General features: G+C 58.4%; 45 protein-coding genes and 1 tRNA gene (2 of these 46 running past the window's edge). 14 read left to right on the top strand and 32 right to left on the bottom strand.

The annotated features are described in order from the left end of the window. The 12 genes from ribD to C8N30_RS01970 form a co-directional block, all read right to left on the bottom strand. Positions 1–511, bottom strand: partial view of a bifunctional diaminohydroxyphosphoribosylaminopyrimidine deaminase/5-amino-6-(5-phosphoribosylamino)uracil reductase RibD gene (ribD, locus tag C8N30_RS01915; RefSeq protein WP_037968388.1) — the beginning only. The gene continues 566 nt to the left of window position 1, outside the view; 511 of the gene's 1077 nt are visible here — the first part of the coding sequence; the start codon lies at positions 509–511; its stop codon lies off the left edge, out of view. 14 nt (positions 512–525) lie between these two features. Next, positions 526–999 (bottom strand): transcriptional regulator NrdR, encoded by a 474-nt coding sequence (gene nrdR, locus C8N30_RS01920; RefSeq protein WP_025062806.1) that lies wholly within the window; start codon positions 997–999, stop codon positions 526–528. Between the two features lie 198 nt (positions 1000–1197). Continuing rightward, positions 1198–1608, bottom strand: a complete 411-nt coding sequence (locus tag C8N30_RS01925) for a hypothetical protein (protein ID WP_025062807.1) — start codon at positions 1606–1608, stop codon at positions 1198–1200. A 2-nt stretch (positions 1609–1610) separates the two neighbouring features. Further along, on the bottom strand, positions 1611–2048 hold the full coding sequence (locus tag C8N30_RS01930; protein WP_025062808.1) for a hypothetical protein: 438 nt from the start codon (positions 2046–2048) through the stop codon (positions 1611–1613). 212 nt (positions 2049–2260) lie between these two features. Continuing rightward, positions 2261–4246 (bottom strand): RNA polymerase sigma factor RpoD, encoded by a 1986-nt coding sequence (rpoD, locus tag C8N30_RS01935; protein WP_025062809.1) that lies wholly within the window; start codon positions 4244–4246, stop codon positions 2261–2263. A 170-nt stretch (positions 4247–4416) separates the two neighbouring features. Continuing rightward, the gene (gene dnaG, locus C8N30_RS01940) at positions 4417–6408 is read right to left on the bottom strand and encodes a DNA primase (RefSeq protein WP_025062810.1); all 1992 of its coding nucleotides are present in this window, start codon (positions 6406–6408) and stop codon (positions 4417–4419) included. Between the two features lie 60 nt (positions 6409–6468). After that, positions 6469–6774 carry a hypothetical protein gene (locus C8N30_RS01945; RefSeq protein WP_025062811.1) on the bottom strand — a complete coding sequence of 102 codons (306 nt, stop codon included), beginning with the start codon at positions 6772–6774 and terminating at the stop codon, positions 6469–6471. Positions 6775–6807: 33 nt separating this feature from the next. After that, positions 6808–7344, bottom strand: coding sequence for a sarcosine oxidase subunit gamma (locus C8N30_RS01950; RefSeq protein WP_025062812.1), 537 nt, complete (start codon positions 7342–7344; stop codon positions 6808–6810). Further along, positions 7337–10255, bottom strand: coding sequence for a sarcosine oxidase subunit alpha family protein (locus C8N30_RS01955; RefSeq protein ID WP_025062813.1), 2919 nt, complete (start codon positions 10253–10255; stop codon positions 7337–7339). Before C8N30_RS01955 ends, C8N30_RS01950 begins: the two co-directional genes overlap by 8 nt. Beyond that, entirely contained in the window at positions 10252–10521 is a 270-nt protein-coding gene (locus C8N30_RS01960; protein WP_025062814.1) for a sarcosine oxidase subunit delta, read from the bottom strand. The genes C8N30_RS01955 and C8N30_RS01960 overlap by 4 nt, the downstream gene beginning before the upstream one ends. Positions 10522–10590: 69 nt before the next feature. Beyond that, on the bottom strand, positions 10591–11844 hold the full coding sequence (locus tag C8N30_RS01965; RefSeq protein WP_025062815.1) for a sarcosine oxidase subunit beta family protein: 1254 nt from the start codon (positions 11842–11844) through the stop codon (positions 10591–10593). Positions 11845–12083: 239 nt separating this feature from the next. Continuing rightward, positions 12084–13517 carry a Glu/Leu/Phe/Val family dehydrogenase gene (locus C8N30_RS01970; RefSeq protein WP_025062816.1) on the bottom strand — a complete coding sequence of 478 codons (1434 nt, stop codon included), beginning with the start codon at positions 13515–13517 and terminating at the stop codon, positions 12084–12086. A gap of 666 nt (positions 13518–14183) precedes the next feature. Here C8N30_RS01970 and C8N30_RS01975 point away from each other — a divergent pair. The 3 genes from C8N30_RS01975 to C8N30_RS01985 are packed head-to-tail and all read left to right on the top strand — an operon-like array spanning position 14184 to position 16830. After that, entirely contained in the window at positions 14184–15713 is a 1530-nt protein-coding gene (locus C8N30_RS01975; RefSeq protein WP_025062817.1) for a TadE/TadG family type IV pilus assembly protein, read from the top strand. Beyond that, positions 15710–16249 (top strand): TadE/TadG family type IV pilus assembly protein, encoded by a 540-nt coding sequence (locus C8N30_RS01980; RefSeq protein WP_025062818.1) that lies wholly within the window; start codon positions 15710–15712, stop codon positions 16247–16249. The genes C8N30_RS01975 and C8N30_RS01980 overlap by 4 nt, the downstream gene beginning before the upstream one ends. After that, complete coding sequence (locus C8N30_RS01985; protein ID WP_025062819.1) at positions 16249–16830, top strand: TadE/TadG family type IV pilus assembly protein; 582 nt, start codon at positions 16249–16251, stop codon at positions 16828–16830. The genes C8N30_RS01980 and C8N30_RS01985 overlap by 1 nt, the downstream gene beginning before the upstream one ends. 69 nt (positions 16831–16899) lie before the next feature. Here the strand turns inward: C8N30_RS01985 and C8N30_RS01990 are convergent, their stop codons facing one another. Next, positions 16900–17415 carry a hypothetical protein gene (locus tag C8N30_RS01990; RefSeq protein WP_037967950.1) on the bottom strand — a complete coding sequence of 172 codons (516 nt, stop codon included), beginning with the start codon at positions 17413–17415 and terminating at the stop codon, positions 16900–16902. A gap of 190 nt (positions 17416–17605) precedes the next feature. Beyond that, positions 17606–18559 carry an NAD(P)-dependent oxidoreductase gene (locus C8N30_RS01995; protein WP_025062821.1) on the bottom strand — a complete coding sequence of 318 codons (954 nt, stop codon included), beginning with the start codon at positions 18557–18559 and terminating at the stop codon, positions 17606–17608. Positions 18560–18750: 191 nt separating this feature from the next. Here C8N30_RS01995 and C8N30_RS02000 point away from each other — a divergent pair, with 191 nt between their 5' ends. After that, positions 18751–19662: a pirin family protein gene (locus C8N30_RS02000; RefSeq protein WP_025062822.1), complete on the top strand. Its 912-nt coding sequence runs from the start codon at positions 18751–18753 to the stop codon at positions 19660–19662. Between the two features lie 5 nt (positions 19663–19667). Here the strand turns inward: C8N30_RS02000 and C8N30_RS02005 are convergent, their stop codons facing one another. After that, positions 19668–20249, bottom strand: a complete 582-nt coding sequence (locus C8N30_RS02005; protein WP_025062823.1) for a TetR/AcrR family transcriptional regulator — start codon at positions 20247–20249, stop codon at positions 19668–19670. 116 nt (positions 20250–20365) lie between these two features. On the opposite strand from C8N30_RS02005, the gene C8N30_RS02010 reads away from it, so the two are divergent. From C8N30_RS02010 to C8N30_RS02040, 7 genes are all read left to right on the top strand, one after another. After that, positions 20366–20662 carry a hypothetical protein gene (locus C8N30_RS02010; RefSeq protein ID WP_025062824.1) on the top strand — a complete coding sequence of 99 codons (297 nt, stop codon included), beginning with the start codon at positions 20366–20368 and terminating at the stop codon, positions 20660–20662. 87 nt (positions 20663–20749) lie between these two features. Then, the gene (locus C8N30_RS02015) at positions 20750–22036 is read left to right on the top strand and encodes a homoserine dehydrogenase (RefSeq protein WP_025062825.1); all 1287 of its coding nucleotides are present in this window, start codon (positions 20750–20752) and stop codon (positions 22034–22036) included. Positions 22037–22077: 41 nt separating this feature from the next. Beyond that, a complete protein-coding gene (gene recJ, locus C8N30_RS02020) occupies positions 22078–23829 on the top strand; it encodes a single-stranded-DNA-specific exonuclease RecJ (protein ID WP_025062826.1) in 1752 nt (583 codons plus the stop codon). Positions 23830–23910: 81 nt separating this feature from the next. Next, a tRNA-Glu gene (locus C8N30_RS02025) sits at positions 23911–23985 on the top strand. A 359-nt stretch (positions 23986–24344) separates the two neighbouring features. After that, entirely contained in the window at positions 24345–25118 is a 774-nt protein-coding gene (locus C8N30_RS02030) for a sugar transferase (protein WP_232222827.1), read from the top strand. Positions 25119–25218: 100 nt separating this feature from the next. Continuing rightward, positions 25219–26139 carry a CpsD/CapB family tyrosine-protein kinase gene (locus C8N30_RS02035; RefSeq protein WP_147419667.1) on the top strand — a complete coding sequence of 307 codons (921 nt, stop codon included), beginning with the start codon at positions 25219–25221 and terminating at the stop codon, positions 26137–26139. A gap of 143 nt (positions 26140–26282) precedes the next feature. Continuing rightward, complete coding sequence (locus C8N30_RS02040) at positions 26283–27581, top strand: GumC domain-containing protein (protein WP_025062829.1); 1299 nt, start codon at positions 26283–26285, stop codon at positions 27579–27581. Here C8N30_RS02040 and C8N30_RS02045 read toward each other — a convergent pair. Then, positions 27578–28924, bottom strand: coding sequence for an oligosaccharide flippase family protein (locus C8N30_RS02045; protein WP_025062830.1), 1347 nt, complete (start codon positions 28922–28924; stop codon positions 27578–27580). The genes C8N30_RS02040 and C8N30_RS02045 overlap by 4 nt on opposite strands. 106 nt (positions 28925–29030) lie before the next feature. Here C8N30_RS02045 and C8N30_RS02050 point away from each other — a divergent pair, with 106 nt between their 5' ends. After that, positions 29031–30230, top strand: coding sequence for a glycosyltransferase family 4 protein (locus tag C8N30_RS02050; protein WP_025062831.1), 1200 nt, complete (start codon positions 29031–29033; stop codon positions 30228–30230). Here the strand turns inward: C8N30_RS02050 and C8N30_RS02055 are convergent. The 8 genes from C8N30_RS02055 to C8N30_RS02090 form a co-directional block, all read right to left on the bottom strand. Then, on the bottom strand, positions 30227–31063 hold the full coding sequence (locus C8N30_RS02055; RefSeq protein WP_025062832.1) for a glycosyltransferase family 2 protein: 837 nt from the start codon (positions 31061–31063) through the stop codon (positions 30227–30229). The two genes, C8N30_RS02050 and C8N30_RS02055, sit on opposite strands and share 4 nt — an antisense overlap. Further along, entirely contained in the window at positions 31060–33657 is a 2598-nt protein-coding gene (locus tag C8N30_RS02060) for a hypothetical protein (protein ID WP_025062833.1), read from the bottom strand. The genes C8N30_RS02055 and C8N30_RS02060 overlap by 4 nt, the downstream gene beginning before the upstream one ends. Further along, positions 33654–34604 carry a hypothetical protein gene (locus C8N30_RS02065; RefSeq protein ID WP_409373579.1) on the bottom strand — a complete coding sequence of 317 codons (951 nt, stop codon included), beginning with the start codon at positions 34602–34604 and terminating at the stop codon, positions 33654–33656. Before C8N30_RS02065 ends, C8N30_RS02060 begins: the two co-directional genes overlap by 4 nt. 16 nt (positions 34605–34620) lie before the next feature. Next, positions 34621–35322 carry a 4'-phosphopantetheinyl transferase family protein gene (locus tag C8N30_RS02070; protein WP_025062835.1) on the bottom strand — a complete coding sequence of 234 codons (702 nt, stop codon included), beginning with the start codon at positions 35320–35322 and terminating at the stop codon, positions 34621–34623. After that, a complete protein-coding gene (locus C8N30_RS02075; protein ID WP_025062836.1) occupies positions 35319–39797 on the bottom strand; it encodes a MupA/Atu3671 family FMN-dependent luciferase-like monooxygenase in 4479 nt (1492 codons plus the stop codon). Before C8N30_RS02075 ends, C8N30_RS02070 begins: the two co-directional genes overlap by 4 nt. Continuing rightward, positions 39794–40768: a glycosyltransferase family 2 protein gene (locus tag C8N30_RS02080; protein WP_025062837.1), complete on the bottom strand. Its 975-nt coding sequence runs from the start codon at positions 40766–40768 to the stop codon at positions 39794–39796. The genes C8N30_RS02075 and C8N30_RS02080 overlap by 4 nt, the downstream gene beginning before the upstream one ends. Before the next feature lie 4 nt (positions 40769–40772). Beyond that, complete coding sequence (locus C8N30_RS02085) at positions 40773–47174, bottom strand: type I polyketide synthase (RefSeq protein ID WP_025062838.1); 6402 nt, start codon at positions 47172–47174, stop codon at positions 40773–40775. A gap of 281 nt (positions 47175–47455) precedes the next feature. Then, positions 47456–48913 (bottom strand): membrane protein, encoded by a 1458-nt coding sequence (locus C8N30_RS02090; protein WP_025062839.1) that lies wholly within the window; start codon positions 48911–48913, stop codon positions 47456–47458. 196 nt (positions 48914–49109) lie between these two features. Between C8N30_RS02090 and C8N30_RS02095 the strand changes: the two genes are divergently transcribed. Further along, positions 49110–49856, top strand: coding sequence for a WecB/TagA/CpsF family glycosyltransferase (locus C8N30_RS02095; protein ID WP_025062840.1), 747 nt, complete (start codon positions 49110–49112; stop codon positions 49854–49856). Position 49857: 1 nt separating this feature from the next. On the opposite strand, the gene C8N30_RS02100 is transcribed toward C8N30_RS02095, so the two are convergent. The 8 genes from C8N30_RS02100 to C8N30_RS02130 all read right to left on the bottom strand — a co-directional run bounded on the left by C8N30_RS02100 (position 49858) and on the right by C8N30_RS02130 (position 56974). Continuing rightward, positions 49858–50799, bottom strand: coding sequence for a glycosyltransferase family 2 protein (locus C8N30_RS02100; protein ID WP_025062841.1), 942 nt, complete (start codon positions 50797–50799; stop codon positions 49858–49860). Next, positions 50796–51836: a glycosyltransferase family 2 protein gene (locus C8N30_RS02105; RefSeq protein ID WP_025062842.1), complete on the bottom strand. Its 1041-nt coding sequence runs from the start codon at positions 51834–51836 to the stop codon at positions 50796–50798. The genes C8N30_RS02100 and C8N30_RS02105 overlap by 4 nt, the downstream gene beginning before the upstream one ends. A 469-nt stretch (positions 51837–52305) precedes the next feature. Continuing rightward, positions 52306–52473 carry a hypothetical protein gene (locus tag C8N30_RS19235; RefSeq protein WP_156949573.1) on the bottom strand — a complete coding sequence of 56 codons (168 nt, stop codon included), beginning with the start codon at positions 52471–52473 and terminating at the stop codon, positions 52306–52308. Positions 52474–52626: 153 nt separating this feature from the next. After that, positions 52627–53646, bottom strand: a complete 1020-nt coding sequence (locus C8N30_RS02110) for a diguanylate cyclase domain-containing protein (protein ID WP_322787430.1) — start codon at positions 53644–53646, stop codon at positions 52627–52629. A 5-nt stretch (positions 53647–53651) separates the two neighbouring features. After that, positions 53652–54239, bottom strand: a complete 588-nt coding sequence (locus C8N30_RS02115) for a heme NO-binding domain-containing protein (RefSeq protein ID WP_025062844.1) — start codon at positions 54237–54239, stop codon at positions 53652–53654. Between the two features lie 86 nt (positions 54240–54325). Then, the gene (locus tag C8N30_RS02120; protein ID WP_025062845.1) at positions 54326–55885 is read right to left on the bottom strand and encodes a trimethylamine methyltransferase family protein; all 1560 of its coding nucleotides are present in this window, start codon (positions 55883–55885) and stop codon (positions 54326–54328) included. Between the two features lie 91 nt (positions 55886–55976). After that, positions 55977–56693, bottom strand: a complete 717-nt coding sequence (locus tag C8N30_RS02125) for an HAD family hydrolase (RefSeq protein ID WP_025062846.1) — start codon at positions 56691–56693, stop codon at positions 55977–55979. Continuing rightward, positions 56690–56974 (bottom strand): DUF3572 domain-containing protein, encoded by a 285-nt coding sequence (locus C8N30_RS02130; protein WP_025062847.1) that lies wholly within the window; start codon positions 56972–56974, stop codon positions 56690–56692. The genes C8N30_RS02125 and C8N30_RS02130 overlap by 4 nt, the downstream gene beginning before the upstream one ends. A 95-nt stretch (positions 56975–57069) precedes the next feature. Here C8N30_RS02130 and C8N30_RS02135 point away from each other — a divergent pair, with 95 nt between their 5' ends. Continuing rightward, positions 57070–57671, top strand: the beginning of a protein-coding gene (locus tag C8N30_RS02135; RefSeq protein ID WP_025062848.1) for a diguanylate cyclase. Its footprint extends 814 nt past the window's final position; the window shows 602 of its 1416 coding nt (coding positions 1–602); its start codon is at positions 57070–57072; its stop codon lies beyond the right edge, outside the window.

The following is a 57671-nucleotide window of genomic DNA, read 5'->3' on the forward strand; positions in this document are numbered from 1 at the left end:
GCGCAGGGCCTTGAGTGATCCACTGGCTCTCGCCCGTCGCCGTGGCAATACGCCCGTCAAAGGACGCGGCAAGCTTGAGGGTGACCATTGGCCGCCCCTGCTCTAGCCGGCTGAAAAATCCGGCATGATCCTGAAGGGCTTCGGCCTCCATCACGCCTGTCACAACACTGACCCCTGCAGCGCGAAGCATCGAAATCCCGCGCCCCGCGACACGCTCGTCCCTGTCGCGCACGCCAATGACCACCCGCGCCACGCCTGCATCAATCAAAGCCTGCGCACAGGGCGGTGTCCGGCCATGGTGCGCACAAGGCTCCAGCGTGACAAATACATCAGCCCCCTTGGCGGCACTACCAGCCTGCGCCAATGCCTCCGTTTCGGCATGCGGGCGGCCCGAAGGCGCGGTCCAGCCGCGCCCCACAATCATTCCATCCGATACAACAACACAGCCAACCGCAGGGTTGGGCCAGGTTTTGCCCCACCCCCGCCGCCCCAGCGACAGGGCCAGCGCCATGTAGCGCGCATCGCTCAACTCTCAGGCTCACCGGCAGTTTGTGGCCGCAACTCTGCTACGAATTTGTCGAAGTCATCAGCTTGCTGGAAATTTTTGTAAACACTGGCAAAACGCACGTAAGCAACGGTATCAATCCGCGCCAGCGCCTCCATCACAATCTCGCCGATCTGTTTGGAGCCAACGTCCGTCTCTCCCATACTCTCCAAGCGGCGTACAATGCCACTGATCATCTGGTCGATACGTTCAGGCTCTATCGGGCGCTTCTGCATCGAAATCCGGATTGAGCGCTCCAGCTTGTCACGGTCAAAATCTTCCCGCTTGCCGGAGGATTTGATCACAACCAGATCGCGCAACTGAACGCGCTCGTAAGTTGTAAACCGGCCTCCGCAAGCCGGGCAAAACCGCCTGCGCCGGATGGACACATGATCCTCCGCCGGACGGCTGTCTTTTACCTGAGTATCAATATTTCCACAAAACGGGCAGCGCATTGGCCTGTCCCCTTATTCCTGATCCGCCTCTGTTGTGGGATCACCGCCCCACTTATCCACAGGTATAGGGGAAGCCATAGGTTTTGGGTAGTCTAGAAATTCCCTACAACATAAGGGGTCTGGCGGGGGACATTGCAGACGCCGAAACCAATATGCTGCGTCAGCAAGTCAACAGCCCACAGCCATTTTATCAGCTGGTCAGAAGCGGCCGCCAGCCCGCTGTAACTTGTGATCCGCGCAAAAACCAAAGGCGTGCCCGACGCTCAGGTTTGCACCAGCACGGCCCAAAGACCCGCCCACAATCACCGTCGAAGAGGGCGTCAGACCATTGGGATCAAGGGTAAATGTGACGGGACCGCGCTGCCCGAACCCGCGCTTTCTATCTTCGGCGATATAAAGGCGTTGCGCCCCTGTAGCTCCTTTGACAGATCGCGCATAATCAGCAGCACCACACCAGACGCCACGCGCCCCGATCCCGGCGTCGCCTGTGACATTGAAACCCTTACCAACGGCTGCAACTGTCACACCGTTTCGCGCGGTGAACTCCTGCGCCGACAGGGGCGCTGCGGTCAAGATAAAGACCGCCAAAAACTTTGATCGGATTTTCACGTTCAGTCCCTTCCGGGCAGATTGAGAGAAATGTCGAAGTCTTCCTTGCGGCAAAACTGGCGCGCATGGGCAACCGGAAGGCCCAGACCCACCTGCGATGTGCCGATCGTGATCGACTGAAACGGCCCTTGGCTCAAGGTTGAGGGATCAATTGTGAATACCACCGAATTGCGGCCCGGTTCCACGCGGGAGGGTCCCCGCGCCTCGCTGATGTAAACACGGCTCGTCGCACCCAATCGCCGCTCGGCGTATTCTGCCGCGGCACACCACATGCCCTGAGGTCCTTCGCCCCGCGCCTCGATGACCGCGAATGAAGTGGCACTGATCGGTACAACGTCCAGATCATTTACAGATCGGAACACATGAGTATTGGCATACGCAGGCAGTGTCGACGCAAAGGCGGTGGCAACAATTGCCGAGTATAGAAACGATCGTCGCATAGTAGGCTTCTCCTCTAAGGGGTAATCCATAGATAGCCCCCCTCACCCGCAGGTCAAAATCAAAGCCCCGTGAAGAGCAGACTGCCTTCCTTAATGTTCACTCCAACAATCAGGTTTGACGTCAGGCACGCACCTCACGCCACAATGTACCGCAGGCATAAAAAAACCCTGCCCAAGTTGACCTTGGACAGGGTTTTTTCCGAACAATGAGCTTACTGGTCGAGGAAACTGCGCAGCTTGCGTGAGCGGCTCGGGTGCTTGAGCTTGCGCAATGCTTTGGCTTCAATCTGGCGGATACGCTCGCGTGTTACGCTAAACTGCTGGCCCACTTCTTCCAACGTATGGTCCGTGTTCATGCCGATACCGAAACGCATCCGCAGCACACGTTCTTCACGCGGTGTGAGGCTGGCGAGGACACGTGTGGTGGTTTCCTTGAGGTTTTCCTGAATGGCACTGTCCAAGGGCAGCACCGCATTCTTATCCTCGATGAAGTCACCAAGCTGGCTGTCTTCCTCGTCACCAATTGGTGTCTCAAGCGAAATCGGCTCCTTGGCGATTTTCATCACCTTGCGGACCTTCTCAAGCGGCATTTGCAACTTTTCGGCCAATTCTTCCGGCGTTGGCTCCCGGCCAATCTCGTGGAGCATCTGGCGGCCTGTGCGCACCAGCTTGTTGATCGTCTCGATCATGTGCACCGGAATACGGATCGTCCGCGCCTGATCCGCGATGGAGCGAGTGATCGCCTGACGGATCCACCATGTCGCATAGGTCGAGAACTTATAGCCGCGGCGGTATTCGAACTTGTCCACGGCCTTCATCAGACCGATGTTACCTTCCTGAATAAGATCAAGGAATTGCAGACCACGGTTCGTGTATTTCTTTGCGATGGAAATAACCAGACGCAAGTTAGCCTCGACCATTTCCTTCTTCGCCTGACGGGCTTCTTTCTCGCCCTTCTGGACCTGCTGCACGATGCGGCGGAATTCGGAAATATCAAGACCCACATACTGGCCCACTTGCGCCATATCAGTGCGCAGCTCGGTCACTTTGTCCGCGGAACGCTCGATAAACATTTGCCAGCCACGACCGGCCTTGTCGCCCATCCGCTCCATCCAGTTTGGATCAAGCTCGTGACCACGGTACGCCTCTACGAATTCGGAGCGGTTGATCCGGGCCTGATCCGCCAGCTTAACCATGGCAGAGTCGATCTGCATGATGCGCCGGTTGATGCCATAGAGCTGGTCGATCAGCGCCTCGATGCGGTTGTTGTGCAGATGAAGGTCATTCACCAACAGCACAATCTCCGAGCGCAGTTTTTGATAGGCTTTCTCGTTTTTGGCAGAGAAAGTACCGTCTTCGTTCAGCTGGGCAGAAATCCGGTTGTCCTGCATCTGGCTCAGCTTGACGTAATCATCTGCAATCAGGTCGAGCGCTTCGAGAACCTGCGGCTTCAGCGCAGCCTCCATCGCGGCCAGCGACATATTCGCCTGCTCGTCTTCGTCCTCGTCATCATCATCGTCTGTTGAAATCGCATTACCGTCCGCATCCAGCTCCGGCTGGCCGTCCGACTTGCTCTCGACGGGAGCGCCGACGACGGGCACGACAGGCGCGGTCGCGCCCTCTTCGCCCATTTGGGTGCCGAATGTTGCCTCGAGGTCGATGACATCGCGCAGCAAAATATCTTCGGAAAGCAATTCGTCACGCCAGATCGTAATCGCCTGAAACGTTAGCGGACTCTCGCACAGGCCCGCAATCATCGTATTGCGACCAGCCTCGATCCGCTTTGCGATCGCAATCTCGCCTTCACGCGACAACAACTCGACAGAGCCCATTTCGCGAAGGTACATCCGAACCGGATCGTCCGTACGGTCGAGTTTCTCAGAAGTACCGGACCCAAGCGTGATTTCTTTTGGACCATCGGTGGTGGCAATATCGGTGCCGCCCTTGTCTTCGTCCTCGCCTTCTTCGTCCTCGATGATGTTGATGCCCATTTCGGACAACATCGACATCACGTCCTCGATCTGCTCCGATGACACCTGATCGGGCGGCAGCACGGTATTGAGCTGGTCGTAGGTGATGTAACCCTTTTCACGGGCATCACCGATCATCTTTTTCACAGCAGCTTGGGACATATCCAGCGAGTGACCGGAATCCTGATCGTCACGCTTTGTGTCTTCGTTGGTGTCTTTCGCAGCCATAAAGAGCTCCTATCTGTCCCTAAGCGAATCACCGGCAGGCGATTCGTTTTCCGAATCATGCGGGGTTTGAGGTGATTCTTAAACCCGTATCCTAATTTTTCCGCTAATTGCGGAGATTTGGTAACCCGCGCGCCACAATTCCGGCCCTCGTGTCACAAACCAAGCCCCTGTTAGGGCCTCTTTTTTCCGCCTTTGGAGAAGTCGATCTGGTCGAACATGCTCCGGCTTTTCGCCACCTGCTCGCGATCGAGCCGTGCACCATTATCTGCTATTACATATTCTGCTTTGTCTTCCTGACCAGCGCGCTGCGCTAAATCTGCTGCTTTTGCCGCCTCGGCAAGGCGCCATGTCAGGCCTTCATCCGCTTCTCCGGTCAAATCATCCGCTGCGTCCTGCACCTCGTCCTTAAGACCGCGCACCGCCGCCAGCTTGGCCAACTCCTCGGCGATGGTCATTTTAGTGATCTCGATGTCGCCCGGCTTTCTAATGCAAGGCGTTATTGCGACATGGCGTTGACCCATAAGTGTTTCAAGGGCATCCGCACCCAAATCCGCCGCAATTTTCGCACGCAACACCGCCACGCCTTCACCTGCATTGTTCAGAACCAGATCGCGCAGCCGGCGATGGTCCCCGTCCAAACAGGCCATCCTCTCCAGCCCGCTCTCGAAAGACTCAACCAACTGAGGGCAGCTGATGCAGGCCGCCAGAATGACTGCTTCACGCAGATGATCCGTGGCCCGCGAATCCGCTGCCGTTGCAAGCATGGATGCTTTTGCCCCTGCAGACGGTCCTTGCGGCGCTTTGCTTCCCCATGGCTGGCCCCATTGTCCGCTGCTGCGCGGCTGTGCCACACGCATGCCGCCGCCGGCTTTGGGCTTGGACCGGAAAAGGTCCCAGCGCATTTCCTTGAGTGCCTGTTCATAATGACTGCGAATGCTTGGATCTTTGATCAGCATTGTTTTTTCACGCAGAGATTTGTCCAGTGCCGCCTTGCGCTCGGGGCTGTCGAAATTCTTGCCCTCGATCTCGCGGCTCCACAACAGTTGGACCATCGGCACCGCCTGATCCAACAGCGTCTGCACCGCACCGGCCCCGCTTGATTTCAGCAGATCATCAGGGTCTTTACCCTCCGGCATCATAGCAAAGCGCAAGCTCCGGCCTGCTTCCAGCAGCGGTAGCGCCAGATCAATCAGTCGCAATGCGGCGCGCTGCCCCGCCGCATCCCCGTCGAGGGTAATTATAGGCTCGTCGCTTATCCGCCACAGCATCGCCAGCTGGTTTTCGGTAATGGCCGTGCCAAGCGGCGCCACCGATGCACCAAATCCCGCCTCGCTCAGCGCAATTACATCCATATATCCTTCGGCCACCAGCAAGGGCTGTCCCTTGCCCGCGGCAACCCGCGCATCCTTGACGTTATAAAGGCTGCGGCCCTTGTCAAAAAGTTCAGTCTCGGGCGAGTTAAGGTATTTCGCCTTGTCTTCGGGGTCCATAGCGCGACCGCCAAATGCAATTGCGCGCCCTCGCGCATCACGGATCGGATACATGATCCGGCCCCGGAATGTGTCGTAGGGCTTGCTTCCCTTGTTAGATGGCTTGGCCAGACCCGCGCCTATAATCAGGTCATCGGGAATATCCTTACCCTTGAGGGCATCCCACAATCCCTGCCAGCTGTCGGGCGCAAAGCCGATTTCCCAACGGTCACAGACCTGCTGCGGCAGGCCGCGCCGCTCCAGATACTCCCGCGCGGCACCAGCAGCTCCCGTGCGCAGTTGCAGGCGAAACCATTTGACCGCCAGCTCCATCACATCGGCCAGATCCTTGCGCACATCGGCCTTCTCAACCGCACGCGGATCGCGTTCGGGCATGGGCATCCCGGCTTCGCCGGCCAATATCTCGACTGCCTCCATAAAGGTCACATTCTCCGTCTCTCGCACAAAGGAAATCGCATCCCCCTTGGCGTGACAGCCAAAGCAGTAATAAAATCCCTTGCGGTCATCGACGTGGAAACTGGCAGACTTTTCCTGATGGAAGGGGCACGGCGCCCACATGTCGCCCTTACCCTGGTTGGATTTGCGCGCATCCCACACGACTTTTTTGCCCACAACCTGTGACAGGCTGGAACGGGTGCGCAACTCATCTAGGAATCCGGGTGGAAGGCTCATACCGTCCAATATGGGCAGCGCAGGCTCAGAGTCCAGATGCGCCGCCCATTGCTACGGTGCTTATTCTTGCGCCAGACACATCTCGTTCCATGCGGCCTTGAGATCGGCTTTGCGCACTTCGCCCATTTTCATGGTATAAACCCAAGGAGTCACCAGTGGCACAATCGCATTATATTTTTCGGGCCACTCAGGCGTTGTGCCTGCAATATGTTCGGCCACTTCACGCTCGCCCACGCGGGCGACACGCGCCGCCTGCACCGCAGCGACAACATCCCCCTGATAACCGCAATCCTCGATTCTCACGGTTTGGGCAAACAATGGTGTCGCCACAGCGACAGATAAAATAAAACTCAGTACACGGATCATTACATTCTCCAGAACAATAACTCTGTGCGCACCTTATGCCCGCGCTGCGACCGCTTCCAGTGCGGTTGTCAAATCGTGAACTAGTGTCGCCGCCATTGAGCGAAAAACTGCGATCATGAACTGGTCTTCGCCCGTTCGGGTGATACTGGCGTTCATGTGCCCCAGTTGCGTGCGAACTGTCGCGCCTACTCCGAAGGCCCGCAGGCGCATGTCAACCGGCACCAACCGCGCCAATGCGTCCGACCCGCCTGCACCGGTCAGCGTCACAACAGCCCATGCATCAGACTGATCCACCACCGCAGCATACGCCCCGAGAGCGGGATCAGGCACTGCGCCCGTCAACAGCGCCTCCCCCCGTCCGATCCAGATACAGCGCCGATCGCCTGCGGCACTGGTGCCCAGCGGCGGGGGAAACGGCAGACCCAGCGCACGGCCCAGCGCCGCACCCGAAGCGGCAGCAAATGGCGTCACAGATGCAATCGGCCCCAGATCAATTTCGGCCACTGTCAAAGTTCCGATCGTGACCGGCAACAGCCCCTCACAGGGGCTCGACGCTTGCAATCTATCCACGCACACGCCCTCCTTCAGGATCCACAAACAAGGGGCTGCAAATCTCGACCTCAACGGTCAGATCGCGCATATGGTCGCGTACAACCACCCTCTCCCCCATCCGCTCAGGGCCATTCTTCACAAACCCCAACCCGATCATGGTTCCCACATCGGGTGAGAAACATACGGAAGTAACATACCCCTGATCCTGCGCATGAACATGCGCCGCATCTGTGTTAAAGATATGCGCACCAGCACTCAACTGTTGGACCGCGCCCACAGGCCGCAGACCCACCAGCCGCGGACGCGCGGGATCGACCAGCCCCTCGCGCCCTGCCAGCACCTTGCCCACGCAATCCTTCTTGGGTGAGATCATCCTCGCCATTCCCACATCAAAGGCAGTCACCCGACCATGGATCTCGGAATGTGTGATGTGCCCCTTCTCAATCCGAAGCACATTGAGCGCTTCCATCCCATAGGCGCCTCCCCCTAAAGCTTCAGCGCGTGCGACCAGCTCGGCAAAGAGCCCCGCCCCAAAACGCGCAGGCACGGCAACCTCGTAGGCGTGCTCCCCCGAGAATGAAATGCGGAAAAGCCGCCCCGCGACACCCATCACGCCTATCTCGCCGCAGGCCATAAACGGCCAACTCTGGTTATCAACAGGCGCATCGAGCAGCCCGTTCAACAACTCCCGTGATTTTGGGCCCGCCACAGCAAATTGTGCCCAATGCTCCGTCACGCTGGTAAATGCCACCACCCATTCGGGGTGCAACATCTGGGTCACGAACTCCAGATGCCGCATCACATCCCCCGCTGCCGCAGTGGTGGTGGTCATCACAAAGTGCTCTGCCCCCATCCGCGCACAGGTGCCATCGTCCATCACCGTTCCGTCCTCGCGCAGCATTAGGCCGTATCGCACGCGCCCCTCTTTGAGCGTCGAGAACATGCCGGTATAGACGAAATCCAGAAGATTACCGGCGTCAGGACCCTGAATATCGATCTTGCCGAGCGTGCTGACATCACAGACACCGACAGTGCGCCGGACATAGCCCACCTCACGGTCGCATGAGTGCCGCCAGATTGTCTCACCCTCGCGCGGAAAATAGCTGGGCCGGTACCAGAGCCCCGCCTCGATCATCGGTGCGCCCATCTCAACCGAGCGCTTCTGCGATGTGGTGAACCGCTGCGGAGCAAATCCTTTACCCTGCGCACCAGCCCCCATCGCGGCAATCGCCACAGGACTGTATGGTGGTCGAAATGTCGTCACCCCCGTTTCGGGAATTCCCCGGCCCGTGGCATCCGCCAGCACGGCCAATGCGGCCACGTTCGAGTTCTTGCCTTGATCCGTCGCCATGCCCTGAGTGGTATAGCGCTTCATATGCTCGACCGAGCGGAAATTCTCCGCCGCTGCCTGCTTCACATCCTTGACCGACACATCATTCTGGAAATCCAGCCATGCGCGCCCCTTGCCCGCGACCGCCCAAAGGGGCGCAATTCGGTAGGGCGCATCCTCTGCCGCAGGCAATTCCACTGCGGCTTCCCCTCCCAGCGCCTCGATGACACGCCCCGCAGCAGCAGCCCCTTGGGCCAAACATGCCGCCGTCGAGAATGCGCCATTACACGCTCCCGCCGCCTCCAAATTCGGAATCATCCCCGTCACCGGCACAAACGCCGCAATTTCCTCGCGCCATTCGGGCCGCCCGTTCATATGACAGGTCAAATGCACCGTAGGGTTCCATCCACCCGACATTGCCAGACAATCCGCTGCAATCGTAATCTCGCCGCTCGCATTGCGCACCCTCACGCTGCGCAATGCCCCGCGCCCCGAAGATCCGCACACTTGCGCACCCAGATGCACCGGATATGGCACATCCCCCACTGCCGCATCCGCACGGCTGTCGATTAACGCGGCCACTTTCACGCCCGCAGCATGCAAATCCCGCGCTGTACGGTGAGCATCATCGTTATTGCCGAAGACGGCCACGGACTTGCCCGCTGCAATACCCCAGCGGTTCAAATAGGCCCGCACCGCCCCTGCCATCATGATGCCCAGCCGGTCATTATTCTCGAAGGCAATCGGCCGCTCCAGCGCGCCCGCTGCCAGAACCGTACGTCGGGCCGTAATCCGCCAGAAACATTCAAGCGGGGCGGCGCTGCGCGGGACATGATGCGTCACCCGCTCAAGCGCGCCGAATACGCCGCCGTCATAGGCTCCCGTCACAGTAGTACGCTTCATCAGGCGCACATTGGGCATCGTCGCCAGCCGCGCAACCTCTCTTGCCGCCCAGTCCGCAGCGGGGATCCCCCCCACATCCTCGACCTCGGCAAGCATCCGTCCCCCCATGCGACTATCCTCGTCGCACACGATCACATCAAGTCCGGCATCCGCCGCCACACGCGCCGCCATGAGCCCCGACGGGCCACTGCCCACCACCAACAGATCGCAAAACGCAAACGCCCGGTCATAGGTGTCGGGATTGTGCTTGCCGCTCAAACGCCCCAAACCTGCCGCCCGCCGGATCACCGGCTCATAGACTTTCTCCCAGAAGGCGCGTGGCCACATAAACGTCTTGTAATAAAATCCCGCCCCCAGAAACGGCGCGGCTAGATCATTGATTGCCATCGCGTCAAAGCGCAATGATGGCCAAGACGACTGCGAAAACACTTCCAGCCCGTCATACACCTCCTGCACGGTTGCGCGTACATTCGGCTCCGCGCCCGCGCCGCGCCCGACCGTGATCAGTGCATTAGGCTCCTCGCTCCCCGCTGTTAAAACCCCGCGCGGGCGATGGTATTTGAAGGATCGTGCAACAATCCGCACGCCCGCGGCCAACAATGCCGAGGCCACGGTGTCACCTGAACGCGCCGTGTATCCGACCCCGTCGAACCGAAACCTGATCTTCTCCCCCGAGCCGATTTCCACAACCCTCATGTGCCCGCATCCTTCGCAAATTTTGCCGCCAGCTCGACTCCATAAATCTCGTGGGTCACCGTATCACGCGTTACCACCAGCCACGCCCGACAGCCCGCATCATGCTGCCACAAGTCGCGCGTACGGCCAGCAGGATTTTCGCGCAAATGCACATAAGCGTCCCACGCGTCCGGTTCGGCATCTACCGAAGGTCGCAGCAGCGCGGCGCCACGATAATAAAACTCGCGGCGATCCCGCGCCCCGCAGAGCGGACAAACGATCCTCACAAAAACACCCCATAACGCCGTTTTCTTATTTGGGAACCAGACACCAATCCCGCACCCGACACGGGCACCTCAATGCAAATTATGCTGCGCACCAGTACCCTCCTCATCCATAATGCCACGCCCTGTACGAAACCGGTCCAGCCTGTAGCGCGCTGCGGGCGCATGATGCTGCCCAGTGGCCATCAGATGCGCAAAGGAATTGCCCGATCCCGGGATCGCCTTGAACCCGCCGTAGCACCAGCCGCAGTTGATGAACAAACCTTCAGTTGGCGTTTTGTCGATGATGGGCGAGCCATCAGGCGTCATATCCATAATCCCGCCCCAGCTGCGCAACACCTTGGCTTTCCCGATCATCGGCATCAGGGTCATGCCCGCCTCCATCACATGCTCGGCCATAGGCAGGTTCCCGCGGCTCGCGTAAGACGCATAGAAATCGAGATCGCCGCCAAATACCAATCCCCCCTTATCCGACTGGCTGATATAGAAATGTCCCATCCCGAAGCTGATCACGTTATCAATCACGGGCTTGAGCCCTTCGGTCACAAAGGCCTGCAACACATGGCTCTCGATGGGCAGGCGCATCCCCGCCATCGCCGCTACTTGACTAGAGCGCCCGGCAACCACAATTCCCACTTTCTTGGCCCGTATCGCCCCGCGTGTGGTCTGAACCCCGCGCACGACACCATTCTCGATATCGATGCCCGTGACTTCACACTGCTGGATCAGATCAACACCCCGCTCGGACGCCCCACGGGCATAGCCCCAAGCCACCGCATCATGCCGCGCCGTGCCTGCACGCTTTTGCAACAAGCCGCCATAAATCGGGAACCGCGTATTCTCGAAATCCAGATAAGGCGCGATGCGCTTTACCCCCGCCACATCCAACAGCTCCGCATCATCGCCCTGCCCCACAATGCTATTGCCCCGTCGCGCATAGGCGTCCCGCTGCCCGTCCGAATGGCACAGCATCAACTGCCCGCGCTGGGACAACATCACGTTGTAATTGAGGTCCTGCTCAAGGCTCTCCCATAGCTTCAGCGAGTGCGAATAAAACTGCGAGTTGCCATCAAGAAAATAGTTGGCGCGCACGATGGTCGTGTTGCGGCCCACGTTGCCGCCGCCCAGATACCCCTTCTCGATCACGGCAATGTTCGTCATCCCATGCTCTTTGGCGAGGTAATAGGCCGTCGACAAGCCATGCCCGCCACCGCCGATGATGATCGCGTCATACTCTGATTTCGGCTCGGCATCGCGCCAATGGGGCTGCCAGCCTTTGTTGCCGCTTAATCCCTCGCGCAGAATACGCCAACCCGAAAACCGCATGGTCACCCTCCTGTGCAGATTTGGTCAGTCTGGCAAACATGCACCAGCCTCGCAATCGCCAAATGCCCCTGCGGCCCAATCGCTCCCACAGCCCCTTAAACTAAGCAACGCGACAGCCCGATCACAAACATGCCCCCCCCGACCAAAGCACAAATAAAAAAGGGCGGCGACTATCGCAGCCACCGCCCCCTCTACCCGCCACAAATCAAGCGGTTATTAAGTCCGCTAACGCAGTCAGACTACAGCCCTTTGGCGTGGTAGCTTGCTGCGACCTTCCCGATTGCGACCAGATAAGCGGCAGTGCGCAAATCCGTTACATCATCGCGCTCGTGCCAGACCTTCGCCATCGATTCGTAGGCTGCCCGCATGGTGTCATCAAGCCCCGAGCGCACCAGCTCAAGCTCGCCCGCCCCACGCAGATACTGCTCCTTGAAGTTTGGGCTGAGCGTCCAATTGATCGACGTATCTCGGCTGATCCGCTCAAGCTCGTCCACAATAAGCTGGTGGCGGTTCTCTTCCTGCCGCCGCTGCATCCGGCCAAAACGGATATGGCTCAGGTTCTTGACCCATTCGAAATAGCTCACTGTAACACCACCGGCGTTTGCGTACATGTCGGGGATAATCACCGTGCCCTTGTTGCGCAAAATCTCGTCTGCACCTGCTGTGGTGGGACCGTTGGCCGCCTCGATAATCAGCGGCGCCTTGATCCGGTCAGCGTTGCCCAGATTGATCACCCCCTCAAGAGCGGCAGGGATCAGGATGTCGCACTCGCGCTCCAGCAGGGTCTCACCGTGCGCGATAAATTCACCCCCTGCAAACCCCTCGGGAGAGCCGTGCTCCGTGATATATTGCTTGAGATCCTCGATATCGATGCCGTCCTCGTTCCAGATCGCACCGTTGTACTCGATCACACCGATCACTGGTGCGCCATCTTCCTCGCTCAAGAACTTTGCCGCATGGTAGCCCACGTTTCCGAGACCCTGAACAATCACCCGTTTGCCGTCCAATGTGCCAGACATGCCTGCCTTCTTCACGCCCTGCACATCGCGGAAAAACGCACGCAAAGCGTATTGCACGCCTCTGCCCGTGGCTTCTGTGCGTCCCTGAATACCACCAATATTGATCGGCTTGCCCGTCACGCACGCGGCCGAGTTGATGTCGGTTGTGTTCATCCGCTTGTACTGGTCCGCGATCCACGCCATCTCGCGCTCGCCCGTGCCCATGTCGGGCGCAGGGACGTTTTGCGCGGGGTTGATCATATCGCGCTTGATCAGCTCGTAGGCAAAGCGGCGCGTGATCAGCTCCAGCTCGGCTTCGGTGTATTCCTTGGGATCAATACACAAACCGCCCTTGGATCCGCCGAACGGCGCTTCGACCAGCGCGCATTTGAACGTCATCAGGGCTGCAAGCGCCTCTACCTCGTTCTGGTTGACCCCGAGAGAGTAGCGGATGCCCCCCTTCACAGGCTCCATATGTTCGGAGTGAACCGAGCGGTATCCAGTGAATGTATGGATATCGCCCCGCAGGCGCACGCCGAAGCGCACGGTATAGGTGGCGTTGCACACACGAATTTTCTCGACCAGACCGGGCTTCAGGTCCATCAGCTCAACGGCACGGTTGAACATGATTTCTACACTGTCGCGAAAGCTCGGCTCGTTCTGGATTTGGCTCATGGGAAAGATCTGCCTTTGTAAGGTGTAAAAATTGGGATCACGCGGGCCGCTGCGGGAATCATTCCCGCGCCCTGCCCGACACTAGATCGAGAGTTTTCAAAGTGCCACTTTTTTGAACACTTCGTTCACAATCTTAAACACCCGCAGACGAGCGGAAGGTCAGATAGGCCATCGATGTGCAAACCCTTCCTTTAATCCCCACCCCACATGTTGCCCTATTAGGCAATATTGATCGAAGCAAAGCAAGATGGGAAATCACGGCCAAATAGGTCAACCGTGGTAAAGAGCCGGCGTTTGACGGCGCTCTCATGACCCAATTAGTAAATTAGCCTGCCAGTGCACGCAACGCAGCGGATAATCGAGAGGTTGAAACAGTATTCGAGGTGGTCCGCGAACCCTGACATTAACCGTCAAGCCCATCCAAGCCGAACACCGTGACTGGCAACTGTATCTCCAGAAACATCGGCAAGGCCAGAAAAAGGCATATTGTTAACCTGTCAGAAACACTGAACGTAAACATGCCGCATTGTGCCTAATTATTGATTAAAATTCGTTATTTTTCATTTATTTCGCCCAAATTTAACCACCTTCATCCGTCATTTAAACGGGTGAAATCTGCCAAAGACCGTGTCGTTCAGACAGGGCCGGGCCTGAAAGGTGACGATGATGAAAAAACTATTCTCGACAACCTGCATCCCTGCTGATGCGAGAAAGATGCACAAGGCGTTCCTGCACCGCTTTGTACGAGACGAAGAAGGGAACGTTACGGTTGTAGCAATCACGCTGATCGCAATGACAGCCCTTCTTGCAGGCGTCTCATGGGATCTCAACAATTACGAGTATCACCGCGTCAAACTGCAACAGCTTGCCGACCGCGCCGTTCTGGCCGCCGCCGATCTGGACCAGACGATGCCCCGCGAAGAGGTCGTCCGCGATTACTTTGACAAAAGCAACTATCCAGATCTGGTGACAACGGTAAACGTGGCAGAGGGCCTGAACTATCGCACCGTCGGGGTTAACGTCTCGGGTGTGATCGCAACAAACACCGTGCGCGGCGACTATACCGGTAGCGTCCAGTGGCAGGGTACGGACCTTAATCGCGATATGACTGAAGCCGAGAAAGCCGCTGCGGGCCTGGATGACCGCAACAAGGTCTCCGATGCCCTGCGTGTCCACGCCTTTGCCGAAGCCGAAGAACGCGTGAACAACGTGGAAATTTCACTTGTTCTCGATATTTCCGGCTCCATGGGCTGGAACAATAAGATGAGCAATTTGCGTGATGCCGGCAATTCCTTTGTGGATGCTGTGATCAACCCGTCAACCGAGGATCTGGTGTCGATCTCGATCGTGCCCTACGCCGAGCACGTCAGTGCCGGGCAAGATATCATGACAGAGCTGAACGTCAGGCAGGTGCATAACTACAGCCACTGTGTGGAATTTTCGGACAGCGATTTCGGCACCACCACCCTTGGCCTCAACTCGAATGGCACGGCCAAACAGTACGACCAGATGCAGCATTTTTTCTGGGGCAACTCGAACTCGAATGACCGCTCCAATCCGGCCTGCCGCTATGGCCAATACGACGACATTGAGGCCTTCAGCCAAGATACAACAGCGCTGAAGAACAAAATCGCACGGTTGTCTCCGAACGGGAACACCTCGATCTTTCTGGGGATGAAGTGGGCCGCAGGCTTGCTCGATCCCAGCTTCCAGCCGATCAATGCCCGTCTCGCCTCCAAAGGCAAAACCGACCCGACATTTGCCAATCGCCCCGTGGCATTTAACGATAATGAGACGCTTAAAACCGTTATTCTCATGACGGACGGAGAGAACACCTCCTCCAACCGCATCAATCCACAGGTGTACGCAAACTCCAGTCACTATGCACACTGGAACTCGTACAGCTTCGACTGGTATGTGCGAAATTACGTATCGTCGAGCCAGCGACACCTCTGGAGCGAGTCGAAATACTGGGCCTCGTTTGGTGACAGCCTGCTCAACAACATCTGCACCGCCGCCAAGCAAAAGAACATCGTGATCTGGTCTATCGGCTTTGAGGTCACGGACCAGGGTGCAAACGTCATGCGCAACTGCGCTTCCTCCCCCAGCCACTTCTTCCGGGTCGAGGGTGTCGAAATCAAAGAGGCGTTCACCGCGATTGCACGCCAGATCAACCAGCTGAGGCTCACACAATGATTACCCGCTTGAAAAACCACCTGTCGCGGTTCCGCAAAGAAGACAGCGGCGCCGTCTACACCCTCGAATTCGTGATCATGCTCCCCTTGTTGTTTGTAACATTTGCCTTTGGCGTGGAGCTTACAACCCACTCGAACCGCCAGTTCCAGCTTGATCACGGCCTCGAAGTCACTACGCGCGCCATCCGGCTCAACACAGCCGCACAGTTCACCCACGATAACCTGAAGCAGCAAATCTGCATCAATTCGGGCGGCCTGCCAAACTGTGAAGAGCGCATCCGCCTTGAGATGGTCCCCGTTAACCCGCGCAGCTTTGTAGGCTTGCCCGCCCTGCCGGATTGCACCAACGCACCACATCCGGTGACACCGGTGCGCGGCTGGTCACTGGGTCAACAGCACGAACTGATGCTGCTGCGCGCCTGCTATAAGTTCAGCCCCGTCTTCGGAGCCCTTGGCCTTGGCCAGTTGCTGGGAACAGATGACAAAGGTCTGGGAACCATGGTCTCGATGAGTGCCTTCGTACAGGAGCCAAGATAATGTTTATGCCTAAAATAAAATCCCTGCTGAAGGCGCGGTTTACCCGCGAAGAAGCCGGCGCCGCGCACATCGAAGCAATGGTGATGATCCCGCTGATGTTTCTGGTGATGATCTCCTCGATCACGATGCTTGATCTTGTTCGCCAGCATGGCGCACACCAGAAGGCCGCATTTACCATCGGTGACATGATCTCCCGCGAGACTTTGCCGCTGGACGGCGACTATCTCACCGGTACGCACCATCTGCTGAACTCCCTGACCCGCACGCCACAAGACAGCTCGCTCAGGGTGTCGGTTGTACGCTACGACGCAACCAACAAAATCATGAAGCTGGACTGGTCGAAAGTGACAGGAGGTTATACCGCCCTGAGCAACCAGAACGTGCGCAACTGGACAGAAAAGCTGCCGCACATGGTTCACAACGAGCGGATGATCGTGGTCGAAACATTTGCCCGCTACGAGCCGCCATTCAACATAGGTCTGGGCACGCAGGAGATCGACAACTTTGTCTTCACCCGCCCCCGCTATGCGCCGCAGGTGCTTTGGGTCGATCTGCCGGACAACCAGTATCCCGGCACCTGATCGAATACTTCGCTCATAACAACAAAAAGCCCCCGCACGGTTCAACCTTGCGGGGGTTTTCTATGTGCCTCAGCGGTTATTCTCGATCTCGCGCTTGGCCATGATAACGGCCAGAATTTCGGCGATCTGCTTGCTCTGGTGTGCGGGCATCATCCCGCCCACGCCGATACGCCGCCCCGCACGCCACCACATGCCCGGGCGCCATTCGTTGGCCCCTTTGGTCGTTGTACGCACCAGAAAACCATTTGACGGTTTGAACGCGAAAAAACCGCGGTCCAGTCCGTCAATATCCGCCACCAGCGCGATTACCGTGCCGTCGCTGTCGCGCAACTCGGTTTCGGTCAGCTCAATCCGGCTGGACGTGGCGCGGCGCATCCGGTCCACCAGCCACAGCGATCCAACCCCCAACACCAGCAAAAACAGCCGCCATTCGAGCGCGGGCGACTGCACCACCGCAATATAGATCAGCATCAGTCCCAGTACCCCCATGGACACGAGGCCCAAAAACCGGCGTCCCGCCGAGGCCCCCGCAGAGGCAAGTACTTCATTCGGGTCAAATTCCGGCAGCTCTTCATACGGTGTCATTACAGCACTCCTTTGCCAAACCCCCTAGCTGCAGTTCCGCGCACGGGCAAGCATATCCACCAATCACTCCGCTGCGGGCCCGTCAGGTGCAAGCGCCCAAAAGCAGAGTGTACAACACCAATCGCGTGTAATTTTGAACCATTGTCCGATCAATCCGAACCAAAGCACCTCGACTACTGCCCGCCCGCGGTTACCGGATCCTTCTTTTGGGCTGCACCTCGCATCCGCGCTCCTCCGGCTCATCATCCACCAGCTCTGTCGGGAATCCATCTGCCAGAATTTGCAGACCTGTTGCCTCCTCCAGTCGCTCGATCATCCTGTCGCTCTGCGCGCGCATGCCATAACGCGCTTGCCCGTCACTCATCATCGCAATGATCAAGGGCGAGATTTCCAGCGGGACGGCAGCCTCGTCCGCCAGCTGCTGAAACAGGCCAATGTCCTTTTGTATTAGGTCCATGGTGAAATTCACATCCCGCGACCCCGACAGGATAAGTTGGCTTTCCGTCTCATGAACAAAGCTGTTTCCCGACGACATCGCAATCGCCTCATAGGTCATGCCCAGATCCATCCCCTGTGCCTTCATCACCGTCAGCGCCTCGCAGAGCGTAAGCAGGTTCGCCGTAGCGAGGTAGTTGGTCATTACCTTGAGAATACTGGCATTTCCCACCTCGCCCACGTGCAAAATCCGCCTCCCCATATGCGTGAGTATGGGCAGTACCCGCTCAAACGTGGCGCGCGCGCATCCCGCGTAAATGCTGATATTTCCGGTATCCGCACGGTGACATCCGCCCGACACGGGGCAATCCACGGCTTCGCCGCCCGCCGCCTGCACCAACGCGCCGAGCCGCTTGATCTCGGACGAGTCCGTAGTTGACATCTCAAGCCAGATTTTCCCAGCTGTCACTTGTGGCAGCATTTCCGCCACGACCGCCGCACTTGCCGCAGGGCTGGGAAGGCATGTAATCACCGCATCACAGTCCCCCATCATGTCCGCAGGGCTACCACCCGCCCGCGCACCTGCTGCGACCTTCGCATTTACCAATTGGTCATCAAGGTCAAAAACGCTCAGATCCACGCCGTTTCGCAGCAAACTTCCCGACAGCTTGCCGCCCACATTTCCCAATCCGATAAATCCGATTTTCATTTCATCCCCCTTTTCATCTACTGCTAAGATTTGCCTGTTGTTAAACCTCACTGCTCGCGCGCACCCTGTCCTGTCCAAAAACGACCGTGTTCAAATCTGATCATCCGCGCACAGACACCCTGCACCAGCACCCATTGCCCCGATCGCTACCCCCTCCTACATTCGAGGAAACCGCGATGAGGAGCCGCAACATGTCCATTCGTCCCACTCTCGAGACCCGCGCCGCCCAGCCAACCATGGAAGGCGCAGGCGTCAAACTACATCGCGCTTTCGGTTTTCAGGACCCAAGCGAGCTTGACCCCTTCCTGCTGTTTGACGACTTCCGCAACGAGCGCCCGATCGACTTTGAGAAAGGCTTCCCATGGCACCCGCACCGCGGGATCGAGACGATCACCTACGTCCTTGAGGGGACGGTCGCGCATTCAGACAGCCTTGGAAACAACGGCACTTTGGGTGCAGGTGACGTGCAGTGGATGACTGCAGGCAGCGGCATCCTGCATCAGGAAATGCCCCATGGAAACGCGCGCGGCCAAATGCACGGCTTCCAGCTGTGGGGCAATCTGCCCTCGGCGCAAAAAATGACCGCGCCGCGCTATCAGGATGTCACCTCCGATGCGATCCCAGAGGTTATCGACGATGACGGCACGATGGTCCGCGTCATCACGGGCGAGTTCTGGGGTAAGCGCGGGCCTGTCGACGGCATCGCCGCCGACCCGCAATACCTTGATGTGACCGTGCCCGCCGGTGTGCGAAAAACATTTAAGATCGACACATATCGCCGGGCCTTCGCCTATATCTTTCAGGGGGCTGGCGCGTTTCTGGATGCCTCGCGCCCGTCAGGTATCTTGTTGGAAAAGGAAGTTGCGGGCGAAGAGCTGAACATCCGTGACATGTCTGGGGACCGCACGCTGGTGCGGTTCGGCACAGGTGACGAGGTGACGGTGCAGGCCGGCCCTGATGGCCTACGCTTCTTGCTGATCTCCGGCGCCCCAATAGATGAGCCTGTCGCCTGGCACGGTCCCATTGTGATGAACACCCGAGAGGAGCTAATGCAGGCTGTGCGGGAGTTGAACAACGGTACTTTCATAAAGCCTGCACATTAGGATTCTCAGCTCACCGCGCGGCGCACCATGTCCCAATACTGCGCGGTGACTTCCTCGATCGACAGCCGCCCACCGGCACGGAACCACGTATTCACGCCGGTGAGCATAGCAATAATGGCAAGAGTCGCGATCTTGGTGTCGGCCACGCGAAATATGCCCGCTTCGACCCCCTCGCGCAGGATGCTCTCCAGCCCGTTTTCGTATTCGCGCCGCAGCGCTTCGACGCGGGCAAAGTTCTCGGGCGACAGATTGCGCAACTCCATATAAGCGATGAAAACCGCGTCAGGCCGCGCATGGTGAAACCGGATGTGAAATGCGACGAACGCCTGCAACCGTGCCTCCGCCCCCAGCGCCGGATCGTCCACACCAGCCGCCAGAAGCTCGGTCATGTGGCCTTCCATCAGGTCAAACAGCAAGGTCTGCTTGTCAGGCGTGTAATTATAAAGGGCGCCCGCCTGCACTCCGACCTCGGCCGCAATGGCCCGCATGGACACTGCTGCATATCCGCCACGTGCAAACAACCGCAGTGCGGCCTCGCGCACGCGCGGGCCTGTAATGTCCGAATGTGATCCTGCAGTGCGTGCCATGGTTACCAATATCTGAACACACGTTCAAAAAGTAAACCCGTTCCGCACCTTCGACTTGGGTTCAACGTGCCCAAGACCCTTGCATGGCACGCCCAAGGTGGTGCAAACCGTATGGTATGAAAAACGCGCTCCGTATTGCGGCCCTTGGGGTCAGTCTGGCTCTTACCGGGGCCTGCACCCAGTTTCCGGAGCTTGACAGAACGCTGACCCCCGAGCTGACATCAGCAGATTATCCCAACCTTGTTCCGATTGCGCCTATTCTGGCCGCCGCCCAAACCAGCGCTGTAGAGCCGGCGCTCGCAAGCGCCGAAATAGATGCGCGAGTTACTGCGCTCAAGGCGCGCGCCGCACGGCTCAGCGGCTCCGTGCTCAGCGGACCCGAACGCCAACGGCTGGCTCAAGGCTTCAGATAGCCCGCATTTGCGCGCTTTGCTGCGTTGCGTGGCAGTGCCGAACGGGATACATCGGCGCAAACGTCACTCACGCAAAGGAAACACCCCATGTCAAAGCCACTTCGCCTCGGGATTGCGGGTTTGGGAACGGTGGGTGCCGGTGTTGTACAAATTCTGCGCAAACAGGCCGCTCTGCTGGAAACGCGTACCGGTCGCCCCCTTGTGATCACCGCCGTTTCTGCGCGCTCGAAGGAAAAGGACCGTGGCGTCAATCTGTCGTCCTATGCGTGGGAAAATGATCCTGTCGCATTGGCCAAGCGTGAAGATGTAGACGTGTTCGTCGAATTGATGGGCGGTGAGGACGGCCCGGCAAAAGACGCGACAGATGCGGCACTTGCTCTTGGGAAAGACGTTATTACCGCCAATAAAGCGATGCTTGCCATGCACGGACAGGCCTTGGCCGAAGCAGCCGAGGCAAAAGGCAGCGTAATCAAATACGAGGCCGCCGTGGCAGGCGGCATCCCCGTGATCAAGGCATTGGGCGAAGGTTTAGCCGGCAACCAGATCACCCGCGTGATGGGGGTCATGAATGGCTCGTGCAACTATATCCTGACGCGAATGGAGGATGCAGGCCTGCCCTATGCGGATGTCTTTGCCGAAGCTGACGGTCTTGGCTATCTCGAGGCTGATCCACAGCTTGATGTCGGCGGCATTGACGCCGCGCACAAGCTTGCGATCCTGTCGTCGCTGGCTTTCGGGACGCAGGTAAATTTCGCAGGTATCGAACTGGAAGGAATCGAGCGTGTCTCGATCGAGGACATTCGAGCAGCCGCCGATATGGGGTACAAGATCAAGCTGTTGGGCGTGGCTCAGGTCACCGGTCGCGGTCTTGAGCAACGGATGCAGCCTTGTCTGGTCCCCGACACTTCACCGCTGGGGCAGCTTTCGGGCGGGACAAACATGATCGTTCTCGAAGGCGATGCGGTCGGCCAGATCGTGTTGCGCGGTGCAGGAGCCGGTGCCGGCCCCACGGCGAGTGCGGTGTTGTCGGATATCTGCGACATCGCGCGCGGCTACCGCGGCCCCACGTTTGGCCAACCCGCAACCACCCTCACTGCCGCAGTGCCCGCCACGAGTCAGCGGCCCGCTGCCTATTACCTGCGCATGACGCTGATGGACAAACCGGGTGCCTTGGCGAAGGTCGCGTCGGTGTTGGGCGATGCTGCTGTCTCTATCGACCGCATGCGCCAATATGGCCATGTAAAAGACCGCGCACAGGTTCTGATTGTGACCCATAAAACCACCCGCGCCGACATTGATCATGCCCTCGCTGCATTCGGTGCAACAAGCGTCGTGTCGGGCGATCCGGTTGCCCTGCGGATCGAGGAAGTCTGAAGGGCAGACTATGCCCGCAACCTGAAAAGGTGGAGAGCCAAATGGACAATGCCACCACATTTCTGGGCGTCGATGCCTCGCTGACTGGACGCCGCTGGATCGGACCTGATGTCAGTGCCGTCCGCGCCTCCGAGGCTTTGCACCAGCAGACCCAGCTGCCCATGGCCGTTTGTCAGGTGCTTGCGCGTCGTGGCGTCGAAGCGCCCGAGGCAGAGGCCTTTCTCGCCCCCTCCCTGCGCGACCTGCTGCCCGATCCACGATCCTTGCGTGACATGGAAAAGGCGGCGGCAAGGTTTTTGACGGCCGTCAAAAACAAGCAGCGCATTGCCGTTTTTGCGGACTACGATGTCGACGGCGGCAGCTCTGCCGCGCTCCTGCTGGTCTGGTTACGCCAGATGGGGCGGGTGGCCACGCTCTATGTTCCCGACCGTATCGACGAGGGCTATGGCCCCAACGATGAGGCAATGGCCGAACTTGCCGCCGCTCATGATCTGATCATCTGTGTCGATTGCGGCACCCTGTCCCACGGCCCCATCGCGGCGGCCAAAGGTGCGGATGTTATCGTCCTCGATCACCATTTGGGCGGGGAGACGCTGCCCGACTGCCATGCTGTTGTGAACCCAAACCGGCAGGACGAGGATGGCGCACTGGCACACCTGTGTGCCGCCGCTGTTGTGTTTCTGATGCTCGTGGAGGCGGGGCGCCAATTGCGGGGGGTCGAAGTAAAAGGGCCCGATTTGATGGCCATGCTTGATCTGGTGGCCCTTGCGACTGTGGCCGATGTCGCCCCCCTTGTCGGGGTGAACCGCGCATTTGTGCGCCAAGGCCTCAAGGTGATGGCCCGCCGCGAGCGTGTCGGCATTTGCGCCCTGTCCGACATTGCCCGTATGGATACTGCACCCGCCGCCTATCATCTGGGGTTCATGCTGGGGCCACGCATTAATGCGGGCGGGCGCGTGGGTAAGGCGGATCTGGGCGCGCGTCTGCTTGCCACGGATGACCCGCACGAGGCGGCCGCCTTGTCCGAAAAGCTGGATCTGCTCAACACAGAACGCCGCGAAGTCGAAAATGCGGTTCGTGCAAGCGCCCTTGCGCAAGCCGAGGAGCGCGGAACTTCCGGCGCGTTGGTATGGGCCGCCGGTGCAGGCTGGCACCCCGGCGTGGTCGGAATCGTCGCCGCCCGCCTCAAGGAAGCGACAGGCCGCCCTGCCGTGGTGATCGGATTGGACGGCGGCATCGGAAAAGGATCGGGACGCTCGGTTTCGGGTGTCGATCTGGGGGCCTGCATCCAGAAACTGAGCATGCAGGGTGTCCTGCTCAAAGGTGGCGGCCACAAGATGGCCGCCGGATTGACTGTGGAAGAAAATAAGCTGGAGGACGCGATGGCCCAGCTGACATTACTACTGGAGAAACAGGGCGCACATCTGCGGGGCCCCTCCGATCTGCGTCTCGACGGAATGCTGATGCCCGCAGCCGCCAGTGTCGAACTGACCGAGGCCGTCGAATCAGCGGGGCCCTTCGGTGCCGGTGCTTCGGCACCGCGCTACGTTTTTGCCGACATGCGTATTTTCTCTGCCCGCCGCGTCGGGGAGACCCATCTCAAGGTGAGTTTTGGTGATGGTCACGGCAGTCGTATTGATGCGATCTGCTTCGGCGCTTTTGATTCGTCACTTGGTCCTGCGCTCGAAGGGCATGGCGGGGCCCGTTTTCACCTTGCCGGACGTCTGGACATAAACTCTTGGCAGGGCCGCCAAACGGTACAACTGCGACTGGAAGACGCAGCACGCGCCTGAAAATGCTAAAAAATGTGCTGGAGCGAAAATTTCGACTTGCGCCATTCCCGTCAATTGCCTAAAGACGGCTTCACAAAGTGTGGCCCGTTCGTCTATCGGTTAGGACGTCAGGTTTTCAACCTGAAAAGAGGGGTTCGACTCCCCTACGGGCTGCCACCTTGACCCTCCGGAAATTGTTAGCTTTTTGATCCAGAGGGAAATTTTTTGTGAGAAGTGTACCAGTATGAAACAGTTTGTTTCGAAAATTCCCCCTGAAATGTGTCGAAAATCTGTTATCTAAGTGTCGAGGATTAGCTGGATTAGTTTTCCGGACTATTACAGGGTGGCATGTGCCATCCCACTCAAAAAACTTTCCAACGCCTTCTAAGGGCAGCGGAATCGAGAGACGCTTTAAACGCCATGCCTCTTCTGCCTTGGGAGGCCCCCGTTAAACCGATTCTCGCGAGATAAAAGAGGCCCCGGATGTACCGGAGTGTCTGTGCAGAATGCTACATGACCCTTGGGGGTTTTGGACTATGAAGAAATTTGATGCGGATCAGCCCGGTTACGGCTTGAGAAGACTTGCTTCGGCAACGTGTGACACGACGGTGCAAGGAATGCTTGCCCGTGCATCCGACCCGTTTTTCATCCTGCCCGATCAGACTGTAGCTCCGGCAACGCGTCCTGCGCAGATCGCAGGCAGTGTATATCGCAATGGTGGAAAGCGGTTGCTCGAGACGGTACTCGTCGTGCTGAGTCTTCCATTCTTTTTGCCAATAATGGCGGTGTGCATGATTGCGCTGTGGGTCGAAGGCGGAAACCCATTCTATCGCCAGGACCGTTTGGGCCGCAACGGCGAGCGCTTTTCGATATTGAAGTTGCGCACGATGGTGCGCGACGCCGATGCGGTCCTAGAAGATTACCTCGCGAGCGATCCCGAAATGCGCCGCGAGTGGGACGAGAAACAGAAGTTAATCCATGACCCTCGCGTTACCCGCGTTGGTGCATTCCTGCGCTCGTCTTCGGTCGATGAGCTGCCGCAGTTGTGGAACGTTCTGACCGGCGAGATGAGCCTGATCGGCCCACGCCCGATGATGCCTGAACAGCTCCCGATGTACGGTAATCCGGCGCATTACTTTGCGCTGCGTCCCGGCATAACCGGTCTGTGGCAAATCTCTGCCCGCAATGAAAACCGCTTTTCGTTCCGCAACGAGGTTGATGCGACTTATAACGAAGGCCTTTCTGTTGCAGGCGACGTTGGGATCATCTTCAAAACTGTTGGTGTGATGCTGCGCCGTACAGGCTGCTGAAGCGCTTGGCGAACAACGTCTTCTTACGTCGCCTACCTTTGAAACTACACCGACATAGGTTATATTAAAGCCTATGTTCAAAATCCGAAAGTCTGGCACCATGAAGGATACATTTGCATCCTCGACCGAAGACCGTGTGGAAGCACGCAGCGATCTGATGGTCCCTGCGCAAGGCAGTTTCACCCGTCCCCGTCGCTTTGCCGAAACTCCGCCAGCGGAGATAGAAGAAGCCGATGCGGTAATTGAGGCAGGGCCAAAAGCGATCACTGCGCGTCTGGATTCCAATGCAGGCGTGACCGCAACCACGCCTCGCGATCTGTGGGGTCTTTTGCACGAGCAGGTGCCCGGCACCGACCAGCATATCCTCGCTGGCAGTCAGGCCGAAGAGGATTTCCGCGCGACCGATGTGTCCCGCGCATTTGACCTGCTGCGCACGCGCCTTCGCCAAACTGTAAAACAACACGGCTGGGTCAACATTGGCATTGTCTCGCCTACGTCGGGCTGCGGCAATACATTTACAGCCGCCAATCTCGCTGCGAGCCTGTCGCGCGTCCCCTCTTCGCGCACCGTCTTGATGGATTTCAACATGCGCACTCCAGGTCTTGCGCAAATGCTAGATCTTGATGCATCCGAGACAGGCAATCTGCGCGATTTTCTAGCAGGCGATGTGGCGATCAGCGATTATATTCTCCGCACCAGTGATACCCTTGCGGTTGGCCTGTGCGCCACGCCGCAAAACGATGCTGCTGAAATCATGCAAGACCCTGCAACCTTGGCCAGCCTTGCGGAGATGCGCGCGGGACTTAACCCCGACATCGTGTTATTCGATCTGCCCCCTATGCTCACGTTTGATGACACATCCGCCTTTCTGCCACAACTGGACGGCGTTCTGCTCGTCTCCGACGGGACCCGCACCATGGCTAAGCATCTGGCCGAGTGCGAGCGTATTCTGGGCGGTCAGGTGCCGCTGCTCGGCGTGATCCTGAACCGCGCGCGCGCCTCCAGCATTGAACGGTTCTAGCGCTGCCGCGCTCTTCGCGCTTTATGCAGAAGCAAAGACGTCATATAATCGCCTGAATTTATCGGCATTTATTAAAAAATGTCGTCCTTTAGGGCGATATGTTCCAATTCAGGGACGATACAGCAGGTTCGAGGCAGGCGACTATGGGTCCCATCTATACTTGGCAGGATTTTATCGACATGACCCGCCGCAGGATCGGCGTGATCGCGTTTGTGATCCTCGCAGGCAGCATCGCAGGGCTTTACTGGGCGATGAGCCATGTGCATCTCTACCAGTCTTCGGAAGTTATTCAGATCGAGCAGCCCAAAATCAACGACGAACTAGCCCGGTCAACCGTCGAAGGCTCCTCGGCGCGCCGTCTCCAGCTGATCCAGCAACAGCTAATGGCGCGCGCCAGCCTTCAGGAAATCATAGATAAATACAATATTTACAGCAATCTCGCCGCGTTGAAGCCCAGCGAGAAGGTCCAGCTTTTGCGGCAGGCGGTCACGATCAACGGCGTTGCTGCTGCGCGCGAGGGCTTTGCAGATGATGGTACCATCTCTGTCCTTACTATCACCGCACAGATGGAACAGGCCCAGCTTGCCCGTGATGTGGCGCATGAATTCGCCGAGCAAACCCGCAATCTGATGGCCGCACAGCGCCGCGACCAGACCGAACAGACCCTCGCGTTTTTCCAAAATCAGGAACAGGTCGTTCTGGATAATATCGCCTCCCTCGAGGCCGAGCTTGAGACATATCGCAACGAGAACGACCTAACGGTTGATGGTGGTGTGGAATTCCGCCTTTCGGAGGTCGCCCAGTTGAACGAGGCAATTCTGGGACTGGACCGCGAGATCATCACCACACAGACGGCCCGAACGCAGATAGATCGCGCGGGTCGCGCCTCTACGGTGGACCGTGAGGAACGGGCGCTTGATGCAGAACTTCGCACCTTAACGGAACAGCGCAGTCTGCTGGATGCCCGCCGCATTGCCCTGCGTGAGACGATACAGGGCTCACCGGAGATCCAGCGCGCATTGGCCGATTTTGACCGCCGCATGGAACAGCTGCGCACCCAACTCGAGGTGATTGCGACACGCCGAAACGAGGCGCAGGTTGGTTTCAATCTCGAAGTCGGTTCGCAGGGTGAGCGGCTGACCACCATCGAAGAAGCACAGGTACCCGATTACCCGATCACAATGAGCAAGAAAAAGCGCGCTATCATGGGGGCAGCAGCCTCTACCGTTCTCGCATTTGTTATTGCATGGTTGCTGGAGCTGCGCCGTCCCATCATCCGCTCTGCCCGCCAGATGCAGCGTGAAACCGGCGTGATGCCTGTTGTCTCCATCCCCGAGCTTGCACCGAAATACCAAAGTTCTAAGTGGCGGATGGCCCGCGAAAAGCGGCGCCAGTCGGGCAAGGCAGGTCGTGCTGCCCGCCTTGAATCGCGCCAGACCTAAGTCAGCGCAGAAAGCGCCACGATCGCATCCCAGTGCAGCCATAGGGCAGCAGCACCCAGCGCGCCTGCGACCAAGGCGCAGGCCAGATCATGGCGTACGTCCCATGCACCATGGTGCAGCGCCAGCCAGATAATGACCGGATGCGTGGCCAGATGCGCAAGCCCGATGCCGATAATCGCACCCGTGATGCCGTAGTAGCTTACTCCGATGAGCAAAAAACCGATCTGGAACACGGCACGACTCGCAGAGACGACAAAAAACCGGCGCGAATCTCCCGCTGCCAGTGCCGCTTGATCATAGCTCATGCCAATGACCTGCGGGATCAACGCCACCGCCAGTAATGTCACGATGGCCCCGCCCGCCCCGTATCGCGGATCGTAGAGCACCTCCACCAGCCAAGGCCCCGCCACAGCCATCGTCAACAGAAGCGCGAGCGTTACCACGCTGATACCAAAGCGGAGTTTTGCGATCTTGCCCACTTCATCTTTCGCGTCGCGGTAGACGGGGATCATCACCCGCCCTGTCACTGCTGTGCCCAGTTGCATGGCAAATGTAGCAAGAAAAAAGGCAATATTATAAATGCCGAGGCTCTCGAGGCTGAGGAATTTTCCCAACACAGCACGGTCCCCTTGCGAGGCGAAAAACCAGAAGGCCGTGCTTAGAAATATCCACTTTCCGAAAGTGACCAGTTCGCGCACTGCCGAGCGTTCCCAGCGAAACCTGTTGGGCGCCCCTGGCAGGTAGACCCATGTCAGCCCCAATTTCGCCAACGATGTAACAACGCCCCCCAGCACAAGCGCCCAGACCGATTGAAACCACCATGCAAGGGCAACCATAACAGCGATGCCGATGACTTGGGCCGCCAGATCAAGAACCGTCAGGCGCCCCATCAGCAAATGGCGGTGCGCCGTCTCGATCCGCGTTGGATTGAAACCTGTGATCAACAGCGCAAGCGCAGCAACAGGCAAATATGCCGCCAGTTCAGGCGCGTCATAAAATGCGGCAAACGGCACGGCCAGCGCGCTTGCGATACCCCATAAAACCGCGCCTCGTATGACCTGAATGCTCCATGCGGTATTGAGAAAATCAGGATCATCACCCCGTTTGCTTTGCGCAATCGACGGTGAAATTCCCACATCGGAAAAAAGCATTAGCCCTACCGTGACCAGCCCGACCAGCGCCATCATGCCAAAGGCTTCGGGAAAGAGCATTCGCGTCAGGATCAGGTTTGAGGCGAGGCGCAGACCCTGAGAGCCACCGTAACCGAGCAAGATCCACGAGGTGCTGCGTATCACGCGTGCCATCAAACGCCCGCCTCGCAATTGCTGCAAAAGACCACCCATTTGCCGTATTTATCTCCGGATTTACTGCTACAACCTTGCTAACGCCCCTACCGCGCTTGTGCCAGAGCCAAGGTTGCCGGAATGACACCAGACGAAGGATGCCCCGTTGAACATCGCTTATATTCTCAACAGCTATCCCCAGCCCAGCCATAGTTTTATCCGCCGCGAAATCCGCGCCCTTGAAGCGCAGGGTCATGTTGTGACACGGCTGGCGATGCGCGCAGGGGATATGGCGCTGGTCGATACCCAGGATCTGGAGGAGGCCGCCGCGACCCAATATGTGTTGCGCGCAGGTATCACCGCATTGTTGCATGCCGTGTTTCAAAACTTTTGTGCCGATCCAAAGCGCTTTGCCCGCGCTCTCAAACTCGCAATTGCCTGTGGCCGCCGTTCCGAGTCCGGTATCCTCAAACATCTAATTTATATGGTTGAGGGTGCCTATGTCGTCCAAGTGGCCAGAGCGGCGCAAGCCACACATGCCCACGCCCATTTCGGCACGAATGCGGCAAGTGTTGCGATGCTTTCGCAGGCTCTTGGTGGCCCGGACTATAGCTTTACCGTGCATGGACCCGAGGAATATGATGCACCGCGGGCCCTGTCATTGGGCACAAAAGTCCAGCGATCCAAATTTACCGTGGCGATCACCAGTTATGGCCGCAGCCAGCTGAGCCGTTGGGTAGGGCCGGATCATTGGAGCAAGATCAAAGTTGTCCACTGCGGCATTGATGCCGCCCGCTTCCCCACACCGCACCCTCTGCCCGATGGCAGCATGCGATTTGTAGCCGTCGGACGGTTCGTTGAGCAAAAAGGGCAATTATTAGCACTCGAGGCGATGTCGGATCTGCTAAAATCACACCCGACATCCCACCTGACCCTGATCGGTGATGGCGAGATGCGCGGCGAAATCGAAGGCCGGATAACCCATCTGGGCCTTGGCGACCATGTCACCCTGACCGGTTGGCTCGACGAGGACCAATTGTTGGAAGAATTACAAAAAGCGCATGCGCTGGTCATGCCAAGCTTTGCAGAAGGTCTGCCCATGGTAATTATGGAAGCAATGGCTGCAGGTCGTGTTGTGATCGCCACGTATATTGCTGGCATTCCGGAGTTGGTGCAGCAGGGCGAAACCGGCTGGTTGGTGCCTGCGGGCGATGCTGGGGCTCTGGCCCAGGCGATGGCGGAAATGGCAGATACCGCGCCACAGGTGCTTGAGCAGATGACAAAAGCCGCGCGTACGCGCGTGCTGGCCCGCCACGATGTGGACGCCGAGGCTGCAAAACTCGCTGCGCTGATTGCAGCGCCCTAACGACCCCGCGCCCAACGCTCCTGACGCGAATGGGGCAGGCGCACGGCAATACCAACAAAGGCAAATGCCGAAAAACCTATCGGATCGCGCAGCGCACGCTGCCACATCGGCAGTACATCCTCGGACAGTTGATCATGGTTTGCCCAAAGCGCAGGGTAGAGCGCCTTTACCTCTGCCACACCAATATCCTGACGCCGCCGCACCTTGATAAGCCGCGATGCTCCTTCAATCATCGGCCAGCGATAGGTGGCGGGGACGCGCACCCGCTCTGACGGGGCGAAGCTGAGACGCACAAAGGTATCATCCGAGATAATGTCGGGGAATGCGCCCCAGCGCGCGCGCCCTGCCCCGTTCACTGCAAATACGCCGAAGCCGGGTACGCCGTGGGTGCAAAATGGCAGACTTTCCCAGAAACGCGCGTAGATCCGGGTGAACGCGCTTTGGGCAACAGTTACAACCGGCCCGCCGCTGGCATATCGCGGCACATCCGTCTCAAGGATTTCGGCAAGCTGTGCAACCAGAAGGGGCGACACGATCACATCTGCATCCACGTAAATACGCGCCGCATGACGCGCCGTGGCATCACCGGCATTGAGTGCACTCATCTTCCCGCCCTGCGCAATATCCAGCACGGTGAGGGGCCAGCCCTTGGTCGTAAACCGCGCCTCGTAACCCTGCGCAGTATCCACCGTGGCATCGGTACAGCCATTGGCCATCACAATCACCTCGACTTGCGCACCGGTTACATCACTGGCCAGCAGCGCCTCGAGGCAAGCCTCGATATACCCGACCTCGTTATGGGCGGGGATCAGAATACTGCAATCAATACTCACTGTCCGGCCACCAGCGCGTCCCAGCGCGGATTAACGTCGTCCAGATGCCGCAGCGCGCCCCAGCTGCCCCATTTGGTGGGAACGTACACATCAGCATAGGCGTTGAACAATCGCCCGCCTGATGCGGCCCACCCCTCCAGCAGCGCGGTATAAAGCGCGCCCATTTGCGGGGTATAATTGAAATGCTCGAAAAACGCAGCGAGGCGGGGATCATCCACCTGCGCGCCGATACCGACAATATGGGTGCCGCCTTCATACATGATAAGCTCAAGGCCTGCCGCCGCTGCCACCTGTGCATGATACGGGAAAACCCGCCCCGCCAGATCGCTTATGGTATCCGCATTCTGTCCGCTAACCGATCCGTTCTCGAGCTCCTGCGCGGCAAGCATTGTGGCGTAATCATATTGTGTGGCTTCGATCCTTTCCTGAAGACCTGCACCCGTTAACCCTTCAGCCTGCGCTGCTTGTGTTGCGCGCTTAACGCTTTCGTCAAGCCAGCTTTCCATCTGTTCGCCGCGCGCCTCCAGCCCCAGAATGCCGCCGAAATAACCTGTAACGGCATAGGCATCAAACGCCTCCACCGGTTTGGGCAGCCCCTCGGCAACGACCAGAGGTGCGTTAAGGATGTTTGCTTCCAACCCGAGCCAGCCAGTCTGGGTCGAGATCACATTGACCAGCTTTGCCTGTCCTGCGGCAAACGCCTGCGACCAGATCCGCGCTACATCCGCCGCTCGCATCGCATAAAACTGTGTTCCGACATCCGCCTGCCCCCAGCGCGCTTGTGCCTGCTCGTCAGCCCAGCGGGTCTGGGCGAACTGGAAATTCCACACCTCGTTCGAATACTCCACGTAAGCGGTGCGCGCAGGATCAATCCCACCCTGAACCAGTTTTGCAAAATTGCGCACAAAGGTATCATCGGCGAGATGGGGCATGTTGAACCACGCATTTTTGCCCAGACTGTTGATCAGCGCCAGCATTACCTCAAGCGGGACACCCTTATGCGCCCAACTGGCGTCAGTGACCAATGGCCGGTCTTCCCATAGCGCCTGGGTCGAGTTGTTGGTCTCCATCCAGTCCATAAACCGCAGTGTGTCGAACGCAGCCAGCCTGTCAGTCCAGTCGGGATTGAACAGGGCACCGGAGTCAAACAGCGCCAGACGGTCCTCGCGGACCACAGTGATGTCACGTATGGGGTTAGCGAGGTTGGTGCGCTGGATGCGCAGCTCCACACTGCCCGGCCCCGGTGTGTAATCGAACTGCACCTCGCCGCGCGCGTACCTTATGTTTGTCGCACGCCCCGCAGGCTCGATTACACCTGCTCCGTCATAGCGTAGCACATACCGCCCCTGCAAAGACGGAGCCGCCGCCGCCGGCAAATCTGTGAGGATAAGTGTACCCACCGACACCGCTTCGCGCGGCATGCTACGCACCCAGCCATCCGCGTCGATGTGCCCGCCGGCAACCAGCGCCTCGTTCTCGATGCCGCCAAACTGGTTTTTGAGATGCCCAAGCCATGGCCGCGCGGTTTTCATCACATCAAGGAAAGGCTGCTGTGCCGCCCAATCCGTCACTGGCGCAAGGCCAACCGCAATGGCACCCGCTGGCGCTTCGCGGGATGTGGACTGCGGCTGTGGGGCTGGCGTTGCTTGCGTCTGCTCTTGTGTTGGCTCCGGTTGCGCAGGCTTTGGGGTCAGTGGTTCCTTTGCCTCGGATGCTGGGGGGGAAGGAGGAGCACGAGGTGCGACCGGAGCTGCCGCTGGCGTTACCCGCGGCGAAGCGTCCGCAATCTCGGCACGCGTGTAGGCTTTAACGGCCTCGAGTGCCACGCGCTGCATCGCGTCGGCCATCTCGGCATCCGGCCCGTCAAACGTCTGCCCGAACCGGTCTTTTACGGTATGGGGCAATCCTATCGGGCTGGCGCCTGTCAGGATCGCATATTGTACCATCGAGACGAAATAATGCCCCCGCGCATTGAGGTGAATATCATCATCAAACACATCGCTGATCGACTGTAGACCTGGCACCTCATCCGCCTCAATCGCATCATCGAGCCGACCCAGCGCCTGACCTGCGGGAATAAGCTGCACGCGCGAATCCGCACCGGCCTGCCCCTTGCGCAGCAACGCAACGATACTTTCCCAGTCAGCCAGGTTTTCCTGCAAACGCAAGCGCCATGGCGTATCGGCGTTCTCGTCAAATTCGACCACCTCGCCCGTGCCGCTTTTCAGGCTGTGCCATGTTTCCTGAACAAAAACCCGCGCGTCGCTCTTTCCGCTCAGGGCCAGCCCTGCAAAGGCCTGCGCATAGATTTCGGTCTCGCTCCATTGCAGGTGATTGGCCAGCGGGATCGCCTCTGTGATAATCAGATCGGTTGTTTTGCCCTGCGGCAGCACACGGCGGGCATCAATTCCCTGTGCCTCGCTCGACTTCTCCCAGTTATATTTGAGCGGTGCCCCATTGATGATCTGCTCGCGCACCTCGACCTGCGCACTCGTTTCGCGCAGCGCAGCATCCAGCATGTCCGGGCCGGCGGTTCCAAACAAGCTGTGGCCCACCATAACTACCGAAAATAATGTGCTCGCCAGATCGCTCATACTGCTATCCCAGTGTATTTATTGGCACGTACCACGTCCCAAACTATTTCCTGCATAAGTGCCCCCGCTTGCGGGTCCGGTGCTTGCGCCGCCGTGCCATCCGCACGCATCAATGCCAATGGCAGGCCGAGCGGACTGCGCTGGTAGAGCACTGCAAAATGCGTGAGCGCTATGAGATAGCCTCCGAGATCGCTCAGGTGGATCGTATCCACTGCCCCCTCCGGCGTGCGGGCCATCAGGGCATCGCGGTTCGCAATATTGCCAACACCGCCCTGCGCCTCGATGGCGCGCACAAACGCGGCCAGCACCTGACCTCCCGGCACAATATAGATCGGCGCACCGATACGCCCCGCCGCAGGCAGTGCCACGCGTTCCATCCAGAGCGCCTCGAAATCGGTATCGATCCGGTTGAGCCAACCTGCCGGATCATCGGTGTTATGCCATGTCTCGTAAAGATAAAGGCGCACATCAGGCCGCGCCTCCCGCGCCAGACCGGCCCAGCGCGCCAGATAAGCGGCACTGTCGTGATAGCGGATTGCATCGGTCAACTCTACCATCTCTGTCAGGACGACTGCATCGAACCCTGCTCCCTCCAGCGCATCGCGGGCGGGCAAAAAATTCTCATGGTCGTTCTCGGTATCGAATCCGTTCACAGGAACATCCGGCTCCCAATGGGCGCGAAGCGGTGTGCCCCATCCAAGCTGACTGCGAAAATCATGATCCACAGGCGCAAGTTGCGCCACCATCGCAGGCATATCGCGCCCAACCAGAGAATGGCCAAGGTGAAATACTCTCAGCGGCCCGTCAGGGGCCGGCAGAGCCTGCCCGTAGCTTTTGCGCGCTTGCGCCAGGCGCCACACCCGCGTGCCTGCAAGCCCTGCCATCGCAGCGCCCAGACCCACCAGCGCGCCCGCGCCTGCCCGCACTATGCCCCGACGTGTCAGCAATTCGTCCACTCCTCTTTCAACTGTTGGGTGCTTGTAGGTCAGAGTGCCTAATCGCGACCCCCGTTACAAGCAAGCCAACCGCATGGGCATAGCTCCCGTGTAGAACCGTGCCCGCGGCAAAAGGGCCTTGGTCGCATCGGAAGTAAGCTTTAAACCGGTTGTCGCTCCGATCAATCTCCAGTTCAAGCACCTCGAACCCGAACAACCTGCCCGAAACGTTATATTGCGCCTTATAGGTTGCTTCCTTGGCGGAGAAAATGAGCTTTGCCATAAGCCCCCGCTCCGAGGCCGGTTGCAGCCCCAGCCAGACGCGCTCCGCCCTTGTGCACACCACGGCAACGGACAGCGGATCCAGCGGGGTCGCCTCTTCCAGATCGACACCGATGCCTGCCCAATCAGCCGACATCCCCACTGCTGCAACGCAGGCGGTCTTGGAGTGTGAGATGCTACCCGTAATTCCCGCAGGCCAGACCGGGGACCGGTCAGCCGCCATTTCAACAGACTGTATTGCCACCGAAAGCGATGTCATCGCCGCCCGCGCAGCACTACGCCCCGCGTGAAACTCGCATTTGCGATGGTCCACGGCCTGCGCCAGTGCCGCCGCCTCGGTCTTGTCCACATCATCCGGCATCACGGTCGGGTCCCGCGCTGCAACCCCCAGACCTGTCGGCAAAACCGACCGTGTGAGTGCGCAGACCAATGCGGGGTCAAGGCTCACGAACCGGCCTTGACCCGACCTGCGCGCATCGCACGGCGTTTAGACATCGTTTCAGACCTCGCCGGATCATCCTGCACGTCGATCTCTGGCTCCGCAGGCGCTTTGCCTTTGTCCAGGTGTGCCGCCAGACCTTCCAACGTAGGGAACCGGAAAATATCGGTAATCCCCAGCTTGTCCAGCCCCAGCGCCGCCTTGATATCGCGGTGCGCTTGCACCGCCAGCAACGAATGACCGCCCAACGCAAAGAAATTGTCAGAGGGCCGGATTACAGCCACCCCCAAAATTGCGCTCCAGACTAACGCAATAGCAGCTTGCGTGCCGCCCTCTGGCGCGTCATCCAGACCACCAGCAGGCGCGACAGAGGTTCGGGGCGCGGGAGCAGGCAGCGCTTTTCGGTCGATCTTCTTGTTCGGGGTTAACGGCATGCGCGCAATCTCGATAATCCGCGAAGGGACCATGATGTCGGGCAACCGTGCCGACAGTGCACGTCGTAAGCCATCCTCATTCAGGGCGGAACCAATCACATAGGCAACCAATTGCGCACCACCGGGCGCATCACGGGCCACAACAACTGCCTGGCTGATACCTTCCTGCGCGCTCAATGCGTTCTCGATTTCGCCGAGCTCGATCCGGTGGCCGCGTATTTTCACCTGATCATCCGCACGTCCCATAAACCCGACAGTGCCATCCTCGCGCCAAAGCGCTAGATCGCCGGTACGGTACATCCGCCCCGCACCAAAAGGATTATCCACAAACCGCTCTGCGGTCATCGCCTCACGCGCATGGTAGCCGTGGGTGACGCCATCACCCGCGATATACAACTCTCCTGCCACACCAACAGGACGCGGCGCCAGTGCCTCATCCAGCACATAAACCTGAGTGTTGGCGATGGGTGTACCGATGGCAGCAGTCGTCTCGGCATGTGTGACCCGCTGGGTCGTCGACCATATCGTAGTCTCGGTCGGACCGTACATATTTTGCACATGCCCGCCGCAAGCTTTGAGCAAATCAGCCGCGAGCGTCCCCGATAGCGCCTCGCCCCCGACCATCAGCTCTTTCAACCCCGCCAAGGCATTGCGGGTCCCGTCATTCATCACCATCATCTGCGCCATCGACGGTGTGCATTGCATATGGCTCACCTTGTGACGGATCAACTGTGCGGCGAGGGAGAAGTCATCCTCGGCCAGCGCGGTACCGGCTTTGGCGCGCCCTAGCACTTCGGCCAACGGAACCAGCCCTTCCAATACTGTGTCCACGGCAATGCCATAATCGATCAGGCATGCAATCTCGTTCACGCCGATACGTTTAAGCTCTTCCGCCCGTGCAACACCGTCCTCCACGGTCCCGAACAACCCGCTATCATTGAAATAACGCTGGAAAGCGAATTCGAGGATCGCCTCCATCTCGTCACTATCCAACCCCTCCAGATCGACTTGAAATGGGCTGGTCGCCCCCTGGGGTTTTTTAAATGCAGGAAAGGCCCATGCATACTGTTTGATCAGACCGGCGGCGGAGCGTAGATAAGCCTTCATCGGCTCACGGGCAATCTCTTCAGCCTTGTCCCGCGTTTGCGCCAAATAAGTGTGAAGCATCACGGTGACCGTGTAATCCGCCGGATCATGGCCTGCATCGCGCAGTGCAGCGTGGTAGATCTTGATCTTGTCGGCAACTTCCGCGACCGACTGGCCCAACAGGTGGGTCAGGACGTTTGCCCCGATCTGCCCCGCTTCCTTCCACGTCTCGGGATTACCCGCTGTCGTCACCCATACGGGCAGTTCGGCTGACACCGGACGCGGTTGGGTAACGACCGCAAAGGGAGTTCCGTCGCTGGTCGGGAATTCAACCGCATCCCCGCGCCACAGGGCGCGCAGCTGGTCGATCGCCGCATACATCGCAGGCTTGTTGTGAGGTGGCGTATTTTCGGGGCGCAGCACAAAGTCATCAGGTTGCCAACCGCTGGCGATCGCCAGCCCCACACGTCCGTTTGTGAGGTTATCAATGACAGCCCATTCCTCCGCGATCCGTGCAGGATGGTGCAAGGGTGCCACGCAAGATCCTGCGCGTACAGCGAGGTTCTGCGTGACCGCAGCCACAGCAGCCCCAGTCACAGACGGGTTTGGATAAGGACCGCCAAAGGCATGGAAATGACGCTCCGGCGTCCAAACAGCGTTAAACCCGTTAACATCAGCAAATTTCGCCCCCTCCAGCAACAGCCGATATTTTTCCGGACCGACGCCATCGTCATTGCCCCAATAGAACAAATTGAAATCAATTTCTCCCTTTGCGGCGATAGGTCCGCGCGAAAGCTCGGTCCGGCTGTCATCGCCCGCAAGCACCAGCTTGAACCCCCGCGACAACGTCCAAAAGAGCTCGAGCACGGAGATGTCGAACGATAGGCTGGTTACAGCCAGCCATGCATCACCCGGCGCATATTCAATCCGCTGATCCATCCCTACAAAGAAGTTTGCGACATTGCCGTGGCCGACCATGACACCCTTTGGCGTGCCGGTGGAACCGGATGTATAAATCAAATACGCAAGCGTATCCGGCCCTGCGCCCGCCTCCGGGTTGATGTCGGGCGCGGTCGCAAGCGCGCTGTCGGTGTCCAGCACCAACAGCTTTGCATTCACATGAGGCAAGGTCTGTACGAGGGTCGAATGCGTCACGATAACGGGCGCACCACTGTCAGCGATATAATGGCTGATCCGGTCGGCCGGATACGCAAGATCGAGCGGCACATATGCCCCGCCCGCCTTCAATATCCCGAGCGCACCAACCAGCAAATCGACACCGCGTGCGGTTGCTAGACCTACAGGCGTACCCGTTTTAACACCTTGGGCGATCAAACGGTGCGCAAGCTTGTTAGCCGCTTTGTTGAGCGCATCATAGCTGAGGGATTTTTCCTCGAAAACAAGCGCGGTCGCATCAGGCGTGGCTGCGACCTGCACCTCAAAGCTTTTATGAATCGGCAAAGCAGTATAGTTTGTCTGCGTGGCGTTCCACGTCTTGAGCAATGCTTCCCTCTCCGCCGCAGGCAAGTCGTTGTCCCCGCCCAGAGAATGCGCAATCCGCGCGGCAATCAAATCCAGTGCTGCCTCTGACAACTGACCACGATCAGCGTGCAAAGTTAGGCTCCCCTCTTCTAACTGGGCTGTAAGCACTGCTCCCGCTACAGGCGCATTAGCGATCATGATCACTGGCGCGTCGTCGCTGATCGCAGGATCACGCAGGACCAGATCGACCGCGAAACCGCCAGTCTCGGAAATGCGCGCAAGCTGCGGCTGCAGGGGCATATCACTGCGTAGTGGCACCCAAGACGCTGCAAACCTGCCCGCACTCGGAGTGATAGCCATCCCCACATCGCCCGCCTGCCCCGCACCAAGGGCTACTGCGGCAAGCAGTGCCGCAATAGCGGCCTCGCTACCCGTTTCCTTCGCTTCAACTCTGCGCGAAATATACTCTCCCGACGCTGTCCCTGTAGCAAGCGGTACTGGCAGAACGTCTATCGTGGCGAGCTTTGCGCGCCAATACATCTCGTCTTTCAATATCTGCTTTTCAGCGTTTGCAAGATCTTGTGTCGTGGTATCGAGCTTTTTGCCGACCAAAGGCAGCGCAGCGCCGCCGAATGACTTGATCCCGTCAAGCGCGACAGCGCCATCCGCCGTCGCAACAACTATGTGCGCCGTGCCGACAGAAAGCACCTCACCTGCAGGACCAGCCCCTTGCGCTGGCACAGCGGAGGCCACTGTAAATACAGCACCCTCAAATGCGATTTTCGCCACGCCCAAAGGGTTCCAGTAGCCGCCAAAATCCAGTCCCCGCAATAGTGCCTCGATCTTCGCGGTGGTCTGGCTGAAATCAATAAGACCCAGCACCGCAGGGCGCTGGTCACGGCTGAAATAGCTCCGCTGGCTCAGGTCTTGCGCCTTGCGCTCCAGCGTGCCGGCCTCCAGTTGCGCCATCACGCGGCCAAAACTCTCCATCCCTGCGGCATAGCACTTGGAATTGAGGCTGAACGCGGTCTCGTCGTCGGCAATATCAATCAGCTCCTGCGCCAGAAGATCGCCTTCGTCCACGCCACCCTCAATCATATGCCAACTGACGCCATGCTGCGCTTCGCCGTTTATGATTGCCCATGCGGGGGTGTTGAGGCCCGCGTAACGCGGCAAGGGACCGTCGTGGAAATTCACCGCGCCCGATGTGGGCAGGGCCAGCACAGGTTCCGGGATGATCCGCAGATTAGCGATGCTCAACAGCCAGTCGAACGGAGCAAGTGCTGCATCCACCAAATCGGCAGGCTTGGAATATACCGAAACGCCTTGCCCTTCGGCCCAGTCACGTACATCCGCATCCGTGGTCACGACAGCCAAAACATGATGCCCACCAGCAACGATCATATCGGCACAGGCAATGGTAAGCGATTGATCTCCGAGGATCACGCAAGAAATGGGAGAAGTATTGAACGGAGCAGTCATGAGCGGTCCTCCGGGGACAGGCGGTACGGGGTGGCAGCATGGGTGACCAGATCACGTAGGAACCATTGCGGATCTTGCGGTGGCCTACCCTCAATCCCGACCCGCAGGCGGTGCAGGACAGCCCCAATAATATGGGCAGACAAAGCCGCGCCAGCATAGGCACGGCCGTGGTTTTTGAGGAAATAGTGACGGCGAGAATCGTACCAGTAAGACGGCATCCGCCGCGTGACCTTCATCCCCGTCGATACCGAGCCGATGTGCACGACACGACTATCGATGACATACCAACACGACCAGCCATTACGTGCAGCGCGCAGACACAGATCCGTTTCCTCGAAATAAAGAAAGTACGTTTCGTCGAACATTCCGATCTGATCAAGCATTGCGCCACGCAGCATCATGCTGGCCCCCGCACTCCAGTCTACTTTTGTGGTGGTCGTGGGCTGGGGCAGCGGCACCGGCGCATCGGGCAACATCCGGTCGATCAGCGACAGGCGAGCCGAACCCGCAAACTCCCCCGCGATGCTCGGAAACCGGAAGGCCGTAGTGTGGGTTTGATTATCCTCGCCGCGCACATGGCTGCACGCAATGCCGGCCTGCGGGTGCATCTCGAGGTGCTCAACCAGCGCCTTGATGCAGCCAGCATCAGGAAAGGCATCCGAATTGAGGATATAAAAATAATCGGGTGCGCGTCCGTCGCTCAGCCGCATCCGAAGACCGATGTTGTTTCCAGCCCCGAAACCGCCGTTGATCGGGGAGGCGACAACGCGGACCAATCCGCCCTCGGCCCATCCGCGCCCTGCAACCTCGCGGGCGATCATCCCGAAGGAGCCATCGTCAGATGCATTGTCGACGATCACAAGCTCTCCGCCGACAGAATGGAGGTCTGCGAGCGCCGCTTCGGCGGCGCGCAACGTCATGTCAGGCGTGCGAAAATTGAGCAGGATACATAAAACAGCGGGACGTGTCATGGCGCTACTCCGCTGCCGCAGCATGGCGCGGGGTGGTATCGGCCAGCGCTTCGTTGATGATTTCGCGCAGCTCTGCCGCCATTGCCACCACATTCGGCGACAACACCATACTGTCATGGTCGCCGGGCACTTCGATCACGCGCACATGCGGCGCATATTGTGTCCAGTCGTTGTCAGCGAACACATATTCCCGCGCTGCACTGACCCAGTTTCCGCCACTTACGGCAAAACGCTGGTCCAAGACAGGACGTAGCAGAATCATCGGACCGTCCCAGTCAGGGGTCCTGTAAATCGCCACGGCCCGTAAAAACGCGGCTTCGATCTTGGTGTTGTTGAATTGCGCTGCAGTACCCTGATATTCGGTCGCTTGGCGCTTTGATTTTTCCCACGCGATACGGTTTTGCACCCATTCCAAAAGGTATTTCGGCCCCTTATCACGCAATTCGGCCAACTTGATCAGCGCCTTGTCGAATCTGCTCAGAGAGGGGCGCACGGGCAGCGGCGTGTCCAGCAGCGCCAGAACTGCCACCTCTTCTCCCGCAGCCTTCAGCTGGCGCGCCATCTCATAGGCCGTTATGCCGCCCCCCGAAAAACCGGACAGCAGATAGGGTCCTTCGGGCTGAACCTCGCGGATTTCTGCGAGGTAATCCGCTGCCGCGCTCTCCACTGTCTGATGCGGCGCAGCATCTCCGATCAGCCCACGGGCCTGAAGCCCGTAGACCGCGCGTTCAGCCCCAAACTGCAACGCCAGATGCCGTAGGTTCAACACGTTTCCGAACATCCCAGCGACCACAAAAAGCGGGGTCGCCTTAGCGGGTTTGACGCCGTTGAGTGGCACCAGATGTATAAATTGTGGTTTGTGGCCCTGGACGTCGGGCGCGTCTACATCGGCTACCGCGCCGGTTTGTGCCGTAATCCGCGCCGCAATGTCCGCAATGGTCGGCGCCTCGAAGAGAACCGAAATCGGGAATTCCACCCCGAATGCGCGCTTGATGCTGGCAAACAGGCGCACCGCAATGAGCGAGTGACCACCAAGATCAAAAAAGCTGTCGTCGGTCCCAACCGGCGAGACGCCCAGTAGGCTTTCCCACATCGCGGCCAAACCGGTTTGCACGGCCCCTTCCGGTGCTTTGAACCCCTCCAGATCGGTACGCTCGAAACTTTGCCCCTTCGGCAGCTCTCGGGGCGGTGTGTCGGCCGCAGTAATCAAGGCCGCCAAAGGTAGCGACGATACATAGATCTGAGGCACGCCAAGTGCGAGTGCCCGCGCCAAAGCCTGCGGTCCCTCGGACGCAGTGATTCCTTGGGAGACTAGGTATGCCAGCCGCTCCTCCGCGTCCGTCTGGGGGCGCGCGGCGTCTGCTACATCCCCGTTAAACACAACTTCGGATGCACGCAACGGCGCGGCCTGTGCCGCAAATCCACCCTTGAGCCGGGTCATCGAGAAATCGCGCACCTCAACGAGCACAAGGCCTTCGGCATCGCAAACCGTTACATCAAACCGCGCATCATCCTCGCCCGAAGCGCTCAGCCGGACCCAGCTGTAGATTTCTGCACAAAGTGGAGCGTACACCGCAATCTCGCCGTAGGACATCGGTACCCAAAGGTCCTTCCCGTCATAGCCCGGCGCCAGATCAATAGCCCAGCCCGTGGCCATATCCATCAATCCAGGATGTAAAATCTGTGCGGGATCCAGTGGTGCCTCGAGCGTCAGGCGGGCCAATCCTTCACGCGGGCCGGTCTGGCGGGCGCGCAGCACCTGCCATTGCGGACCAAAACGCAAATGCGCCTCCTGACGGGTCGGCATATGCGCTCCGTCCCGATCTTCTACAGCGCCCAAGCGACCCGAAAGCGCTTCGAGGTCAATGGTTTTCGTCTTGGCTCGTGCAGCCGTAATCGCCGCTTCCGCATGGGTCTGCCAACCGCTGCGCCCGTCAAATACGCAATCACTGCGCAGTGCGGCGCTAAACCCACCCGCATCGCGCAAAAGCGAAATCCGCATACGGCGTGACAGTCCCTCAGGCGCATCAAGCGGTCGCAGGAAGTACAGATCGCTCAGCTTGACCGGCAGCGTTAGACCCGCGCCGAGGGCGGCTTGCGCCAGCGCCTCCACCATGCCGGTTCCGGGCATGACAGCCCTGCCGTCTACCATGCGGTGCTGGTCCAGCACCCAATCATCGGCTGCGTTGAAGTCGGTGGCAAACCGCGTTTCGCCCTGCAGTACTTCTACAGTTCCAAGAAACGGAGCATCAATCTCACGAGGTGGCAAGGTTTCCGCGGGGGTGTGGCCCACAGCTTCAGCCGCCATCCCGACATCGGCCCAGACGCCCCAGTTTACCGCAATCACGCGGGTCTGTGCGCCTGCGCGCCCCTTAGCGAATGCATTTAAATAGTCATTCGCGGCTACGTAATCAACCTGCCCTGCCGACCGTGTCGCGGTGGACGTCGAGGCAAACAACACTATCAAATCGACCGTGCCATCGGGCAACAACTGGTCCAGCACCCGCAGGCCCTGTACCTTTGGCGCCAGCACTGCATCCACCTGCGCCTGCGTTTTACCCAGCATCGGCGCATCATCCAGAACACCGGCCGCATGGAACACCCCGTCGATGCGCCCGCTCGCAAGAAGCCCCTCGATGACTTTGCGCATCTGGACCACATTGACCACATCGGCGGCGGCCACTTCGACCGTACCGCCCATCGCCTCAAGGCGCTGCACGGCACGAATACGGCGAGCCACCGCATCGCTGGCGTGGGTCGTTTGCAATACACGCGACCATGTCTCGCGGGGGGGCAGCGCATGGCGGCTCAGCAGAACAACATGCGCGGCGTGCGAGGACAGCAGATCGGCAGCAATGGTCAGCCCGATGCCCCCGAAGCCACCGGTAATCAGATATGTCCCACCGCGTTTCAGCGGCGGATTCTTCACAGCCGCCAGTCGCTGTGGCCTGAACGCCAGCACAAAACGGCGCCCTTCGCGCAGAGCCACAACCGCATTAGCAGGCGTCGCTAACAACTCTTCGAGCAGGGCATCCGTGATGTCCTGCGCGGGAAGACCGCGTTTGGCAAAAAAGCCGCTTCGCGCCGGAGCATCCAGCAAAGCCAGATCAATTGTGGCCACCGTCATATTCGCAATTTCGTGGGGCATCACGCCCGCAGGGCCGCTGACCATGGCCTTTTCGGGATAGGGCAATGCCTCATCAGCGACGCGTGCCGCGCCATTGGTAAACACACTCAGATGGGTCTGGGGCGCGTCCTCGCGCTCGGCCAATGTCTGGCCCAGCCACAGAAGGCTGTAAAACCCCTGTTCGATCATACGATCATAAAAACTGCTGCCCGGGCGGTGACCCATGCCTTTCGTCACCCCCCAGAAATGCGCAATGCGCGTCGGCATCTTTTCCGATGCCAGCAACGCCGCCATAAGCGCATCATATCCGTCACGCCCCTGTTCCGGAGCGAGAGTATAACGGCCTGAGCCCAAATTCGAAAAACTGTCGCCGGCAGTGACAACCGATACCGAGGCACCAGCAGTTTCCAACCGGGCAATCACCGGATCCGCGATGCCGTCATCATCCGCGAACACCAACCATTCATCTGCCGAAGCGGCGCCAATCGCTGCACCTGCATCAGCGTCGACATCAGGATACTGTGCACGCCATGCAGGCACAGCGCCCCAATCGGCCAGATCATCCACCCGCGCAATCACGGGCGCCGCCGCGCGTGCCACCTGTGTTGAAGGGGCGATAAAATAGGGGCTTCGCTGAAACTGGTAGGTTGGCAGAACCACACGGTTGCGCCGCGCCTCGCCCCAGATCTGGTCCCAATCGGCCTCGACACCGCAAGCCCAAAGTCTTCCGATAATACCCATGAAATACATGTCATCCGCGATTTCTTGATCGGGGTGTCGAAGGGTACTCATCACTTGGGCCGGTTTGAGCGCGGCGCACATCTGCGCCAGCGATGACAACGCTTTTCCCGGACCGACCTCAAGAAACACCCGACCGTCGCGCGCGGCGAGTGTTTCGATGCAATCGGCAAAATTTACCGTATTGCGCAGCTGGTCCACCCAGTAATCCGGGTCTGTCGCCTGTGCCGATGTGATAGCGACACCGGTGCGGTTGGACATAAACGGTATCTTCGGCGCTTGCAGATGGAGACCTGCAAGAAAGGCGCGGTACTCGGCCAGAATTGGCTCCAACATCCGGCTATGGGCAGCAATGTTTATGGCTATGCGCTGGCTCTCGACACCGTCCTTTGCCAGCCGCGCCGCTAGATCCATCAGCCCGGCATCAGGGCCAGAAATCGCTGTTAGCTCCGGTCCGTTTACCGATGCGATATCAAGATCGTCACCTAAATATGGCCGCGTCGCCGCCAGCGACAAGGGCACGCTGAGCATGCCGCCAGCAGGCACAGTATCGAACAGGCGCCCACGCAGCAAAACAAGATCAATCAGGTTCTCGAAACTCATCACACCGGCGAGGCAGGCGGCAACATTTTCTCCCATTGAATGGCCAACCATGGCCGTGGGCTTAACCCCCCAACTCATCCACAGCTGCGCCAGCGCATATTCAACAATCGCGATCAGCGGCAACTGCACCGATGGCTTTTTGAGAATCTGCGCGGCGCGATCATTGTCGCCCTCAGGCAGCCAGAGCGCGCGAATATCATAGTCGATCTGCGGAGCGAGATAGTCCAGCCCACGGTCCATCGTCTCGGCGAAGGCCGGCTCGGTCTCATAGAGATCACGGGCCATATTTGGGTATTGCGCGCCTCCACCGGGGAACATGAAGACCACCTCTGGCGCAATGCCAAGTCGCTCATGGGTGAATACACGGCGGGTATCATTTGCCTCCAGCAGGTCTGCCGCCGCGGCATGTGTATCTGCCACGACAACACGCCGCCGCTCGAATCCGCGCCGTCCGTTTTTCAGGGTATGGGCCACGTCCGCGAGATTCTGCTCGGGATGCGCCCGCAAATGTGCGGCTAGGGCAGCCGTATTCGCATCCAGTGCCGCTTTGGAGCGCCCTGAAATGCATAAGATATGAAACGGGAAATCGCTTTCCTCGGAGAGTGCACGCTGTGGGGCTTCGGCCAGAATGGCGTGGGCATTTGTGCCCCCCACCCCCAGCGCATTAATGGCCGCATGGCGCGGTGTGGCGCGGCGCGGCCATGGCGTGAGCACGTCATTTACCGAAAACGGGCTGCCTTCGAACCCGATCGCGGGGTTCGGCGCCTCATATCCCAGCGAGGGCGGCATCGCCCCATGGTGCAGCGCCAGCGATGCCTTGACCAGACCGGCAACGCCCGCCGCAGTATCCAGATGCCCGATGTTGGTTTTAACCGATCCGATCTTGGCAAAATCAACCTTGTCGGTCTGTATCCGGTAAGCCTCGGTCAGGGCCGCCACCTCAATCGGGTCGCCAAGATAGGTGCCGGTGCCATGACATTCAATCAGCTCTATCTGGTCAGCAGGCACGCCAGACGCAGCCAGCGCCTTTCCGATGGCATCAGCCTGACCATCGACTGATGGTGCCAGATATCCGGCCTTTGCCGCGCCATCATTGTTAATCGCGGATCCTTTTATCACGGCCCAGATGTGATCCCCGTCGGCCTGAGCGTCTGAAAGGCGCTTGAGGGCGACACAGCCCGCGCCAGAGCCAAAAACCGTGCCCTGTGCGCGATGGTCGAATGCATGACATTCACCGTCTGGCGACAGGATTTCATTTTCCTTGAAAGTATAGCCCCGCCCCTGCGGGAGTTCGATCGTGACACCACCAGCCAGCGCCATATCTACTTCACCGGCGCGTAGCGCAGCAGCTGCATAATGAATCGCCACCAGCGATGTCGAGCAAGCCGTTTGAAGATTGATTGACGGCCCTTTCAGGTCAAACACATGGCTCACGCGGGTCGAGAGAAAATCCTTGTCGTTGCCGGTATGGCGCAACAAAAACATGCCGACATCATCAACAAGATCGGGGTTAGAGCAGATATTGAAATAGAAATAGCTGCCCATGCCACAGCCTGCATAGACACCGATGGGGCCTGCCACGTTTTCTGGCACATGGCCCGCCTGCTCCATCGCCTCCCACGCCACCTCAAGAAACTTACGGTGCTGCGGATCCAGAATCGCAGCGTCTTTGGGTGAGAAGCCAAAAAAGTCGGCATCGAATGTCTCGAACCCTTTTAGGTCAGCCGCCGCGCGCACATAGTTTTTGCGCGCAATGTTCTCTGGCGTTTCGCCAGCGGCCAGCAGTTCGTCTTCGGTGAGTTTGCGAATAGAGGAAACTCCGGTGCGCAGATTTTCCCAGAACGCAGCCACAGTATCGGCGCCGGGCACATTAACGGCCATGCCAACAATAGCGATATCCTCGCCCGCCGATCTTATATTGCGGCTCTGATCAGTCATATGTTCTTACCCTTTAATCCGCACATGTCGGGGCGGTATCCCCTGAACTTGAATAAAATACGAACTATCTAAGCAGGCAGGCAAAACTGCCCCGCCGCGGTCTTAGTTTTCGAAAATGTCGTTTTCATGGCGTTTTATCCAATGTCGCCGCTTAATCGCCCCACAATAGCACAGGAACCCACAGCAGAAAAATCCTCTTCAATGTCACGCAGGATACAATAGGACATCTCCGCCCGAAGTCGCGCGCGCAATCGACACGAACGCCCGAATAAACCCGCCCCCTAAAGCAATGTGCGCTGTGCGGGCGCTGACCCACCGCCCATCACGGGCGTGCTGCGCAAGGTATGACGCGGCACAGCGGCTTGGCGCGGATTGAGCCGCTCAATGTACCCCAGCACCGCCCCTGCCGTCAGCCACGTAAACGGCGTAAGCGTCGCGTTGAGCAACATATCAATCAAGGTGATCCCTAAGATAAGCGCAACAGCCCCGATGTAGGGCGATAACTCCACATCGCGATTGCGCAAGACATGTTTGCCCAGCAACAAAAGCGGCAGCGCCAGCAGCCCGAATTCCGCAATATACCCTAACCAGCCAAAGCTGCCAAAAACGATGATCCACCGACCATCGGGGATCGTCAAAATCTCGCCATCCTCGGCATCACGCACAAGGCTCCTGCCCCACCCGCTCCAACCGAAAGCAGGTTTTTCCGCCGCCCGTTCCAACAACTGTTCCTCGTTATTGAAACGGTAACCCAATGATTGGGCGCGGTCGGGGTTGACCTCCGCCACCTTGGCCACAATCGCGTCCGTTGGGATAACACCAAGATTGCGCATCATCGGGTAGGTCACCGCGATAAGGGCAAAAACCGTGGCCAACAGAACCAGCCACCGGCGCGGCGCGAAATAGATCATCGGCACAAGTACCATACCGTATGCGATTGAAGCCGCACTCTTACACGCCAGCAAAAATAGCATCAGATACACCGTCCATAAGACAGCTTTCCACCGCTTCAGTTTCGGTGCCACACGGGCAAGGGCCGCCGCCGCCATCGCAGCCGTACAGACAAACAGCGCAAGCCAGAGGCCATGCGGCAAAAACACAATCGGACGGTATCCACCGGCCCGCATGGTCTGTTCAAAACTGTGCTGGAAAAATCCATAGACCCAGACATTCATCTGGGGGGAAAAACGTATTTCGATCAGCGACGGGATCGAGTAGAATAGCGCGCCTACCATCAGGGCGCGCAGCAACTCAAGCAACCCGTTTTCTGAGCTAAGAAATTGCCGCGCCACTAGAAACGGCACAACTGTCAGAGCCTGCGCAATCAGAACCGATCCGATGTCACGTACCGATTGACCGGGCAGCGCATCCACCAGAAAAAGGATGGGGTCCGCACCGCGCAACACCTCGAACAGGATAGGCTCGCGGTTGGTCAATACTGTGGGGATCGCACTACATATCAGCAGCACAACCAATACTCGCGCAATCCGCCCCTCTGGCAACAGGCGGACCCTGTATGCCGTCGCAAAAACAAGGATCGCCAACACGCTTAGGCTCGGGATCGAGACCTTGTCCATCGCGGGCACCAGCGGCAGATTGAACTCCGCCAATGGTGGCAACAGCAAGTAGCCGCCGAGGATTGACCATATCACCGCCCGCTCGACCGATTGGGTGCGAAACAGCACAAGGCAGACCGCAGGCCACATCAGAAGCATCAGATATGCAATAGGATTTGGCATCAGGCTCCTTGAACGCATTGGCGGGTGAAGTACCGATAATTACACTCTAGGCATGTCCATGTCATCAAGGTAGTTTGCGGCAGATAAAGTTCCACACAGATAAATTGCCCTCTAAAATGTTGAAACGGATGTATAAGTTGACCCCACGAAGATCCGAAACTCACACAATCGTGTCTCGTATGAGCAAAGCCATCACATGAAATACGGCAGCGGACGTTCCATGGTAGAGGTTAATATTCCCACACGCGCTGCATTGTTTCACGCGGTCGGCGAATGCTTTTCACGGGGCACTGGATTCGCCCTTGCCACATTAAACCTTGATCACTTGACCAAACTGCCGGTCGATACTGCATTTGCCAACGCATATAGAGCGCAAGATATGGTGGTGGCCGATGGCCGCCCGATCATCTGGCTTGCGCAATTGGCGGGCCAGACCCTTGAGCTTATGCCGGGTTCTGATCTGGTTATCCCGCTCACGGAATTAGCAGCAGAAATGGGGATGCCCGTTGCTCTTATGGGAAGCTCTGACGCAGCCCTTGCAGGTGCACAATCTGCGCTGGAAACCCGCGTGCCGCAGGTAAATATCGTGCTGTCCCATGCGCCCGCTTACGGCTTTGATCCCACAGGCTCCGAGGCAGCCGAAATTTGTGAAATTCTAAATGCCAGCGGGGCAAGGCTGTGTTTTATTGCTCTAGGTGCGCCCAAACAGGAGCTGTTCGCCGCCTTTGCGCGCAACCGCGCTCCCGCTGTCGGGTTTGCCTCGATCGGGGCGGGACTGGATTTTCTATCCGGCCATCAGGTGCGCGCACCCAAAATTATGCGCGTACTGGCGCTAGAATGGCTTTGGCGTGCTTTGCAAAGCCCGCGCCGCATGGTGCCGCGCTATGCCAAATGCTTCGCCATTCTGCCACGCCTAGCGCTGGATGCATGGTGCCAACGCTAAGTTACTTATACTCGATCAGGCTTCTTTGCCCGCCACTCAACCTGCGCCAATAATAGCCTATCGCGCCCTGCGCCTCTGCCAGTTTTCCCAGAACGGAAAAAACAGCCCAAGCCCATCCGCCGCGCCGCGCCAGACGCATCACCTGTACCGGATACACCAGAGCGGCCAGCAACCCGTAAGGGCCAATTAAAACCGTGAGGAGTGCAATGAGGAGCGGCACCGCCATCCCCCACATCAGCGCGCGCCGCGTCTCGGCGACCCAATGCCGCTCAGGCGATGATCCATGCAGTGCCGCTCCTTCGGCAAAGGCGTGGCCAGCCCGTTTTGTCCGCTGCCACCACTGATCAAAACGCATGATTTGCGCGTCATGCGCTGTCATTTCAACGTCCAACCGCCAGATCCGCCAACCTTCGGCGCGCAGCCGCAAGCACAGATCAGGTTCTTCCCCCGCAATCAGCAACGCATTGTATCCACCAACAGCACGCAGCGCGCCCACCCGCATCAGGGCATCACCGCCACAAGCAAGTGCCTCACCTACGGGGGTATCCCACTCTGCATCAATCAGAGCATTATAAATGCTGGCCTGTGGGTACATCTCGCGCCGTCGCCCACAAACGACAGCAACGTCGGGTGTAGCTTCCAAAAACGCCTGTGCCTGCGCGATCCATCCACCCCGAACAATACAATCACCATCCAGAAACTGTACCAGATCAACATCCTCTGGCAGTGCCTCCAATCCAGCGTTACGCGCCCGCGCCGCTGTAAAAGGCTGTGCCATGTCCAGCGGTACCACCTGCGCGCCCCGCGCCTGTGCCGCAGCTATCGATCCGTCAGTGGAGCCGCTGTCGACATAGATCACGGGGGTCACATCCGTCAGCGCATCAAGGCACGCGATCAGTCGTGCCCCCTCATTCCGGCCGATAACAATTGCGCCGACACTCATGTGTTGCTCTCCGCCAAAAAGGTGGAATATGACTTTGATCGTACCAAAAAACCTGCATCATAGAGCGGGTCGATCCCTGTCCAAACCTGTGCGTCGGACGAGTGAAGCGTCAGGTTTTCCTGCGCGGCGAGTACCGCAAGACGCGCCTGATCCTCGCCATGTGCTAAATCCCCGCTCGCCGCGCTGGCCGCGTCCCGCGCGGCAACATTGCCCGCGAATTTATAATGCCGGATCACCGCATCAAAATCCGAAACTCGGACATTTTGCGACAGGTGCGGATGCGGCGCAGGCACCACGTCCGCGCCGTTAAAAATCAGTGGATGCTTCGTCAGACAGCAGGCCTCGCCAAACACTTTGCCGCGCACCCCGCCGAATTTGAATTGGAGCGCATCCGAACCCAGCGTATTGCCCGCCAAAAGTGCGCTGAATTCGATCTTGTCCGAATGGTAGTCAAAACTACTCACTGTGCTGATGTCATATTGTGCAAAAGCGGTCAGCGCCTGTGAATATGTGAGATCCTTAACTGCGGCCAAAGGCGCACGGGGAAACATCTCGAGCATTTGCGCCAACAGCGCAGTGTCGCTGCGCCCTTCCAGATAGTTGATCAATGCAGGAAGGCCGTGTTGCTCACGTCCTTCGAAATCAAACTGCTCGTCCATATCAACATAAAGACACCAGCGGTCTGTCCCGTATTTTTGCGCCGGGTATTGGCGCATCAAATCCTCGTACTGCGCCAATGGAAGCTCGACGCGGTCGATCACACATCCCTCCTGTGCCTTGATCCGCGCGACCGTGTCATCGGTTGAGCCATTGTCGACAAAAGCAAAATACCGGATGCCCAGCGCGCGGTAATAGTCAAAAAATGCATCCAGATAGTAACACCCGTCCCGCACCAGAACGATTGCCAGCACCTCACCGGGCGGAACCGAAAAGCCCTGACCATGCAAATGTTCAACCGCTCCCGCAAACCGGCGGCGGCGCGCAACCTCACGAAATCGGTTGCAAATACGGGTTATAAGGAAGGGGCGTTTGCTCATATCCAAAGCATTACGCCAGGTCTGCGGGGCGGTCCACTGCCCCGCGTAAGCGAGATGCCGTTTCTGATGCAGGTATGCATTTGTGACCCGTATCGCTTTTCGTATGGGGAACCTGTGCTACCAGCGCAAAACGAAAGGAAAATCCGCAAAAACGGCGCGACCCGCAGATTTTTATGCAGGCGTATTGGCCAGTCCTACATTACCAAACATTTTATAGTGCAAGGTCAACCGCAGCCGCACCAAATCCGATCACCCCGCGTTACAGCATAATCAAGGGGCTACTATAAAGCATCGGGCAAATTACGCACAAAGCCCGATAGCAGCCCAACCCGCTTTACCGTCTGCGTATATTGAGCGTTTGAATATCCGCAACGCTCACTCCTGACATCTTTGCGCAGCACCTCGACAATGCGGAGCAGTCTCATGTCGAACTTACCCGAGCGTTCATTTCAATCGAAGGAACTGCCCGTTAAAGATTGCCAAATTTGTTGTCGCCAGAACCCACGCAGGCTGGCAGGATTACAGCCCACGTTTCTCGCCCATCGACAGAAAAAGATGCCTTGAATAGATCAAGTAAACGAAAATTGCCGGCGGAGAGATTGTTTTGATCCGAGCCTAAATCGGTCAAAATGCGCATTAGCTGCAATCCCTAGTTAACTTGCGGTGCAGATAGAGGTCGGCGATAGCCTCGCAGGCATTCTTGGAAGACGGTCGTTGTTTAAACGATCTCAATGGGATCCGTTTGGTAGTGTCTGGTAATCGCGCTGCCATCATTGCCGCACACATCTGCTTACGATGGTCTTTTGCTGCGTCCTTTGGGACGCAGCCCCGAATTTGCAGTATCGCGGAGTTCGGGCGTGTACATGGTTTGTCGCGCACGCCCCTCTTTTTTTGAAGCATAAAGCGCGATATCTGCATCCTCCATAACTGTCGCACGCGTGGCCGTATTGCTGGACTGTATCCAGACGGTGCCAATGCTCGCAGAGATCTTAGAAACTTGCCCTTTGAAAGGAATCGGCACCTCGATCCGCTCGATGATCCGACGGCCTACCCGCTCCAGCACGTCGATATCACTGACATTGGGGAGGATCACCGTGAATTCATCACCACCAACCCGCGCAACGGTGTCCGTGACACGGGTTTCCTCGATCATCGCACCGGCAACAACCTGCAAAACATGGTCACCTGCTGCGTGGCCCAGAGTGTCATTGACCGCCTTGAAGTAATCCAGATCGATGTGCATCACAGCAAAACATGCATTGGCCGCGAGTAACCGTTCCAGCAGCAGTTCAAGCGCACGGCGGTTCTTGAGACCGGTAAGGGTATCGGTAAACGCCTGTTCTTCGGCTGCCACTTTGGCCCCTTGCAGGCGCAGGTTCAGCTGGCGCGAGGATTCCATCGCCGCCGATTTCGCCTCGACCAGATAGAGCATTTCAATTGCAAGATCGGTCGCGGCAAAATCGGCATTGGTCAGGGCGTAGTCCCGCACACCATCCAGAATGGAGATTCCGAAAGACAGGTTCACGATTGCGGCGCCGCGCCCGTCTGGCACGAGTACCCCCTTAAGCCGTGCGGGCGGTTCACCTGCCAGCTCCAAGTGCAGTTTGAGGCTTTGCGCGGCCCATAACTGCGTCAGAGTTGCGACACCGCGCGGCCGCCGTACAGTAAATGCCTCCAGAAACGGCAAACCGACCAGTGCCATATCAGGGCGCAACTTTTGCGTCGTCGGCCCCACGTGTGTGATTACCCCCTGCGCATCCAGCATGAGATGCATTGGACATAACACGTCCATCACGTCAGTGTTTGCCATGTGTTTCATGGTGCCCGTGCGCCCAGATCAAAGGCGCGACCATCCGCGAAATCTGCTACTACCAGCTGAATTCGCACGGTCTCTTTACCGTTGGCGCCTTCCTCAAGTTCGAGCAGAGCTAACGCGCCGTAATCATCGGCCATCACCCGCAGCACCCCCATCATCAGATACCCGAATCCCGGCATCGGGCTGTCACAAATCAGGCGATAGCGACCATCGGCATGTCCATGCAGCTCAATCGCGGGGAAATGTAGATCCGACACGGCCATACGCGCGCGATCAGGCAGGTCATCCAGCGAATGCAGAAAATCCTCGAAATTCACACCACCGAAACGCAGGAGCCTCCGCACAGCTTCGGTATTGGGATGTGACACAAGATAAGCGCCAACATCCTCCATGATTTCACTGCGCCCCCGCCGCAGGACAGCGCCCATCGCGTCCACAACCGCTGAGGCGACCGCATCATCGTATGTCAACATCGCCTCGAACTCAGGAGGAGAAACATCCGCACGTGCCGCCACCTCCAGCCACGCAGACTGGCCATAACCGTCGGTCATATAATTCTGGAAACTGCGATTGATAAGCCCGTGCATGGCTGCCTCTTGTTTTTGCTGTCCCACAGTGATGGCGGTCAGGCGTTAACAAGATACTAAGATAAGGGATCGTCGTGCAGACGTGGTTAAAAATCGGTTGGCGCGCCGCCTTCGGATTTACGCCGCGCCACGAAACCGGCCAGTTCTTCGCGGATCGCCACATCCATCGGCGGCTCCTCAAAACTGCCGACAATTTCCTTGAACATGTGATGCGCCCGCTCCTGCGTCCAGATGCCACCCGCCACCTCCCAGCCTTCATAATTAGTCCAATCGCTCAGGAATGGCTGGTAGAATGCAGTAGTATAGCGATCCTGCGTATGCTGTATGCCAAAGAAATGACTGCCGTGACCAACCTCTTTGATTGCGTCGAATGCGATCTCGTCCGGTCCCGTTGCACAAATCTCGGGTGCCATATAGCGCTGGATTTGCTGTAATATTTCGCAGTCCATTATGAATTTCTCGGGACTAGCGATCAAGCCACCCTCAAGCCATCCAGCCGCGTGATAAACCATGTTTGTGCCCGACTGCACGGCTGCCCAGAGAGAATTAGAGGTCTCCCACATGGCCTGACCGTCCGGCACATTGGCCGCGCACACCCCCGAAGACCGCATCGGCAGCCCGTAGAAGCGGCACAGCTGTCCGGTCATCTGCGTGGCGCGCATGTATTCCGGCGTCCCAAAGGCCGGCGCGCCGGTTTTCATATCCACGTTTGAGGTAAACGTCCCGATGGCTACCGACGCACCGGGGCGGATAATCTGGGCCAGAACCACTGCGATCAGCGCTTCGGCGATGGACTGGGTCACCGCTCCTGCCATTGTCACAGGCGCCATCGCCCCCGCCAGTGTAAAGGGCGTCACAACAAGCCCCTGATTGCGTCGCGCGATCCTCATCCAGCCGTCAAGCATCGGAATATCATGTTTCAGCGGCGAGGTGGAATTGATGTTAGTATACATCTTCGGACTGGCTTCGAATTCCTCGTGCGTCCATCCCCCAGAGATCCGCACCATCTCCATTACATCCTCGACCCGCTCCTTCCCGAGAGAGTAGGCATGCATGGCCTTATCGGTAATCGTCAGTTTGTCATATAAAACATCCAGATGTCGCACCGAGGCGTGGATATCGACCGGCTCCACGGGATAGCCGCCCGCGAAATGGATACAGTTGAAATATTGCGTTAGCTTGAGAAGATCCCGGCACATCTCGCGCGTGCCTGGCACCTTGCGGTTGATGGCCATGTCCCAGTAGTTTGGCGGTGAGGAGACATTCCCAAACACCAGATTTTTCCCGCCGATGGTAATGGCACGATCCGGATTGCGCGGCGTAATAACAAATTCCGACGGGGCCATGGCCACGTATTCCATAACCATGTCGCGGTCCATGCGAACATTCTCACCATTGACTGTGCAGCCCGCTTTGCGAAAAATCTCCAGCGCCTCGAGATTGTAAATCTCGATCCCGATCTCCTCGAGAATACGCATTGCGCCGTTATGGATCGCCGCGACACCCTCCGGTCCCAGTGGCTCTGTCGGGCGATCGATGTTGACAGGCGGGTTCCATGGCATCTGCTCTATGACGGAGGTGCCCCGACGGGTTTTCGCACCTGCGCGCCCACCACCGCGGGTTCTGCGTTTCGGCTCTTCAGTCATGGCGCCGCTCCTTTTACTGGTCCCGCCAGAAGGCCCCAGCCGACCAAGAACAGCCCATACAAGAGCGACAGTTTATGTCGTATTTAGGAGTTCAAAGTGCGCCCTGAGTTTCTAGCCACCCCGGAATTTCCCCGATATCGCGCAGAACCACATCCGCCAGCGGCGCCAGTACATCCGCACCGGCCGCTCCCGTGAGCACGCCAATGGTCCGCATACCCGCGGCACGACCCGCGTGCAGATCATGCGTACTGTCGCCAACCATCACAATCTGCGCGGGTGATAGATTAACGGCAGCGGCAAAAGCCAGCAACTGCCCCGGCGCAGGCTTTCCGCCATACCCACTGTCATAGCCCGCGATAAAATCAAACAGGTCGGTTACGCCCGCGGCAGCCAGATGCGCCCGTGCGGGCGTTTCGCTGTCGTTTGTCGCCACGCCAAGTGCGATCCCCTGCGCCCGCAGCCCTGTCAAAAGAGGCACCAGCGGCACAGCTGGCTGCTGCGGCGCCGTCGCCGCTTCCTCGTTAAGCATGATGAGCAGATCAACGCGGGACAGCCCGGGAATAAGGGGCGCAATCACATCGGCGATCTCCCCCGGGGTCCCCGCAATCACAAGGCTGTCGCGGGCAAATTTTCCCGTTGCCATGTCAAAGCCTATCGCCGCTCCGATCGTGGACGCGCGCGCACGGTCGCCGGCAACCACACGGGTCAAAAAAGCAAGCGCCCACGCCTCCCAAGTTGCAGAGAAATCAAACAACGTACCGTCTTTGTCAAAGCACAGGCCTTTGACTGCGAAGCTTTTTCCAGTCATGTCCAATGCCTTTGCTCACCACCGGGCAATCCCATACGCGCCTCTGCCAGACGCTCATAGGGGATGCGCTGCGCATCACAGCATGCGATTACCCAAGCATCGTCCATCATTATGAAATCCAGCACCGACCCCAGAAAGTCGGGGTTGTCTACCGCGCTGCGCATATCTGCAGCCGATGCGCCGGTCGATCCAAGGAACACCGGCAACAAATCTTCATTCCCGACAAGCCATGTCAAAGTCTCGATTGCGATGGTCTCGGCGGCATTTCGCGTAAGGGCCATGAACGTTCTCCATTAGCTCAAAATCTCAACGCTTTGTTAATCATTTGGTCAGAAAACTGAAGCCAACAAAAACACGCAGCGGGAAAGGATCGAAAGTGCAGGGCAACATACTCATCGTTGACGGTATTTCGACCAACCGTATCGTGCTGAAGGTTAAACTAACAGCGGCATTTTATCAGGTTGTGCAGGCTGGCACAGTCGTCGAAGCGCTTGAAATGATTACCAAGCACAAGCCAGACCTTGTCCTCACAGCAATGAATTTACCTGACGGTACTGCTGCGGATTTATGCACCTATCTGCGTAAGATGCCGCAAACCGCGACCTTGCCGGTGCTGGCAGTTGCCTCCTCCCATAATCCCGAAAGGCGCCTCGCGACATTGCGCGCAGGCGTCTGCGACGTGATGAACAAACCGGTTAACGAGACGCTTCTGCTGGGACGGGTCCGCAATATGATTCGCGCCCACCGGACCTTTGCCCAATGGCAGCTGCGCGAGGATACCAACTGCGCACTCGGCCTCGCTGAAGCCCCGGGGGAGTTCATCCGCCCCATCGCCGTGTCGATCATCGGAAACGAGGCGGCGCCACTACAGGGCTGGGTGCGCCAGCTCTTGCCCCACATGCGCGCAAGTTACTGTGTGACGCTGCTCAACGAAGCGCTGGCAGCCCTGAATGCGGGCGCACCCCCAGATGCCATTGT

The sequence above is a fragment of the Sulfitobacter guttiformis genome (assembly GCF_003610455.1).
Lineage (GTDB): Bacteria > Pseudomonadota > Alphaproteobacteria > Rhodobacterales > Rhodobacteraceae > Sulfitobacter > Sulfitobacter guttiformis.

Excerpts from the sequence above, each read along its gene's own strand:
- nrdR (WP_025062806.1), bottom strand. The coding sequence starts at position 999 with ATGCGCTGCCCGTTTTGTGGAAATATTGATACTCAGGTAAAAGACAGC.
- C8N30_RS01930 (WP_025062808.1), bottom strand. The coding sequence starts at position 2,048 with ATGCGACGATCGTTTCTATACTCGGCAATTGTTGCCACCGCCTTTGCG.
- rpoD (WP_025062809.1), bottom strand. The coding sequence starts at position 4,246 with ATGGCTGCGAAAGACACCAACGAAGACACAAAGCGTGACGATCAGGAT.
- dnaG (WP_025062810.1), bottom strand. The coding sequence starts at position 6,408 with ATGAGCCTTCCACCCGGATTCCTAGATGAGTTGCGCACCCGTTCCAGC.
- C8N30_RS01945 (WP_025062811.1), bottom strand. The coding sequence starts at position 6,774 with ATGATCCGTGTACTGAGTTTTATTTTATCTGTCGCTGTGGCGACACCA.
- C8N30_RS01955 (WP_025062813.1), bottom strand. The coding sequence starts at position 10,255 with ATGAGGGTTGTGGAAATCGGCTCGGGGGAGAAGATCAGGTTTCGGTTC.
- C8N30_RS01965 (WP_025062815.1), bottom strand. The coding sequence starts at position 11,844 with ATGCGGTTTTCGGGTTGGCGTATTCTGCGCGAGGGATTAAGCGGCAAC.
- C8N30_RS01970 (WP_025062816.1), bottom strand. The coding sequence starts at position 13,517 with ATGAGCCAAATCCAGAACGAGCCGAGCTTTCGCGACAGTGTAGAAATC.
- C8N30_RS01975 (WP_025062817.1), top strand. The coding sequence starts at position 14,184 with ATGAAAAAACTATTCTCGACAACCTGCATCCCTGCTGATGCGAGAAAG.
- C8N30_RS01980 (WP_025062818.1), top strand. The coding sequence starts at position 15,710 with ATGATTACCCGCTTGAAAAACCACCTGTCGCGGTTCCGCAAAGAAGAC.
- C8N30_RS01985 (WP_025062819.1), top strand. The coding sequence starts at position 16,249 with ATGTTTATGCCTAAAATAAAATCCCTGCTGAAGGCGCGGTTTACCCGC.
- C8N30_RS01990 (WP_037967950.1), bottom strand. The coding sequence starts at position 17,415 with ATGACACCGTATGAAGAGCTGCCGGAATTTGACCCGAATGAAGTACTT.
- C8N30_RS01995 (WP_025062821.1), bottom strand. The coding sequence starts at position 18,559 with ATGAAAATCGGATTTATCGGATTGGGAAATGTGGGCGGCAAGCTGTCG.
- C8N30_RS02000 (WP_025062822.1), top strand. The coding sequence starts at position 18,751 with ATGTCCATTCGTCCCACTCTCGAGACCCGCGCCGCCCAGCCAACCATG.
- C8N30_RS02005 (WP_025062823.1), bottom strand. The coding sequence starts at position 20,249 with ATGGCACGCACTGCAGGATCACATTCGGACATTACAGGCCCGCGCGTG.
- C8N30_RS02010 (WP_025062824.1), top strand. The coding sequence starts at position 20,366 with ATGAAAAACGCGCTCCGTATTGCGGCCCTTGGGGTCAGTCTGGCTCTT.
- C8N30_RS02015 (WP_025062825.1), top strand. The coding sequence starts at position 20,750 with ATGTCAAAGCCACTTCGCCTCGGGATTGCGGGTTTGGGAACGGTGGGT.
- recJ (WP_025062826.1), top strand. The coding sequence starts at position 22,078 with ATGGACAATGCCACCACATTTCTGGGCGTCGATGCCTCGCTGACTGGA.
- C8N30_RS02030 (WP_232222827.1), top strand. The coding sequence starts at position 24,345 with ATGAAGAAATTTGATGCGGATCAGCCCGGTTACGGCTTGAGAAGACTT.
- C8N30_RS02035 (WP_147419667.1), top strand. The coding sequence starts at position 25,219 with ATGAAGGATACATTTGCATCCTCGACCGAAGACCGTGTGGAAGCACGC.
- C8N30_RS02040 (WP_025062829.1), top strand. The coding sequence starts at position 26,283 with ATGGGTCCCATCTATACTTGGCAGGATTTTATCGACATGACCCGCCGC.
- C8N30_RS02045 (WP_025062830.1), bottom strand. The coding sequence starts at position 28,924 with ATGGGTGGTCTTTTGCAGCAATTGCGAGGCGGGCGTTTGATGGCACGC.
- C8N30_RS02060 (WP_025062833.1), bottom strand. The coding sequence starts at position 33,657 with ATGAGCGATCTGGCGAGCACATTATTTTCGGTAGTTATGGTGGGCCAC.
- C8N30_RS02075 (WP_025062836.1), bottom strand. The coding sequence starts at position 39,797 with ATGACTGCTCCGTTCAATACTTCTCCCATTTCTTGCGTGATCCTCGGA.
- C8N30_RS02080 (WP_025062837.1), bottom strand. The coding sequence starts at position 40,768 with ATGACACGTCCCGCTGTTTTATGTATCCTGCTCAATTTTCGCACGCCT.
- C8N30_RS02085 (WP_025062838.1), bottom strand. The coding sequence starts at position 47,174 with ATGACTGATCAGAGCCGCAATATAAGATCGGCGGGCGAGGATATCGCT.
- C8N30_RS02090 (WP_025062839.1), bottom strand. The coding sequence starts at position 48,913 with ATGCCAAATCCTATTGCATATCTGATGCTTCTGATGTGGCCTGCGGTC.
- C8N30_RS02095 (WP_025062840.1), top strand. The coding sequence starts at position 49,110 with ATGAAATACGGCAGCGGACGTTCCATGGTAGAGGTTAATATTCCCACA.
- C8N30_RS02100 (WP_025062841.1), bottom strand. The coding sequence starts at position 50,799 with ATGAGTGTCGGCGCAATTGTTATCGGCCGGAATGAGGGGGCACGACTG.
- C8N30_RS02105 (WP_025062842.1), bottom strand. The coding sequence starts at position 51,836 with ATGAGCAAACGCCCCTTCCTTATAACCCGTATTTGCAACCGATTTCGT.
- C8N30_RS19235 (WP_156949573.1), bottom strand. The coding sequence starts at position 52,473 with ATGCGCATTTTGACCGATTTAGGCTCGGATCAAAACAATCTCTCCGCC.
- C8N30_RS02110 (WP_322787430.1), bottom strand. The coding sequence starts at position 53,646 with ATGGCAAACACTGACGTGATGGACGTGTTATGTCCAATGCATCTCATG.
- C8N30_RS02115 (WP_025062844.1), bottom strand. The coding sequence starts at position 54,239 with ATGCACGGGCTTATCAATCGCAGTTTCCAGAATTATATGACCGACGGT.
- C8N30_RS02120 (WP_025062845.1), bottom strand. The coding sequence starts at position 55,885 with ATGACTGAAGAGCCGAAACGCAGAACCCGCGGTGGTGGGCGCGCAGGT.
- C8N30_RS02125 (WP_025062846.1), bottom strand. The coding sequence starts at position 56,693 with ATGACTGGAAAAAGCTTCGCAGTCAAAGGCCTGTGCTTTGACAAAGAC.
- C8N30_RS02130 (WP_025062847.1), bottom strand. The coding sequence starts at position 56,974 with ATGGCCCTTACGCGAAATGCCGCCGAGACCATCGCAATCGAGACTTTG.